This window comes from Methylobacterium mesophilicum (genome assembly GCF_022179445.1).
Lineage (GTDB): Bacteria > Pseudomonadota > Alphaproteobacteria > Rhizobiales > Beijerinckiaceae > Methylobacterium > Methylobacterium mesophilicum.
This window is the reverse complement of the sequence record NZ_BPQU01000028.1, coordinates 1-56,196: the sequence shown is the minus strand read 5'-3', so window position 1 is coordinate 56,196 and position 56,196 is coordinate 1. Positions and strand designations below refer to the sequence as shown.

Below are 56,196 nucleotides of genomic sequence, written 5' to 3'. Positions count from 1 at the left end.
CCACGGCTGCCCTGGCGGAGAACGCCGCCCAACTCACCGCCATCATGCTGCGTCCCTGCGAAACCGCCGACGACCTCGACGACCTGCTCACCGATGAGCGCCTCAACGTCGTGCTGGCCGGTCCGGGCCTCGGGACCGGCGAGCCGACCCGCGAGCGCGTCGCGGTGGCGGCAGCCGCCGGGCGCAGCCTGGTCCTGGATGCCGACGCGTTGACCAGCTTCTCGGGTCAGGCCCCGCTGCTGGCCGCCCATATCGCGGATGGGGAGTCCCGGGCCGTGCTCACGCCCCATGAGGGCGAGTTCGCGCGGCTGTTCGGCGGCACGGACGCCACCGCCGAGGGCGCCGACAAGGTGTCCCGCACCCGCGCCGCCGCCGCGCTCAGCGGTGCCGTCGTCGTGCTGAAGGGATCCGACACCGTGATCGCGAGCCCGGACGGGCGGGCGGCGATCAACGATCACGGCACCCCGTATCTCGGTACGGCCGGCTCGGGCGACGTGCTCGGCGGCCTGATCGCCGGGTTGCTGGCGCAGGGTATGCCGCCCTTCGAGGCCGCCGCGGCCGCCGTCTGGCTCCACGGCGATGCCGGCCTGCGCCACGGCCCCGGCCTGATCGCCGAGGATCTTCCCGAGCTGATGCCCGCCGTCCTCGGCGGTCTCTTCGACGCCGCCCTATAGGGGAACGGGCGTCCGCTCATGTGACCTCGAACAGGGTCCACAGGCCGGTGTCGAACCGCTCCAGCACCGTGGCGCTGATCAGCCAGCGCCCCGGATTGTCGGCCAGGAAGCCGATGCGGGCGGTCCGGCCTTCCAGGAGCTGGAACGTGTCGAGCCAGTAGGGCTCCCAGCCGTCATCCAGGGGATGGAGCAGCCGGAAGCAATGGCCGTGCAGGTGCAGGGCCTGCGGGAAGCCGGTCTCGTTGCGCAGGGCCAGGACAACGACCTGCCCGCGCTTCACCGTGAAGATCGGCTGGAGGCCCGTCGTCGCACTGGTGCCGTTCACAGTCCAGATCTTCTGGGGATCGCCGGTGTAGACCGGCTCCGGCGCCGCCTTGTCCTTTCCGGCATCCTTGGCGGCCTTCGGGACGATGGCGCCGCCGGTGATGACCACGTCCCGCCGCAGGGCGTTCTGGAGCTTGATCTCCGCGGGCAGGCGCTTGTTCTCGCCGATCGGGCCGATCGGCGGGCGCCTGTCGGTGATCGGGGCGCCCTTCGTGGTGACGGTGGCCAGGGTCAGGCCCTGCCCGACCAGCGCGATGATCGAACACACGGCGCCTTCGGTCTCGGGCAGGTCGACCATCAGGTCGTAGCGGGTGCCCGGAGGGAACGGCAGGGTCGCCCGCAGCGGCTCGAACGTGTCGGTCGGCTGTCCGTCCACCGCCGCCACGTACACCTTCACGCCCTCGAACCGGAGCCGGGTCCCGCGGGCGTTGCAGGCATTGCCGAGCCGCAGGCGCACGCGCGCGCCCGGACGCGCCTCGAACGTGTCCGGAACGGGCTTGCCGTTGACGGTCACGAGATTGCCGAGCCGCCCGTTCGCGGCGGCGAACTGAACCTGCCCGAACGGCATCAGGCTGGCGTCGTCCTCCAGTCGCCAATCCTGCATCACCAAGCCGACATCGGCATCGACCAGCGGCGGGGTCGCCTCCTCGACCACCAGCATGCCGGCGAGACCCCGGCCGGACGGCTCGCTCGCCCCGCCGACCACGAGGGGGCGGATCAGGAAGGTGCCGGCATCCGGAGGCGTGAACTGGTAGAGGAAGCTGCCGCCCGGCGGGATCGGCGCCTGGGTGACGCCGCCGACACCGTCCATCGCGTTGATGTTGCGCACCCCGTGCCAATGGAGCGAGAGCGGCTTGTCGGTGCGGTTCTCGACCTTGAGCCGGACCGGCTGACCGAGCTTGATCCGCACCAGCGGGGGCAGGGCCTTGCCGTCGAAACACCAGACCGGGGTCTCGGCCGCGGGCTCGGGCCGCAGGCGGGTCTTGCCCGGGGCGGCCGGCAGGGCAGGGGGTTGGGCCGCGGGATCCGCCGGGGGCGGAACGGGTGTCGCCGAGCCCGCCCCGGGTGCCTGGGCCCGCCCCGCCTCCGGCATCAGCCCGAACGCGGCCGCCGTGGCGAGCAGGGTCCGGCGCGACGGCGGGCCGGCGCGCGGATCGGTCGGCGGCACGGGGCGGGATGAGGTCATGGGATCTCGACGGCGGCACGCATTGTGGGCTCGGCTAGATAGCGGCGTGCCCGCGTGCGCGCCACCGCCGCCACGGGAGGTCAAGTTTTTTGCTGCGAGCCGTGCGGCCCATGCTATAGGGCGCGCTTCCGGCGGCCGGCGACGCGCCGGGTGTCGGCGCGCGCGGGCGTGGCGGAACTGGTAGACGCGCTGGATTTAGGTTCCAGTGTCGCAAGACGTGGGGGTTCGAGCCCCTCCGCCCGCACCAGGACGCTTCCAGATGGCGCGGTCCCGTTCGGGGCCGCCTCATCCCCGTATCCGACACCGTCGTATCCCGGACCCCGCGACCAAGCCGCACGACGCCGGCCCGGCCGGCGACCACAAGGTCTTTTGAAGAGCGACGACGACGATGCAGGTGACCGAGATCAACGCCCAGGGTCTGAAGCGCGAGTTTCAGGTGCTGCTGGCCGCCCAGGAACTCGAGGAGCGCCTGAATACCGAGCTCTCCGGCATGAAGGACAAGGTCCAGCTGAAGGGCTTCCGCCCCGGCAAGGTCCCGGTGGCGCATCTGCGCAAGGTCTATGGCCGGTCCGTCATGGCCGAGGTGGTGCAGAACGCGGTCAACGAGGCGAACCGCAAGATCGTGGCCGACAACGATCTCAAGCTCGCCCTCGAGCCGCAGGTCGAGTTCCCGACCGACCAGGCCGAGATCGAGAAGGCGCTCGACGCCAAGGCCGACCTGGCCTTCAAGGTCGCCCTCGAGGTGATGCCGAACTTCGAGTTGGCGGACCTCTCCGATGTCAGCCTCAAGAAGCTCGTCGCGAAGCCCGAGGAGTCCGAGGTCGATGAGGCCCTGCAGCGCATGGCCGGCCAGAGCCGCCCGTTCAGCGAGCGGGAGGAGGGCGCCGAGGCCCAGGATGGCGACCGCGTCACCATCGATTTCGTCGGCCGCATCGACGGCGAGGAATTCCAGGGCGGCAAGGGCGAGGGCATCGACCTGGAACTCGGCTCCGGCTCGTTCATCCCCGGCTTCGAGGAGCAGCTGGTCGGCGCCAAGGTCGGCGACAAGCGGGTCGTGAAGGCCACCTTCCCGGAGGCCTACGGGGCCGAGCAGCTCGCCGGCAAGGATGCCGAGTTCGACGTGACCGTCACGAAGATCCAGGCGGCCGGCGAAGCCAAGATCGATGACGAGTTCGCCAAGTCGCTCGGCATGGAATCGCTCGAGAAGCTGCGCGAGGCGATCGCCAAGGCGATCGGCGGCGACTTCGAGGCGGCCTCGCGGCGCAAGCTGAAGAAGGAACTCCTGGACGCCCTGGACGGCAAGTACGCCTTCGAACTGCCGCCCTCCCTGGTCGCGCAGGAATTCGCCAGCGTCTGGGCCCAGGTCGAGCAGGACCTCAAGGCCCGCGGCAAGAGCTTCGAGGACGAGGACACCACCGAGGAGAAGGCCCAGGCCGACTACCGGAAGATCGCCGAGCGTCGCGTCCGGCTCGGACTCGTGCTTGCGCAGGTCGGCGAGAGCGCCGATATCAAGGTTTCCGACGAGGAGGTGAACCAGGCCCTCATCGCTCGGGTCCGGCAGTTCCCGGGCCAGGAGCAGCAGGTGTGGGACTTCTACCGCAAGAACCCGCAGGCGCTCGCCGAGCTTCGGGCGCCGCTGTTCGAGGAGAAGGTGGTTGACCACGTCCTCGGTCAGGTCAAACTCGTCGAGGAGCCGGTCTCGAAAGAGACGCTTTTCGCCGATGAGGATGACGACGACACGACCGGCGAGAAGCCGGCAGACAAGGCCGAGGCCAAGGACGAGTCCAACGCCGAGGCAAAGGCCGACTGAGCCCCGCACTGTCCCAGGACGGCGGGCATAGGGTTAGGCGATGGTTAAGCATCGCCAGTGTTCGCTGACATGCCCGGGCTGCCCTGATTCGCGGCAGCCCCGGGCCTCATTCTGGGCAGGACGAGATGAGAGATCCGATCGACGTCTACAACAACGCACTCGTGCCGATGGTCGTCGAGCAGTCGAGCCGCGGCGAGCGCGCCTTCGACATCTACTCCCGTCTCCTGCGCGAGCGCATCATCTTCCTCACCGGTCCCGTGGAGGATTACGGTGCGTCGCTGATCGTGGCGCAGCTTCTGTTTCTCGAGGCTGAGAACCCCAAGAAGGAAATTTCCTTCTATATCAATTCCCCCGGCGGCGTCGTGACCTCGGGCCTGTCGATCTACGACACGATGCAGTTCATCCGTTGCCCGGTGACGACGCTCTGCGTCGGCCAGGCCGCCTCGATGGGCTCCCTGCTGCTCACCGCCGGCGAGCCGGGCCACCGCTTCGCCCTGCCGAACGCCCGGATCATGGTCCACCAGCCCTCCGGCGGCTTCCAGGGACAGGCCACCGACATCCTGATCCATGCCCGCGAGATCGAGGCGCTGAAGCGGCGCCTGAACGAGATCTACGTGAAGCATACCGGCCGTGATTATGCGGCCATTGAGACCGCGCTGGAGCGCGACAATTTCATGACCGCGGATGCGGCCAAGGAGTTCGGCCTCATCGACGAGGTCATCCAGAAGCGTCCCGAGCCCGCCGCCGCCTGACGGTTGCGTCGCCTGACCGCCGCGGCGTGGCCTTGATCCCGCCGCGGCAGCGTGTTTGCATCCGATGACAGGGCCCATCGGTCAAAGACGCGCAGCATACTGTTTCTTTAAGCGGGCCCCCTTACGTTGAAGCGATGCGCGTGCGCCCTTAGCCGGCTGCGTACGCGACGAATCGGAGACCGATATGAGCAAGACTGGCGGCAACGACTCCAAGAGCACGCTGTATTGCTCGTTCTGCGGCAAGAGCCAGCACGAGGTCCGCAAGCTGATCGCCGGCCCGACCGTGTTCATCTGCGACGAGTGCGTCGAGCTGTGCATGGACATCATCCGCGAGGAGTCGAAATCCTCGCTGGTGAAGAGCCGCGACGGGGTGCCCACCCCGAAGGAGATCCGGCGCGTCCTCGACGATTACGTCATCGGCCAGGACTTCGCGAAGAAGGTCCTCTCGGTCGCGGTGCACAATCACTACAAGCGGCTCGCGCACGCGACGAAGCACAACGACGTCGAGTTGGCCAAGTCCAACATCATGCTGATCGGGCCGACCGGCTCGGGCAAGACGCTGCTCGCGCAGACGCTCGCCCGCATTCTGGATGTGCCGTTCACCATGGCGGACGCCACGACGCTGACCGAGGCGGGCTACGTCGGCGAGGATGTGGAAAACATCATCCTCAAGCTGCTCCAGGCCTCGGATTACAACGTCGAGCGGGCGCAGCGCGGCATCGTCTACATCGATGAGATCGACAAGATCTCGCGTAAGTCGGACAATCCGTCGATTACCCGGGATGTGTCGGGCGAAGGCGTGCAGCAGGCGCTCTTGAAGATCATGGAGGGCACGGTCGCCTCCGTGCCGCCGCAGGGCGGACGCAAGCACCCGCAGCAGGAGTTCCTGCAGGTCGACACCACCAACATCCTGTTCATCTGCGGCGGCGCCTTCGCGGGGCTGGAGCGGATCATCTCCCAACGCGGCAAGGGCACCTCGATCGGTTTCGGCGCCAGCGTGCAGGCTCCCGACGACCGTCGCACCGGCGAGATCTTCCGTTCGGTGGAGCCCGAGGATCTGTTGAAGTTCGGCCTCATCCCCGAGTTCGTCGGCCGTTTGCCGGTCCTGGCGACCCTCGAGGATCTCGACGAGGCCGCGCTGAAGAAGATCCTTCAGGAGCCGAAGAACGCCCTGGTGAAGCAGTACCAGCGGCTGTTCGAGATGGAGAACGTCGACCTGACGTTCCAGGACGATGCGCTTTCGCTGGTCGCCCGCAAGGCGATCGAGCGCAAGACCGGCGCCCGTGGCCTGCGGTCGATCCTGGAGACCATCCTGCTCGACACGATGTACGACCTGCCCGGTCTCGAATCGGTGGAGCAGGTCGTCATCGGTCCGGAGGTGGTCGAGGGCAAGTCGCGCCCGCTCTACATCCACGGCGACCGCAACAAGGAAGCGCCCGCCAGCGTCAGCGCGTAAGCGCCTGGCGGGGTTGCGTTAAGCACCCGGCTCCGGCCGGGTGCGCCGCGGGAAACATCTTGAAAACGGTGGACCCCGCAGCCACCTCAGGCTCATCGCGGTGGCCGCTCGCTCCTTCGAGGAACGGTCCGCGTCGCCAGCCGCAAAGTCCACGACAATCCCGACCCTCGCGGCCCGGTCGGCCCCTGGCGGCGGTTCGCCTCATCGATGAGGGGATCGAAGCCGGGCGTCCCTGAGAGGAAGTCCCCCATGACACAGTCGAAATCGCGCCAGCCGGTTGTCCCGGGCTCGACGGGTTCCTACGCCGTCCTCCCCCTGCGCGACATCGTCGTCTTCCCGCACATGATCGTGCCCCTGTTCGTCGGCCGCGAGAAGTCGATCCGCGCCCTAGAAGAGGCGGTGCGCACCGATCGCCATATCCTGCTCGCCACCCAGATCAATGCGGGTGACGACGATCCGGCGACCGACGCGATCTACAAGATCGGCACCCTCGCCTCCGTATTGCAGCTCCTGAAGCTCCCCGATGGGACCGTGAAGGTGCTGGTCGAGGGCATCGGCCGCGCCAAGGTCACGGGCTTCACCCGCTCGGACGAGTATTACGAGGCCACTGCCGAGGCCCTGCACGACGAACTCGGCGACCGCGTCGAGGCCGAGGCGCTCGCGCGCTCGGTGCTCTCGGAGTTCGAGAACTACGTCAAGCTCAACAAGAAGATCTCCCCGGAGGTCGTCTCGGCCGTGACCCAGATCGACGAGCCCTCGAAGCTCGCCGACACGATCGGCTCTCATCTGCTCGTCAAGATCTCCGACAAGCAGGGTATCCTCGAGACGCCGACGGTGGCGCAGCGCCTCGAGCGCGTGCTGTCGCTGATGGAGAGCGAGATCTCCGTGCTCCAGGTGGAGAAGCGCATCCGGACCCGCGTCAAGCGGCAGATGGAGAAGACACAGCGCGAGTACTACCTGAACGAGCAGATGAAGGCGATCCAGAAGGAGCTGGGCGACTCCGAGGACGGCCGCGACGAGCTGGCCGAGCTGGAGGAGAAGATCGAGAAGACCAAGTTCACCAAGGAGGCGCGCGACAAGGCGACGGCCGAGCTGAAGAAGCTCCGGCAGATGTCGCCGATGTCGGCCGAGGCCACCGTGGTGCGCAACTATCTCGATTGGATGCTTGGCATCCCGTGGGGCAAGCGCTCGAAGATCAAGAAGGATCTGCTCGGCGCCCAGACCCTGCTCGACGAGGATCATTTCGGCCTCGACAAGGTCAAGGAGCGGATCGTCGAGTACCTCGCCGTGCAGCAACGGGCGAACAAGCTCACCGGCCCGATCCTGTGCCTCGTTGGTCCCCCCGGCGTCGGCAAGACTTCCCTGGGCAAGTCCATCGCGAAGGCGACTGGTCGCGAGTTCGTGCGCATGTCGCTCGGCGGCGTGCGGGACGAGGCTGAGATCCGGGGTCACCGTCGGACCTATATCGGCTCGATGCCCGGCAAGATCGTGCAGTCGATGCGCAAGGCCAAGACCTCGAACCCGCTCATTCTGCTCGACGAGATCGATAAGATGGGCATGGATTTCCGCGGCGATCCGTCGGCGGCGCTCCTTGAGGTTCTGGACCCCGAGCAGAACAGCACCTTCAACGACCACTACCTGGAGGTGGACTACGACCTCTCGAACGTGATGTTCGTGACCACGGCCAACACCCTCAACATCCCCGGTCCGCTCATGGACCGCATGGAGGTGATCCGCATCGCCGGGTACACCGAGGAGGAGAAGGTCGAGATCGCGCGCAAGCATCTGATCCCGAATGCTTTGAAGAAGCACGGCCTCGGGACGCACGAGTGGTCGATCGACGACGACAGCTTGATGATGCTGGTTCGCCGCTACACGCGGGAAGCCGGCGTCCGTAACCTGGAGCGCGAGCTGTCCAACCTGATCCGCAAGGCGGTGAAGGAGATCCTGATCACCAAGACCAAGTCGGTGGTGGTGAACGCGGATACCCTTCCGGTCTTTCTCGGTCCGCCGAAGTTCCGCTACGGCGAGATCGATGCGGACGATCAGGTCGGGGTGGTCACGGGCCTGGCCTGGACCGAGGTCGGCGGCGAGCTGCTGACGATCGAGGGTGTCATGATGCCCGGCAAGGGCAAGATGACCGTCACGGGCAACCTGAAGGACGTGATGAAGGAGTCGATCTCTGCGGCCGCATCCTACGTGCGCTCGCGGGCCATCGACTTCGGGATCGAGCCGCCGTTGTTCGAGCGTCGCGACATCCACGTCCACGTGCCGGAGGGGGCGACCCCGAAGGACGGGCCGTCCGCCGGCATCGCGATGGCCACCGCCATCGTCTCGACGCTGACCGGCATCGCGGTCCGTCGCGATATCGCGATGACCGGGGAGGTGACGCTCCGCGGTCGGGTCCTGCCGATCGGCGGCCTGAAGGAGAAGCTGCTCGCGGCTCTGCGCGGCGGCATCAAGACGGTGCTGATCCCCGAGGAGAACGCCAAGGACATCGCCGAGGTGCCCGACAGCGTGAAGAACGGGCTGGAGATCATCCCGGTCTCCCGGATGGATCAGGTGCTGGAGCGGGCGCTGGTGCGGGCTCCGGTCGCCATCGAGTGGGAGGAGCCGCTGCCCGTGGCCAAGCCCGCCCGGACGGAAGAGGACGGCGCGGCGTTCATCGCCCACTGATCGACAATTGAACCGATGCGACAGCCCCCGGAGCCTGCTCCGGGGGCTTTTTCGTGGGACCGGCCGACATGCGCATCCTGCTGATCAACCCCAACACCAGTCAGGCCGTCACCGACCTCGTCGCTGACCACGTGCGCCGCCAGATCGACGGTTGCGCGGACCTGCGGGCCGTCACGGGCCGGTTCGGCGCGCGCTATATCGCGAGCCGCGCGGCCTCGGCCATCGCGGGCCATGCCGCCCTCGACGCCCTGGCCGAGCATGGGGATGCCTGCGACGCGGTCTACCTCGCCTGCTTCGGCGATCCGGGCCTGTTCGCCCTGCGCGAATTATCACCCGTGCCGGTCGTCGGCATGGCGGAGGCGGCCTGCCGAGAGGCCGCCGCCTCAGGGGCGTTCGGCATCGTCACGGGGGGGACGGCGTGGGACCCGATGCTCCGGGAGTTCGTCGCCACCCTCGGCCTGTCCGACAAGCTCGCGGCCATCGCCACGGTGGCGCCGACAGGAGGCGACATCGCCCGGGATCCAGACGGCGCCCTCGGCATCCTGGCGCAAGCCTGTCGCGACTGCCATGCGGCCGGAGCGAACACGGTAATCCTCGGGGGCGCCGGCCTCGCCGGGCTGACGCGGCGGCTCGAACCGCAGGCCCCATGCCCCTTGATCTGTTCCGTCGAAGCCGGCACCCGCGCGGTCCTGGCCGCCGCGATGGCGCCTGCCGCTCCGGCAGCGCGCCCGATGCCGATGGAGAGCCTGGGCCTCACGCCCGCCCTGACCCGCCGGCTTGCGGCACCCTGACGGCAGCCCCTTGCGCCGTACCGACCCCATGCCGTAACGGTCGGCCGCCGGGCGGTTAGCTCAGTTGGTAGAGCGTCTCCTTTACACGGAGAGGGTCGGGGGTTCGAGTCCCTCACCGCCCACCAATAAATCAACGGTTTAGCTGGTAGTTGCACCCCGGATCAGCCTTTTTGGGGTGCATACGGGGTGCAAAGGCATCTTGGTGATCCGCGATTGGGATCTCGGTTGTCGAAAGCTTTAAGTAGCCATTCCGTAGAATGAGACGGCCCAGGACGGGCGCCAGCGATCCGAGGGCTATCAGATAGCCGCCGGCCACGCTTGCCCGCCACGGGCCAAAGCTGGCGATCGAAGCCCTACAGCGCGCTTTCGTTCAACTCGGCCTGCTGCATAGCGGACCAGGCGGCGGCTCGTTGCGCTTCGGCCTTGGCCTGGATTCGAGCGGCCTTCGCTTCAGCACGCTCCTGGAGCCGGGGTGTCGGCGCCCGGGGCGGGACGACGATCTCAACCTGCCGCCCGCTGATGGGATCCAGCACGATCACGAGGCCAACTCGGCGGCACGGGCCTCTAGGGCAGCCTGGGCCGCGGCGTGCTCGGCTGCCTGTCGCTCGGCGCGCTCCTGGGCGCCCCGCACCAGTTCGGCCTTGCGGGCAGCCGCGGTCTCGCCCTGAGCGATGAACAGCGCCGAAGCCTTGAACCGGCCGGGGTCCCACACGTCGAAGTGACGGAGAAGGGCGACCCAGGCGGCATCATCCAGGGCGGCTCGTAGCGCTTCGGCGGCGACCCGGTTTGGCTCCAGCGCGGTCTTGGTCATCGGCACGGGCTTACGAGCGGCCTTCAACGCGGCCTCCCGCGCATCGTAGAGGCGTTGCCGCTCGGCCTGCACTGCGGCCCGTGCTGCGGCGTCGGCGGCCTCCCGCTCGGCGGTGAGGCGTAGTTCGAGCTCGGTGGGCTCGTGGGTGATGTAATTTGCCATGGTCAGACTCCGGCCTCAGCCTTCAGCTTGGCGGCCAATGAGGGGTTCTTGTTCGTGATGATCGCGGCGTTCGTCCTGTTGAGCTGACCTGACAACCAGGGGTTCGGCATCTTCTCCGTCTCGCGGACCAGGGCGGCGTCGTGACTCGCGGCGAGGGACCGGCCGAACGCGGCGATCGGCGTGTCGATCTCGATCTTCCCTGGTCTGGTAGCCGGCACCCCGGGCGATGTGGTCGGTGCGGTGACGGGGCTTCCGAGCTCGCGGACGATAGCCAGGATGTGATCCACCAGACCTATTTCGACCACCTGGCCGGCCTCGATCCTGAACGGGGCGGCGCCATCGAACGCGAGCTGGTGGTTTTCATCATGGGCGAGGTCGGCGGCCAGGCGGTCCGCGGCGGCGCTCAACGCCTCCGGGGTGAGCGATAGACCGTTGGTCTCGGCGGCCGACCGGGCGAGGGTGGCGGCGCTGATGGCAGAAATCATGCTGCGATCTCCGACCGGCGCTTCACGCGGTGGCGGCGCGCGGTCGGCGCGGGATCGAGGTGGCCGGATAGGCGCACGCTCTCCAGGATGATCCGCCGGAGCAAGCCGGCCCGGGTGTCCCGGGCGTCGCGGGCGGCCCGGTCTAGGGCGCTGCCCAGATCGGGATCAAGCCACACCTGAGCCAAGACGTGAGATGAGCTGATCGTGGGGTTGCCGGCGCTCACAAGTACCGCTCCGGGTTCGGGGGATACAGGCTGGGCCGGGCGGATTTCGGGATGAAACGGCTGTTCGAGCCGTTCGTCTGCTCGGTCAGAGCGGCTCGGGCGTCGAGGAACTGGTATTCGATCAGTTCTTTTGCAACGAGCCGGCGAAGGGTATCGGCGATCGATTTGCGATCGCAGTAGGCCAATAGTTCGATCGCTTCGTACAGCTCTTCGCTGGCGGCGAAGGAAACTTGTCTGGATTTGCTCATGCTGCTGTTGCCGGCTTGGGCCGGACTCGAGGTTAGGGGTTGGAGGGAAAGGTCAAACGGCCGCGCAGGACTGGGTCCGGTGGCGTCGGGATGCCTCGTGGGTGGTGATGGGTGTCTCGGGAGCGAGGATACCGGCAGACCGGAGGTGCTCTGCGAGGACTTGGCGAGCATAGTGGGAACGGGTCTGGCCGTGCTGAGCTGCCGCGTTGTCGAGCGCGGCGACGAATTCGCCCGACGCGACGAACGCGACCGCCGGCACGCCGCCGTTGGTCGTGGTCATTGGTGATGTCCTGATGGAGCCGGCAAGCATCGGCGGGTGATCGCCAAGGGCGTCACCAGCGAGGTCCGGCGTTGTGGTGAGCCCGGGGTCTGGGCATGAAAAAACCCGCCGGGAAGGGCGGGTCGGGCACTAGGTGCAAAGTCCCAGCGTGCTCCACAGTGGTATCAGATCCGTCCGGGTTTGTCAAGCACCTGCGAGATGCTTCCAGACCCATCAAAACCTCTGTTGAGGTCAGGCCGCCTTCGCCTCGGCCTGTCGCTGGTCCAGGATCTCGGCAAGAGCGATTTTGTTCTCGTCGTTGGTGCGCTCGGTCGAGGCATGGTCGCGGTCGAAGGCAGATATCTCCGCGTGGAGATCGACGTCCGGCCAGAACTCCTTCATCTTCTTCAATCCCTCAACGGTGATGTGCCAGCCCTTGCCTCGGAACGTGATCCTCTTCGCAACTGGATCGTGCATCTGGTGGCGGGACGCTCCCGGCGGTAACGCACCTGGGTTCTCAACCCAGCCCAACTTCGGCGTGGCCCAGGCCCGGCCGGTGAAGTCCCGTGTCACCCCGGCTTCCGTATCGGCTGCCTTCGCTTTCTCCCGGCCGAGGTGTGCCTCTCGGGCTTCGGCGTTGAGCTTGCGCAGTCGGCTCTCCAGCTTCTGGGTCCGGCCCTTCTCCGGGACGTTCTTCGCGAACCAGGGCGCGCTGGAGACGAGCTGTGCCGGCACATCCATGTACGTGAACCCAGCGACCCATCCCTGGATCGTCTCGGAGGGGATGGTCCACCCAGCGAAAGTCTGCCCTCCCCTCTGCCTCGCGTCGTCGTTGGCGGGCGTCGAGAGGCTGGCCTTCGGCTGATCCGGTATGGTCGCCTTCGCCATGGCCGGACCGACCACCTCGGGCTCGATCGCGACCGCGGCTGGCGCAGTGGTTGGGTTGGTCGTTCCTTCGGTGGTTAAGGTGAGCGGTTCTATACGCGATTGATCGCGCACCTGACACGCGATTGATCGCGCAGCTGATGCGATATACCTCGCGTGTCTGAACCGCGATTGATCGCGTATCTCGCCGGCCTCGACAGCTTCGGCGCGGTCCAGGATCAGGACGTAGTCGGCCCCGTCGCGGTGCTTATTCACCTCGATCCAGCCGGCGTCCTTCAGTTCGCGGACGGCATCGCTGACGATCCTGGTCGAGCGGCCGATGCCTTTCGCCAGCGTGGCCTGCATGGGGTTGCACTGCCCGGACAAGTCATTGTGGTGACGAACCAGGCGCCATGCGACGTTCTTTGCCGCCTGGCTTAACGCCTCGTCCTCAAATAGTACGTCGAGCCATTCAAGCTTCTGACCTGCCTTCGCCGGCACGCGCACTTGCGACTTTTCATGTTTTGACATATAAGTTGATGATCTTCTGGAGTAATTTATCAGCTTTTGAAGTGATGCTTTGATTTATTCTGCCTAACAGCCATTCGCCCCGCCGGTCCTGCCACGGACTTGGCGGGGCTTTTCGTTCGACCAGTACCACGCTGTAGCTCGAATTCATAATCGGGATATTTAATCAATATCAGGTTGCACTGATATATTTGCGGTTTTGGTTCTGCAAATGCCGATAACCGCCCGTAAGTGCAGATTAAATCGGTAATATCACCCCTTTTGATGGGATGCATCACGGGTGCTGGCAGTTCATTTCTCTCACGCTAGACGCGACTGCCCCACCGGCCTGGGCTCACTCCCCGAGGGCGACCGGCCCCGCAACGTGCGCGAGACCGGCCACCACTGGATCAGTTCAATCCCAGATCATCGCCCTTAGGTTTAACCTGGATCGTAGAATTAGGTCGACACCTTGGGCATGCAGACGAGAGGTGGCCATCACGATCATCGAGATCTGCCGGCTACACCCTTTGGATAGGTGATTAATGCCGCGCTTCTTCTTTGACACCATCAACGGCGCTGGTGCCATATTTGATGACGAAGGTGAGGAACTACCGGACGCGATCATTGCCAAGCAGATGGCATGCACCACGCTCGGAGAGATCATGGCCGACATGTCCCGCACCGAAGAGGCAGCCCAGTGCCAGGCTACCGTCCGGGATGAGAGTGGCGCGAGGCTCTTCACAGCCCGCCTCACCCTATCGGTGACTGACGCGACCTAGGCTGCCACCCCCAGGTCAGGTGAGCTCGGGCTCAAAGTCATGGGTCCGGAAGCCCCGCGCCTCGGAGACGTGCCGTTGTAGCGAGCCGGCGATCGCGGATGGCGACTGGGCGCCAGCGTGGATCGTCACCGGGGCGTGGACCACGGTTCCGTTGCCGGACCCGCCAGGCCAACATCACCATCACCACCGCCGCCGCCCGGCAGGACACGGACGGGCCAGGGCTGCTTGGTCGCTTCACCCGCGAGGTCGTCGATGCTGGGCCGCCGTGGCGGGGTGGGCGCTTGCTGCGCCGCATCCGAAGACGAGATCGCCTTGCGTCAACTGGTGGACTGGATGCCATCTGCAACGGTTGCGACGTCGGCTTTCGACCCACTGCAGAAGGCTGAAAGGTCCGCTTCCCGGCATCTCATTGGATGAAGACCTCGGAACCCGGCGGGTGCACTCGCGTCCGTTCGCTCTAGTAGCGGATGCTGACGTTTGATCCTCTCAATCGCCATCGAATTCGACATCCGGATTGCTACACGTAGAAATTGAGCGCACGATGCCCGCGTCCGTTCAGAAGTGCTCTACGTGCGGGCATTCAGTGCAACTCGGAGTGCCCATGGTGGACCGCCCCCGCGCAGACAAGTGCCTCGAGGTCGCCCGTGAGTTGCGTGCGGCGGCCGAGGAGACGCGGCAGACGCTCCAGGCTTCACGCGATCTCGTCCGGCGCTCCCGCGAGCAGACCGCCGCAGGGCTGCCAGCATCTCACGACGGCAACGACCCTGGTCCCTCGAAACACCTGGTGACGTCTCTCATCGAGGCCTACGAGGCCGCGGAGGACGAGCCCGACCTCCAGACCCGTCTCCTGCTGGGCCACGTGCTCCATCATGTCGGGCGTCGCATCGCCGGCGTGATGGGGCCGCGAGCGGCCGGGATCTCCGTGCATTGATGGTCGCGGCCCAGAGACGGGCATGGCGCAGGGATCGACGGAGAGGCCCGAATGAACGGTGACGATCCGCAGGACGATGACCTGACTGCGCTGGTCCGCATCGCCCGGACTCTGGGTGTCCCCGTCGCGACCTTCCTGAAGGCCTACCCGCCCGGGACGCCGGACGCCGACACGATCGTGGTGGGCCTGGATCATCCCGCCGAAGAGATAGTGCTACTGCTGCGTCTGTTCGTGGGGCTGAAGAGCTTCGAGGCCCGGGCCCGGTGCTTGGCCTACGTGGCGCGGGAAGCCACGCACGACGGCTGATCCGCGCAGCCGTCCTCGACATCGGGCCAGAACGCGTGATGCTGGGACCCGACGAACGGCGCGGCATCGATCCGAAGGCTAAGAACGCGGTGATGGACCAGGACCACTTTCCGATCGTCGGCATCGGCGCGTCCGCGGGCGGCATCGAGGCGATGCGGGGCTTCTTCCGCGGGGTGCCGGAGACGCTGGAGGCGGCCTTCGTCGTGGTCACGCATCTCAGCCGGGAGCACAAGAGCCTGCTCCCGGATGTGCTGGCCCGGTTCACGCCGCTCGAGGTCGAGGCCGCCACCGACGGCGTGCAGGTCCGGCCGGGCCGCGTCTACGTCATGCCGCCCGGTTTCGTCGTGGGCATCGCTGGCGCCCGGCTGACGTTGACGCCGCTCGGGCCGGCGGGCCGCGAGACCAAGCCGATCGACATCTTCCTGACCGCGCTCGCCCTCGACCAGGGTGAGCGCGCAGTCGGGGTGATCCTGTCCGGCGGCGACGGCGACGGCGCCATCGGCGTCAAGGCGATCAAGGAGCACGGCGGCCTGACCCTGGCCCAGACCGCGGATGGCGACGGCCCCGAGACCGCCGACATGCCGCTCAGTTCGCTGCGGACCGGCTTCGTCGATTTTGGCGAGATGGCCGAACTGATGGGCGGCCGGATCGCGGCGCACGTCGCTTCGTACCTCGCTGCCGCGCCGGATGCGCAGGTCGACGTGGTCCCGCGGGAGCCTGACGCTGAGCAGCTCACCGAGATCTTCGCCATCCTCCGCCGCCAGGTCGGCCACGACTTCTCGGGGTACAAGCCCAGCACCTTCGTGCGCCGGCTGCAGCGGCGCATCAGCGTGGTCGGCGCGGCCGGGCCGGACGCCTACCTCAAGCTGCTGCGGGCCGACCCGGCCGAGGTCGGGGTGCTGTTCCGGGACCTGCTGATCGGCGTGACGAACTTCTTCCGCGACACCGCCGCCTTCGAGGCGCTGGCCACCCAGATCATCCCGAAACTATTCGACGCGCGTGCGGCGACCGATGGCGTGCGGATCTGGGTGCCGGCCTGCTCGACCGGCGAGGAAGTCTATTCCCTGGCCATCCTGGTGCGCGAGCACATGCTCACCCTGGCGGATCCGCCGCGCGTGCAGATCTTCGCCACCGACATCGACGAGCGCGCGCTCACGGTCGCCCGGACCGGCCGCTACCCGACGGCCTACCTGTCCGCAGTCTCGGCCGAGCGGATCGCGCAGCACTTCGTCGTAGAGGGTGATAGCGCGGTGGTCGCGAAGGCCGTGCGCGACCTGTGCACCTTCGCGCCCCACAGCGTGCTGCGCGACCCGCCGTTCTCCCGCCTCGACCTCGTCTCCTGCCGCAACCTGATGATCTACCTCGGCGTCGAGGCCCAGCAGCAGCTGATACCGGTGCTGCACTACGCCCTGCGCCCGCGCGGCTACCTGTTCATCGGGATGGCCGAGAACGTGACGCGGTTCGAGGACCTGTTCGAGACGATCGACAAGCAGCACCGGATCTTCCAGGCCCGCGATGCGATCCCGCCGGTGCGATTGCGGCCGATGTCCGGGTCGGACACGTCGATCTTCCAGAGCGCCGGCCAGCCGCACCGGCGCAACGTGACGACGCACGCGGCTCTGCGGCACGCGGTGGAGAGCCAGATGCTGTCCGAGTTCACGCCGCCACACGCGGTCGTGACGCGGACGGGCGAGGCCGTGCACTACTCGTCGCGGATCGGCGATCACCTGGAGGTCGTGCCCGGCCAGCCGACCCGGGAGCTGGCCGCGATGGCGCGCAAGGGCCTGCGGCTGGACCTCCGGACGGCCCTGCGCGAGGCGATCGAGGGCAATACCATGGTCTTGCGCGACGGCATCGGCGTCGCGCTGTCGGACGGCCGTCTTCAGTCGATCTCTCTGGTGGTCAAGCCGCTGACCACGCCCGGCGCGAGCGAGCCGCTGTTCCTGGTCGTGTTCAAGGAGGCCGCTGCGCCGGTCGAGAAGGAGCGGCAGCAGGCCCTGGAAGCGAACGAGCGGGACACGGCGCTCCAGGGCCTGGAGCGGGAATTGAACGTGACGCGCGAACGGCTCCAGGCCGTGATCGAGGAATACGAGACCTCGCTGGAGGAGCTCAAGTCCTCGAACGAGGAGCTGTCCTCGGTCAACGAGGAGATGCAGGCCGCCCACGAGGAGCTCGAGGCTTCGAAGGAGGAGACGCAGTCCCTGAACGAGGAGCTGCAGACGATGAATTCGGAGCTCACGTCGAAGATCGAGGCGATCGACCAGCTGAGCGACGACCAAGCCACGCTGTTCGAGGGCATGAACGTCGCCAGCGTGCTGCTGACGCCGGACCTCCAGATCCGCTTGTTTACCCGCGCCGCGGCGCAGATCTTCGGCCTGCAGCCGAGCGACGTCGGCCGGTCCCTGCGCAACTTCTCGGCGCCGATCCCCATGGGGTGGCTGCTGGACGAAATCCCGGCGGTGCTGGCGGCGAGCCGACCCTCCGAGCGGACGGTTGAGGGGGCGGACGGCGCCCGCTACCGGGTCCAGCTGATGGCCGCCTCCCGCACGGGCAGGCGGATGCCCGGGATCGTCGCTAGCTTCACCAACTTGGTCGAGCCGGGATGATCGACCGGTTCGCGCGCCGCGCCTGGGACCTCGGCAGCCCACACTAGAGCCGTGCCCGACCACGTTGGGTCGGGAACGAATCTAAGCTCTTGTTTTGACGCGCTCTCTTGCGACGAACCGGAGCCACTTCGTCGGAGAGCGCTCTAGCGTGACACCGACACGGCTGCCTGCGCGCGGACGGCGAGCTTCGGAATGTCTTTGCAGGCCGGTCTCCTCCGATCTTGGGAGAGAGCGGATCGTGTCGCCGACCTAGGCCGAAGCTGGAACGTCAGCCTTCTGGCAGCAAGTCAACGTCCGATTGCCAGCCATAGCGGATCATGCCGAGAGTCAGGATACGGAACCGTAGCTTCTGAGGGCAAATAAAAATGCTTTTGGAGAATAGATAAATATCTCGGTCTTCCAGGCCGGGACCTATACTAAATTGAAAAAACGCAAATTTGTAATTTCATGTCTATAATATCAGAGACGACGCCCGCTACGTTGAGACGAGTATGTGAGCGCGCCTACCACTACGCCGCGGCCTGCCACGTCGACTTGGTCGAGGTCCTGGTCGAGGTCCTGGTCGAGGTCCTGAGCGGGGCGAGCTGGCGTGCTCTCACACCAGGGCGGGCACCCCGGGCCGGCGGCTGCGGTCGCACCAGTCCGGCGTAGCTCCCCACGATCCGGCGCATGTCGATAGACGGTAGTCGGTCGAGAGAGTCTGCGGCAGGCACCAGGGCGGCTGGGTCGGTCTCGGCCTGGGCCAGGAGCTCCACGAGGTCGGCGGCGCGGGGACCGGCGAGAACGCGGGCGAGGGCTCGGAAGGATCGGAGGTGGGCGACGCGCTCGGCCGGGTCGAGGTCGAGGGCCCACGGTCCGAACTGCCGCGCGGGCGCGAGGCCGGCGAGGTTCGAGGTCACGGTGAAAATCCTTTCGGGAGGGGGGGCGAGGGACTTGCGTTACAACTCCAAACGCTCGTATGAAGGTGTCACATCGGAGACGCCGCCGTGTCCGCCACGCCCCGCACCCTGGTCGCCTACCTCCGGGTTTCGACGGACCGGCAGGGTAAGAGCGGTCTGGGCCTGGAGGCGCAGCGCAAGGCGGTCGAGGCGTTCGCCGCGGCCGGTGGGTTCGAGGTCGTGACCGAATTCGTTGAGGTCGAGACCGGCAAGGGCGCCGACGCCCTGGACCGCCGGCCGCAACTGGCCGCCGCGCTGGGCGCCGCCCGCAAGGCCAAATGCGCGGTCATCGTCGCCAAGCTGGATCGCTTGTCCCGCGACGTAGCGTTCATCGCTGGACTGATGGCGCAGCGGGTGCCGTTCATCGTCGCCGAGCTGGGCGAAGGCGTCGACCCGTTCGTGCTCCACCTCTACGCCGCGCTGGCCGAGAAAGAGCGCGCCATGATCTCGGCTCGCACTAAGGCCGCGCTGGCTGGCAAGGTCGGCAAGGGCGTCTTGGGCAATCGCACGAACCTGGCCGAGGCCAGCGCCAAGGGCGCCAGCGCCAACCGGGCGGGTGCCCAGGCCTTCGCGGCGAACGTCCGGCCGATCATCGAGTCCATTCGCAAGGCCGGCGTCACATCCAATCGGGGCATTGCGGCCGAGCTCAACGCCCGCCGGGTCGAGACCGCCCGCGGTGGCGAATGGTCGGCCGTCCAGGTCGGGCGCATCCTGGCCGCCGCCTGATCGGCCGGGTGATCGGCCCCTTACTGGTCCGGCGGATCGGATGGGGGTTCGCCCCGTCCCCGGCGACTCCGAAGCAAGCGGCCGGTCTCTTCGATGGCAGCGATGGCGACGGGCGACAACGCGCCGATGAGGGCGGCAAGGGCTAGGATGGTCTGAGGGTCCGGCATGAGGCATCCGTGATGACGATGCCGGAGTTTTGTCCGGGACTGGCTAGTGCCGGCTTAATCCGGTTGGTACGGCGTTAACCTTTCTGTGGGCCGGCACAGCGATCCTCACACGTTGACCGGCGTCTTGATCTGCACGGGCGACGTGCTGGTGTCTCCCAAGCGGATGCTACTGGCACGGTCGCGATCAGCTCCGCCCTGGTGTTCCTGATGCTGGGGGGCGCTCTGGTAGCCCGGAAACGAGCAAGGCCCGCCCAGGGGGACTGAGGCGGGCCTGCTGCGACTGCGCCAGCGAGGCCGCACCGTGTCATCAGGGGGGCGGTGCTGCTCTTCCGGCGCTCAGCCAAAGCCGATCGCTGCGGCCATCCTGCGCCAGCATGGTTAACGAGCCGTCATCGGGACCCGCTCTGTTCACGAATGTCGGTGACACCCGGCTGGCACCTCGCCATGTTCGCTTTCCGTTCTATATCTCCGGCCAAGCTCGGAGGACAGGCGATGGCGCGACGCGGGGTGTTCGTTCGATGCGAGGAAGTCGCCTTCCTGGAGGCGGCAGCCCGCTGGCGCCAACAGTGCATCTTGGTGCTGACCAGGGCCAAGCCGCAGGGTGACATGTACAAGGCTGTCTCGGGCATCGTGGACGCGATCGATGGCGTGGCCGAGGTCGTCGTCGGCGACCGCAAGCGCTTCCATCAGGAGAGCCCACGGACGCCCGGCCCGGACTTGCCGCCCGGGAAGTGGCGTACCGTCGAGTAGATCTTCTACGTCGACACCCACAACCTGAACGGCACCCGCCTGCGCTCGCGCTCAAGGCAAGAGATGCAGAACGGAAGATGAACAAGCCGGCGCGACGACATGCGGATAACGGGCACAAACCCTGTCAACCGCTTGCATACGCCGCTGGGATGGGTTCGGTTGCTATCAGTACGTGAGGGGGAGGTGGTCCAACCCCTGATAAGGCAACCACCTCCCCAGCCAGCCACGTACGGCACAGCGGGTCCATACCGCTCGCCGAGGCGACCACGAGGAGACGGCGGGGTCCAAACTCGCCCGGAGGCGGCTTCCACACCCGGCTCCCCTCTCCGGTCATCCTGCATCACGCCGGCCCTTACGCGCAACGCGTACGCCTCCAGGCTGCTGTTGGCCGTTGTGAGTAGCGGGGACCGTACGTCCCTGCCGACCAGCGCTAGGGCTTGTCGAACCGGCGCAGACTCCGCGCATCGCGCTTCTCGTTCACGTACCGGTTCTCCTCCCGGTAGGCCCGCTCGCTGTCACGCTGAGCCTGCCGCCGCATGATTTCGGTTTGCTGCCGCTGGCTGCTCTCGATGTCCCACAGGGCGTTGATCTCGCGCTGGCGCTGGAAGTCCTAGGCGACCGCCGGAGTGGATCCTGAGGCCGGGGCAGCGAGGGCGAGATAGGGTAGAGCGCGCATGTACGGCGGTCTCGCTGGCCGGAGCTACGCCACGGCCGCCTCGGGGCCTGGCATCATTCCGGACATCACCCGGATCGTTGCTTTCGCCTGGTGTAGGCGCATCCGTGCATCGTGATCGGACACGCCCCGGATGTTGCTGCACCGGGTTAGGATGCCGGTCGTCTCAGCCACTTCCTCGATCGCCGTGGCCATCAAGAACTCTGTGGGGCCACGTTCCGCGAGCTCGGCCGCGATCCACGCCTCGACGTTTTCGGCAGTCACAGACATGTCCTCGGGGAAGGGGAGGCCCATGCCTCGGCCATCGCGGATGCGATCCATCAGCACCTCGTGTTGTTCCGAGCCGGGCCACAGCGCTTCGAGGATAATCAGTATGTCCTCCGCGTTACTTTCCTGAGGGAAGGGTTCGGCCAGCAGCGCTTTGGCGGCGACGTGGAGGGCTTGGCCAATGATGTGGGCGTCTCGGCCGGTCACATCCCGGCTGAGGGTTAGGATCACGTTCTCGGTGCTGCTCACGTTGAAGGCCTCATCGCTTGTGATGGGATAAGTGAGAAAGCCGGAGCGATGGCCCTCCACCCTTGGAGCTACGACACGTCGGAGACGCGCTACAGCTATACCGCCTCAGGTACGTGTTTCTGGACAGGCCGGGCATCGCATATCGGCGGATATTACATAATGTGACTAGAATTTTACCTCGTCAACTGGCTATCAAATTTGCAATTTGCTTCGATCCGCAAATAGAAAGCAAATTGCGCTAATGCAAACAATTGCGCAAGCGGATCGCAATTTCGCGTTTGAGATGTCAAAAAGCAGGGGGCTGGAGAGACTATGCCCTCAAACCCGACTTGGCGTGGGAGTTATCGTTCCCAGCTTGCGAAGTCTTCCACTGGTGCCACGTTAGGCCGGCGATACGCGCGTCTTGGTAGTCACAAAGATCGCCGATCCGCCAGCCAATGCGGCGGATGGACAGGCCAATCGGATCCGGGATGACTTTCTGGTCCCTGAGACGGCGGAAAGTTGAAAGGCTCACCCCGAGGAACGCAGCGGACTCCCTTGTGGGAAGCACGCGGCGGCGCGCGATATCTGGTGGTAGGTCGGCGAGGGCGTTCATAAGCTCTCCTGAGTGATCGAGAGCGCCGATCTGCCAGACGGGTTTGATCTCGGCAAAGGAAAGATGATCGTTGATATCAGGTCAGTGATAGCCAAATGAACGTCAGCGTACTGACGTTGACAATATTCAATTAAAACAGGTACTTATATCACACTCTGCGAAATTATGTCGCAGGTGCTAATTGCCTTGGCAGATGGGTCCAATTTGGCCGTCAGTCGCCCGACAGACGCTCGACGTATTCAGCCCAGCGGTTCAGAGCTTCGCGCTTCTCGGCCGCGTAGTCGTGGCGCTGGTATACGCCTACGATACCGCGGAAGGTGCCACTGGTGTGGTTGAGTGCCTTCTCCACGGCCTCGACGGACGCACCCAGCCGAGCCATGCCCGTGGCCGCGGTGCGCCGCAGATCATGGACGCGCCACGGCTCCGCGAAGGCGACGCGCTCATCGAGCCTGCCCTTGGCCTTACTGAAGCCCGAGAATGGACCAGCTCCGGCGCCAAAGGCAAAGGGCCGCCCCGCAATGCGTGGCGCCTCAACGAGGATCGCTGCGGCTTGGGGGCTGAGCGGAACTTCGTGGGATCGCTTGTTCTTCGTCCGGTTCGCCGGGAGACGCCACAAAGCGGCGTCGAGGTCGATTTCCTCCCACCGAATCCCGGCAACCTCATCTCGGCGTTGGCCGGTTAGAATAAGTAACCGGACAATCCGGCCGAAGTCTTCCACCGGTGGGCAGGCACGCCAGACCGCCGTCAGCTCCGAGTCGGTCAACACCCGTTCACGCCGGATCTCCTGGGCGGGGGCGTTGGTGCCGGTCACCGGATTGATATCGCACAGCCCCTCGCCGATGCACCAAGCGAACACGGTGCTAAGCGTGCGGCGGGCGCGGAGGGCGGCTTGCGGCCTCGGGTCCTTGCCCGCCGGCCCCTGCGCAATCTGGCGGAGCTGCGCCGCGACATCGGCCCGCTTCACGGCGGTGAGGGGCTTCGCGTGGAGGCCCGCCCAGTGCTGGCGCAGATGCGTCTGGAGATTCGCGTAGGTGGACGGCCGCATCCGCTTCTCGGCGTCCGCCATGTAGCGCTCGAAAGCATCGGCGACTGTGACTCCGGTCGGCCCGCTATTAGCCCGGCGTGCCTCGCGCGGATGATCCCCAAGCGTGGCCTGAGCGAGCTGCTTTTGCGCGGCCTTGCGAGCCTCGGCGACATCCACCACGTTCGCGGCGCCGATCGTCACCAGCGAAGATTTGCCCCCCAGGCGGGGAGGGCGGATCACCCATGTCCCGCGATTAGGCCTGAGGCGGTAACCAAACCCTTTCAGCTCCTCGTCCCACCAAATCCGTTCGCTCTGCCCGGGCTGGAGCGCCAGCTTCAACACGTTTGTCCGGGTTAATCGAGTTACGTTCTCCGTAGCTGCGCGGCGGGGCATAGAGCAATCTCGGGGTGCACTTGGGGTGCAGTGGGCCCGAGTTTGATGGCCCCTGCTGACCCATCATGACAGCTCAAAGGAGAGGGTCAAAGGGAGAAATCGCCGCCCCTGCTGCACCCCGAGCGCACCTGAACGCCCAGCACTCCCCCTTTACACGGAGAGGGTCGGGGGTTCGAGTCCCTCACCGCCCACCAGCGCTACCGGGCGCGGCAGCGACGGTTCCCTGGGCCGAGGTCCGCACCCCCCCATCGACCTGGGCTACGAAGTGAGCGCCGGACTTCCGTAAAGACACCCAGACGGAGTCTAACCCCCGATCGATCGAGCCGCCCGTACGACCGCAGCAGCATCAATGTGCGGGAACATGTGACCGGCACCGGGCAGCAAGTCGAAGGTCGCGCCCGGGATCATCCGGGCGGCGGCGGCCCCGTGCAGGTACGCATTCACCACGATGTCGGCGCCGCCGCAGAGGATGCGGGTTGGAACGCTGAGTTTGGGGTAGCCCACCACGCTGCGGGTCAGGGCCGGCCAGAGCCAGCCGGCATCCTCCCCCTCGGCGGTGATCTGCGCGGCCCGCCCGGCCAGCGCGAACGGGAAGTCGGTGCGGAACCGCTCTGGCATCGCCTGGGGCAGGAACATCGCGTGCCACAGCAGCGGCAGCAGCGCCGGATCGCTCGACGCGCTCAGGGCCCGGGTGAGGAGATCCCCGCCGAACGGCAGCGCCCGCGGTCCGAATAGCATCTGCTCGAGGCGCAGCTCTGGGAAGCAGATCGGGGCCAGGGAGACGATACCGGTGATCTCGCCCGGGTAGAGCATCCCGTAGGCGAGGGCGACCGCGCCGCCGAACGAGTGACCCAGGATCACCGGTCGCTTCAAGCCCAGCCGCTGCATCGCGTCCCGGATCTGCTTAGCCTGATCCCAGATGTCTGCCCCGGATCCGCGCGGGCGCAGGCTGAACCCATGGCCGGGGCGGTCGACGGCGACCACTCGGAAATGCTTGGCGAGCGCCGGCACCGGGCCGAGCCATTGATCCTCCAGGCACATCAGCGTGCCGTGGATCGCCACGAGGTCGGGGCCTACGCCGGTCTCTGCATACGCGATGGTCCGGTCGTCCGGGAGGTGAACGAACCGGCGCGGAACGATCCGAGGATCGGCGCGCTCGCCCGGCGACGGCTGGGCCGGGCCGGGGAGGGTTGCTGCCGTGAAAGCCAATTACAGGCGCTTCCTGCGGCCGGGGGCCGATCCGAGCAGGGCCAGAGCCGCCACCGTGCCGACCCCGAGCAGACCGGCCGCCGTGGCGAGCGGGTGCAGGCTCGCCCGGGTGTAGGCGCTCGTGCGCATCACGTAGACCGGCGGGTCGCCGCGGGTGAGGCCGGCCGAGACCGGTGCGTGCAGGGCGCCGGACGGGTCACGGGGCGGGATGCCGCGCTTCTGCATCGCGATGATCGCGGGGGCCATGTAATCGTAGGCGCCGGGGGCGAATTCCTTGCCGGCCACGAAGGCCTTGCCGGCGCCGCCGACGAAGATGTCGCGCTGCGGGTGTACGGCTGCGTGCAGGATCGCGTTGGCGACTTCCTCGGGCGGGTAGATCGGCGGCGGCAGACTCGGCTCGCGGTCCATGTAGTTGCGCGCGCGCTGGGGCAGGGGGGTGTCGATCGAGGCCGGCTTGACCAGCGTCACCGAGATCGGCGCGTCCTCGACCATCAGTTCCATGCGTAGGGCGTCGGTGAAGCCCTTCACGGCGTGCTTCGAGGCCGCGTACATGCCCTGGAACGGGAAGGCGAGATCGGACGCGATGCTGCCGACGTTGATCAGTGCGCCGCCCTGCTTGTTCAGGTGCTCAACGGCGACCAGGGACCCGTAGATCGTGCCCCAGAGATTGGTCTGGATCAGGCGCTGATGGTCTTCGTCGCTGATCTCGCGGAGGCGGCCGTAGATCGACGCGCCCGCGACGTTCACCCAGGTGTCGAAGCCGCCGAACGTCGCGACCGCCCGGTCGGCGATCGCCTGGACCTCGGCCCGGTTGCCGACATCGGCGACGACGTGGAGCGCCTTGCCGCCGACGCCCTCGATCTCGGCCTGGATCTTGGCCAGCGCGTCGCCGCTGCGGGCGGCCAGCACGACCCGGGCGCCGCGCCCGGCCGCCATCCGGGCGGTCGCGAGGCCGATGCCGGACGATGCGCCGGTGATCACCACGACCTGCTCGCGGAGCGGCTTGTGCTTCATCGCTCTTCCCCACATCTGCGATCCGCGCGGCCGGCCATGCGACGCCGGCGCGTTCACGCGCATGAGGTTAGTCGCCCGTCGGTCCGTACGGTTCCGCCTTGGTCGGGGGTGATCGCGTCGCAGGCGTCGCCGTCGCCCGGCTGATCCTGGGGGATCGCGTGCAGCGTGGCGGGGTAGTCCTCGGCGCGGGCATCCTTATCTCTGTGCGGACCATGACATCCTCAGTGACAGCCTGCCCGACCCCCGAAGACGCAACCGAAGATACGATGCGGATTCCGCGCCGGATCCCGTCGGTGGAACGTCTCGTCGGCGGGGCCGCGGAGGAAATGCTCACCGCCTATGGGCGCACGGCCGTCACCGCAGCCGTGCGGGCCGTCCTCGCCGGGATCCGTGCGGAGGGGGGCTCCGTGCCGGACGAGGCGGCGATCCGTGAGGCGGTTGCGCAAAACCTTGCGGCCGAGCGGCGGGTGTCCCTGCGGCCGGTCTTCAACCTCACCGGCACGGTGCTGCACACCAATCTCGGCCGGGCGCTCCTGCCGCGCTCCGCCGCCGAGGCCGTGGCCGCCGTGATGGTCCAGGCGAGCAACCTCGAATTCGATCTCGCCACCGGGGCACGGGGCGAGCGCGACGACCACGTCGAGGGCCTGATCTGCCGCCTGACCGGGGCCGAGGCCGCGGTGGTCGTCAACAACAATGCCGCCGCGGTCCTGCTGGTGCTGAACGCCCTGGCGATGCGCAAGGAGGTGGTGGTCTCGCGCGGCGAGCTGGTGGAGATCGGCGGCTCGTTCCGGGTGCCCGACGTGATGGTCCGCGCCGGCTGCCGCCTGCGCGAGGTCGGCACCACCAATCGGACCCATCTGCGCGATTTCGCCGACGCCCTGGGACCGCGCACCGGCCTGGTCATGAAGGTGCATCCGAGCAACTACGCAATCACCGGCTTCACCGCCGAGGCGGACCCGGTCGCGCTCCACGCCCTCTGCCGGGAACAGGGCGTGCCGCTGGCGGAGGATCTCGGCAGCGGCAGCCTCGTCGACCTCGCGGCCTACGGCCTGCCCCCGGAGCCCACCGTCCGGGCCGCGCTGGCGCGCGCCGACATCGTGACCTTCAGCGGCGACAAGCTCCTCGGTGCCGTCCAGTGCGGGATCATGGCCGGACGGAAGGACCTGATCGCCCGGGTGCGCAAGAACCCGCTGAAGCGGGCGCTGCGAGTGGACAAGATGACCTACGCGGCCCTGGAGGCGGTGCTACGGCTCTACCTGCATCCCGAGCGGCTGGCCGAGGAGTTGCCGACCCTGCGGCTGCTCACCCGACCGCGCGCGGCGGTCGACGCGCAGGCCCGGGCCCTCGCGCCGGCGGTTTCCGAGCGGCTGTCCGGCTGGGCCACGGTCTCGGTCGACGCGTGCATCAGCCAGATCGGGTCCGGTGCGCTGCCGGTGGAGACCTTGCCCAGCGCCGCCCTGGTGCTGGTGCCGGATGGCGAGGGCGGGCGCCGCGGAGCCGGGGGGCGCTGCAAGCGCCTGGCCGAACGCCTGCGCGGATTGCCGGTGCCGGTGATCGGCCGCATCAGCGGCGATGCCGTCCTGCTCGACCTGCGGACCCTCGAGGACGAGACCGGGCTGCTGGACAGCCTATCGCACATGTCATCGTCAGGTGACGGAGCGCCAGGGGCCCGGAGTTGTTGAGAAACCGAGCGTGGAGCGGGAGCTTGCACGCACGCTCAGCGTGTTATGCTAGAAGGGCCAACCCGCGGTCGCGGTGCGAGACAAGCGGCACTCGGACCGCGATGGGCGAGCAACATGTCGTATTCTGTGGACACGATCGAGGCAGAGCAGGCAACAGATCCACTCCTGCTCGATAACCAGCTTTGCTACGCGCTCTACGCGGCCGCGCACCGGATGACGAAGTCTTACCGGCCGCTTCTGGAGCGGCTCGGGCTGACCTATCCGCAATATCTCGTGCTGCTGGTTCTGTGGGAGCAGGACGGCGTGACGGTCTCGGAGATCGGCCGGCGGCTCAGGCTCGATTCCGGCACGCTCACGCCGGTGCTGAAGCGGCTGGAGAGCGCGGGCTTCCTGGTCCGGACCCGGCGTCAGTCCGACGAGCGCGAGGTCGAGATTGCCCTGACGCCCCAGGGCGCGGCGCTCCGTTCGGAGGCGGTCACGGTGCGCGAGAGCGTGATGTGCCAGCTGGAACTGAGCGAGCCCGAGATGCGCGCGCTGCGCAGGGATCTCGGCATCCTGATCGAGCGGCTGAGCGTCAACGACTGACGGCTCACCGGCGGAGGCGGTTGCCCAGCACGAAGCCGTAGAGGCCCATGAGGATGATCCCGGCCGCGCCTTCGAGGCCGACCAGCAGGTTGGTCACCCGGCCGGTCGGCTTAAGGCCGATCTCCGGCGGGTTGGCCGTCATCATGTTGAGCGCGCTGTAGCTCATCAGGTCGATCGGGTTGTAGGTCGGCCCCGCCTCGGGACCCTCAAGCACGATCAGGCCGCCGGTCAGCCCGAACAGGCCGGCGAACACGACGATCAGCAACGCGAAGGCCCGGGCGATGCGCGACAGGCTCTCGCCGTAGTCGCACAGCCACTCGACGAAGCGGTCGGCGGTCCAGCGGTAGCCGTGGCGCAGGATCCCGGCCCCGTCTCGCTCGACCCATGCGGCGCGTGCCTGTTGTCCGGCATGGACACGACCCATGCGGCGGCCGCGCTTGTAGGCCCAGCTCGCCGCATCGTGGCTGCCGATGCTCTTCCAGTTCTGCTCCAGGGCGAGGTAGCTCGCCTGCGCCAGCTCGTAGGCGCCCGCCACCTCCTCGCCGACGGCGCCGCCGAGCTGCTCGACGCTCATCCGGGTACCGTTGAGCCATGCCCCGGCGAAGCGTGCGTGCCGCAGCCGGCAGGTGGCGAGGTTGAGCCGGACGAGATCCGTGTCCGACAGGTCGGCACCGGATAGGTCCGCGCCGTCGAGCTTCGCCCCGGTGAACTTGGCGCCGCGCAGGCGCGAGCCGGCCAGCGTCGCCTTGGCCAGGCTGGCACCCTCGAAATCCGCGTGGGTCAGGTTGGCGTCGGCGAGCTTGGCCTCGTCGAGCCGCGCGTTGCGGAACACCGTGTCGTCCGCGTCGGCTCCGGAAAAGTCGGCGCCCCAGAGGTCGGCATCCGTGAAGTTGGCCCCGTCGAGGAGCGCCCCCGACAGGTCCGCGAAGCGCATCGCCGCCTGCCCGAAGCGGGCATCCTCCAGCATAGCGGCGGAGAGCTTGACCTGGCCCGCCACGATGCCGGCGAAATCCGCGCCCGAGAGGTCGGCCTCGGACAGGTCGGCCTCCTCCAGGATCGCCCCGACGAAGCGGGTCGAGCGCCCGACCGCCCCGGTGAGGCTCGCCCGGCGCAGGTTCGCGCCCGACAGGTCGGCCTCCTCCATCCGGGCGCGGGACAGATCCGAACCCGCCAGGGACAAGCCGCCGGATTCGGGGTCGGCCCGTGCCGCATCCAGTTCGGCCAGCGCATGAGCGCCAGCGTCGACATGCGCGAGATCGAGGCCCGGCTCGCGCAGGGGCGTGCCGGAGGCGATCAGGTCCAGGAGACCGCGCAGGCGCGGCTCCACGTTTCGGGGCGTGACCTGATCCATCCCGGCTCTTTGCCGGAGAGAACGGCGCCGCGCCAGATCCCCCCGGGCTCAGGTCGTCGGCATCGCCGCGCTGACCCGCACCGTGATGGCTTTGGCGGCCGGCGTCTTGGACTGCTCGTCGTGATGCCACAGGGGCAACAGCACGTTCAGCTCCGGATAATAGCCGCCGCAATTCCCCTGCGGGATGTCGTAGGCGATCACCCGCAGGCCGCCGACGCGCCGTTCGACCTGGTCGCCGGCCACCGCCTCGACATCGACGGAGCCGCCGTCCTTCAGCCCGAGCCGGGCGATGTCGGTCCGGTTCATGAACAGGATGTCGCGGGTGCCCTTCACGCCGCGGAAGCGGTCGTCGTACCCGTAGACCGTGGTGTTGAACTGGTCGTTCGAGCGCAGCGTGATCAGGTCGAGCACGTCGGGCCCATGCTTCGGTAGGTCCGGATCGGCCTCCAGCCCCTCCGGCACCGAAAAGTTCGCCTTTCCGGTCTCGGTTTCCCACTTCCGGTCCCGGGCGCCCAGCGGCTTGGTGATCCCGCCCGGCCGGAACATCTGCCCGTTCAGGTCGTGGAACACCTTGGGGTAGGTCGCCTCGATGGCGTCGCGCACCCGGCCGTAATCGGCTACCCACGCATCCCAGTCGATCCGCGGGTTCGGCGGCACTGAGGCCTTGGCGATCTCGGCGACGATCCAGGGCTCGGAGCGCACCTCCGGGCCGACCGGGTCGGCCACGCCCCGGGAGCCGTGGAAGCGCGCGGTCGAATCCTCCATCGAGACCGCCTGCGGGCCGGTCGCCTGCCGGTCGACCTCGATGCGGCCGAGGCATGGGAGGATGAAGGCCACGTCCCCGTTCACAAGGTGCGAGCGGTTGAGCTTGGTCGAGATCTGGACGGTGAGGCGCTGCCGGCGCCAGGCGGGCTCCATCCGCCCGGTATCGGGGATCGCCCGCAGGAAGTTGCCGCCGAGGCTGACGAAGGCTCGGACGCTGCCGTCCAGGATCCCCTCGCAGGTCTCGACCGTGTTCAGGCCCTTCTCCCGCGGCGGCTCGAAGTCGTACAGCTCCTTGAGCTTGTCGAGCGGCGCCAGCTCCGGCTTCTCGGTGATGCCGACCGTGCGCTGGCCCTGCACGTTCGAGTGGCCGCGCACCGGGCAGATCCCGGCTCCGGGCTTACCGATATTGCCGCGCATCAGCAGCAGGTTCACCAGCATCCGCACCGTCTCGGTGCCCTTGCGGTGCTGGGTCAGCCCCATCCCGTAGATGCCGATCACCGCTTTGGCGCGGGCGTAGGCTGCGGCCGCGGCTTCGAGGGCCGGGCGCGTGAGGCCGGAGCGACGCTCGATCGCGGTCCAATCCTCCCGATCGCAGAACGCCACGAACTCCGCGAAGCCGTGCGTGTGCTCGGCGATGAAGGCGTGGTCGAGGATGGCGGGACGGCCCGATGCGGTGGCCTCCCGGTCCATGGCGAGCAGGGACTTGCACAGGCCGGTGAGCGCCGCGAGGTCGCCGCCGGCTTTGACCTGGTGATACTGCGTCGAGATCTTGGTCGCCGAGCGCGTCAGCATCTCCACCGGCGATTGCGGGTTGGTGAAGCGTTCCAGCCCGCGTTCGCGCAGCGGGTTGAAGGTGATGATCTGTGCCCCCCGGCGCCGGGCCTCCTGGAGCGGGTGGAGCATCCGGGGCGCGTTCGATCCGACATTCTGGCCGAAGAAGAAGATCAGGTCGGTGGTCTCGAAATCCTCCAGCAGCACCGTGCCGACCGGCGCTCCGATCGATTGCGGCAGCGCCACCGAGGTCGGCTCGTGGCACATGTTGGAGGAGTCGGGCAGGTTGTTGTTGCCGTACAGCCGGGCGAGCAGCGCCCACATGTAACTGGTCTCGAGCGAAGCCCGGCCGGAGGCGTAGAACACCGCGGATTTCGGGTCCTCTTCGCGCAGGGCCTTCAGCTCCCGTCCGATCTCTGCGAAGGCCTCACCCCACGAGACGGGCCGGTACCGGTCGGCCTTGGGATCATAGCGCATCGGATGGGTAAGGCGGCCCTGCTCTTCCAGCGCGTAGTCGCTCCAGCCGAGCAATTCTGTGACGGTGTGGGCGGCAAAGAAGTCCGGGGTCGCCCGGCGGCGGGTCTGTTCCCAGGCGGTCGCCTTGGCGCCGTTCTCGCAATATTCGAAGGCCAGGGGCTTGGCCGGCTTCGCCCAGGCACACGACACACACATGAAGCCGTCGGGCTTGTTTTGCTTGACCAGCATCGCCGAGCCGGTGACCGGAACGCCCTCGCGGGTCAGGATCTCCACGAGGGAGCGCGCCGAGCCCCAGCCGCCCGCCGGGCCGTCGTAGGGTTCGATCCGTACGTCGCCGGTGTTCTGGTCGGTCATGCCGTCCTCCTCCCGGAACGCCAGCGTCCGGACCGGAGGGAACGCGCGAGGACGCAGGTCGGATCACGGGCGCGTCACCGCGGCGCCGATCGGCTTCCGCCCCGGGTCCCGCGGCGCTACCCTGAGGCGGCGAATGACTCGTCCCAGGAGAAGAACATGGCCAGCGTCGACGTCGAGATGGTGAAATGCGCCTGCCAGGACTGCGTGTGCGTGGTCTCATTGACCAAGGCGGTGTCGCGGGACGGCAAGGCCTATTGCTGTGATGAATGCGCCGACGGACATAAAGATCACGCCGGCTGCGAGCATGCCGGCTGCGCCTGCCACGGCTGAGCAGCCCGCGCCCGCGCGGACGGTGCCACCGCCGCGCGGCGCTTCAGGACACGGTCCCTGATCCAACGCGCCCGCTGTCCGCCGGACCGATAGACACTCCCGCGGACAGCGATCCACCCCGTCAGGAGACGGCCGCCAGCTTGTCGGCCATGGACTGCTCCTTGTCCCGGCGGGTGGAGAAGATCAGCGTGAAGAAGGTCCGCTCGACGCCGAGTTCGGCGAGCCTGGCCTCGCAGCGTTCCGCCAGGGCGCAGACCTCAGACAACTCGGCTTCGATGTTGGTGCCGTTGGGATGCATCGTGGCGGTCAACCCGCTCGCCTCGATGATCGCTTTGATCTCGCGCACGTAGGGCGAGACCGACGGGCCGACGCCCATCGGCACGATGCACAGGTCGGCGGATACCTTCATGGCGATGCTTTCCAAAAGGCGCGGTCGTGCCGGATCGCGGGACGCGGCCGGGTGACGGGTGCGTACGATATCACGAAGACGGCGCCTGATCGGGCAGACAATGCGGCGAGGCCGCTGCGCCGTATCCCGGAACGGCGAAGGCCAAGCGCAGGCCGTCCGCGTGCGTTCGTCACGCGCGATCAACCGGATCGCGGTGATCCGAACTTGGAGCGCTCGCTGCCGCAGGGGATCCCGGTTCGGCGCGAGCGAGCGCGTTGCTTCAAGGACTAAGAGCTGTCCCCGATCGCAACGCGAGCGGGAAGGGCTCTAAGGGCGGCCTTCGCCTTCGTGCGACATCTGCTTCGGCTGGGACGTCGACCAAGCCAGGGGCGGCGACGGCAGGTTGGTCTCGAAGATCGTGCGTCCCGCCAAGGCGTTGACGATGACGCCGCTGCGCCAGGCCATGAGGCTGAGCTGCGGCTCCGCGATGCCGTGGCTCACGAGGCCGCCGTTGAGGACGAAGAGCCGGTGGCCCGCCGGACCGTCCCACGTCGCGGCGAAGTCGGAACCGATCTCGGGCCGGCCGTCCGCGTCGAGGACGAGGCGGTCCCGCAGCGGATCGAGGCAGGCTGGCAGCGCGTATCGGTAGCCTGTGGCCAGGATGACGAAATCGGCATGCGCAACCTCGATGCCTCCGTCGAAGCCGTTGCGCATGATGAGGCGGTAGCCGCCGATCCGGTCGACATCGAGCACGGTGCGGTGCGGCAGCAGGCTCGTGGAGAGGGGGGCCTCGGCGAGGTGCCGCAGGTTGTAGAGGCGCCGATAGATCGCCCGCAGGGTCGCGGCCGAGATGCCGTCACCGGCGAGCTTCTGGCGTGCCACCGTGGAGCGGCGGCGGGCATCCGGCAGGGTGTGGAAGCTCTCGACGTAGCCGGGCGTGAACAGCTCGTTCGTGAACGGGGTTGCGTCGATCGGCTGGAAATTCGGGCGACGGCTGATCCAGGTAACGGCAGCCGGCGCGTCCGATCCCCGGTTCAACAGGTTCAGCACGATCTCGGCGCCGCTCTGCCCGCCGCCGATCACCGCCACCCGCCGGCCTGCGAACCGATCGAGGGCGAAGGCGACCTGAGAGCTGTGGACGTGGTCGCGCGGGTCGAGCTTCTCCGCAAAGGCGGGCAGGCTCGGCTGCAGTCCGACGCCGAGGGCCAGGTTACGCGCCCGCACGGTCCCCCGGTCGCCGTCGAGGCGAAAGTCGCGTCCTTCGAAGCGGACCTCACGGATCGCGGTGCCGAAGCTCAGGCTCGGCAGCCGAGCCGCGACCCAGGCGAGGTACTGCGCGAATTCCCGGCGCGGCACCGCCTCGAACTCGGCATTGAGGAACTCGTAGAAGCGTTTCTGCGCCACGAGGTAAGCCAGGAAGCTCCAGGGACTCGTCGGGTTCACCGCCGTGACGAGGTCCTTGAGGAAGGAGGTCTGCAGCGCGACGTCCGGAAGCATCATGCCCGGGTGCCAGTCGAAGGCCGGCGCCCGGTCGAAGAACCGTGCGTCGAGGTCGCCGACCGCGTCGAGCTGCGCCGCGAGGCTCAGATTGAACGGGCCGATTCCGATGCCGGCGAGGTCGAGGGGGTGGTCGCTCATGATGCGCGGGCTCCTGCCTGTATGCCTGCCCTGTCGTCGTGCCCGGTGCCGGCCTCCCGGGGGATGGAGGCCTCCGCGCGATGGAGCGGGTTGATCAGCGGACTGCCGAGCCGCGGCACCGGTCGCAGATTGGAATCGCCGTAGCCGAGGCTGAGCCGGACGCGGTTGATGCAGATCCGCGGCACGGTCGGCGCGAACAGCTCGAACTGGCTGAACCGGTCGGCGAGGTCGGGGTGCCGTGCGTGGTAGCGGCGCAAAACCCGCGCGAGCGCTCCGTAGAAGGCGGCCTCGGGAAGGCCGTCGCTGCGCAGAAGCGCATCCGACACGAAGCGCAGCAGACTGGCGAAATGGCCGGTCTGTAGGTGCTGCAGCAGGTGCGCGGCCGGCCGCCGCAGAAGGGTCTCGCGCACGCCGTCCGGCAGGTCTGCGGCCTCGGGGAAGTCCTGGTCCACCAGATCGGCGTCGCCCTGGAAATCCTTCAGCGCGACGCCGCAGGGCACGTCGTCCTCCAGGATCAGCGTCACGTTCTGACCGTGGGCGATGAAGCCGACGCCGTAGCGGCAGAGGAAGTGGTAGAGTGGGACGGCCACGTGGTCGAACAGCCGCTCCAGCCACGCCTCCGGGGCGAGGCCGGACCGGGCGATCAGGCTGGATACGAGCGGGCGGCCCGCTGCATCCGCCTTCAGCAGCGCGCCCATCATGAGAGCGGATCGGCCGGGTCCGAGGCGGCCGGCGATGCCCTCCCGCCAGATCACGCCCAGCATCTCACGGTACTGGTACGGCGCATCCGCGATCCGCTCGTAGACGGGGTGCGGATAAAAGGCGCCTGCGCGTTCCCGCAGGATCACGGTGCCGGCGAGCGCCGGGTCGCGCGCGACCTTGTCCGCCAGCCAAGCCGAGAAGGCCGGTCCGATCTCCATGTACCTGCCCGGCACGCCCCGCCAGGCCGAGGTGTTGAGGATCGTGAGCGCGAGCTTCACGTCCAGGCGGCCGTCCGCATCCGCGCAGGCGAGCGTCCGCAGCGATTGCTGGGGCCGGTAGCCGCGGCCGAAGGTCCCCAGGGGGACGAGGCGCCCGGCCGCGATCTCGCCTGCGAAATGCAGGGCGATCTTGTTGTCCCACTGCCAGGGATGGACCGGCACGAGCAGATGGGTCGCGGGATCGGCCCCGCGTGCGGCGCAGGCCTGCGCTAGGCGCGCCCGTTCCGGCCCGTCGAGGGCGTCGGCCACGAGGTCCGCCTCGGCGAGGCCGGGCTCCAGGCTGAGGCGGCAGGCTGTCCGGTCTGCCGCGACCCAGAACAACCGGATCTCGGGTTGGAATTCCGGCGCGTAGGCCTCGTAGTCGGCCAGACCCCAGCCGATCCGCCCCTTGCTCGCGGGGGCCTTTGGGTGGCCGTCGAGATAGGCCTGCAGGACGCGGTCGCTCAGAGCGAGCAGATCCGGCCCCGTCATGTCCCGGCCGATCGCCGCGATGCGGGCATCGGCCGTGAGCGTGCTCAGCACTTCGGCGGCATAGACGCAGAGGGTGGCGGACTCTATCCCGAGCGTACGGCTCGCATCCACCAGGAACCCGGCCGCGTCGCCGGCCGGGGTAACCCTGTTACCCGCGATGCGGAACAGGCTGGACGGATCGATCGCGAGGTTGCCCCAGATCCGGCGCTCGGCCGCGAAGCGGTAGGCGATCCCGCCGTCAAGGCGCAGCAGCCACTGCGTACCGGTCCGGTCCGCCAGCTCTGGTGCGAACGCCTCCTCGAACGCGAGTTCGGAGATCGTCTTGGCGATGAGCGCACGATTGAGATCGAGCCAGAGCGGCGCCGTCACGGCCGCGCCGCCCGGCAACGGTCCGGCGCTCACAAGGGAACCTCGCGGAAGAAGCGCTCGCGCTCGCAGCAGACCAGGGCCGCGCGCTTGTGGGGGAAGTCGAACTCCTTCAGCGTCTCGTAGGCCGCATCCCCGCAGTAGCTCAGCATCTTGCGATGCGTGGCCCGCGGCTCGCCCATGATCCGCCGGGTGCGGGGCTCGTCCAGGAACAGGTAGTGCGTGATGGCCCTGAACCAGGCGAGGGTCTTCGGCCGTCCCAGGTGCGCGACGTTGCCGATCAGCCCGTGCCAACCGCGGTCGAAATCCTCGGCGTCGTAATAGGGACCGAGCCGATCCTCCTTGGCCCAGTAGAACTCGAAATAGCCGACCGGTACGTCGTCGAAGCTGCCGATCACCCCGAACAGGTGCGGGTCGTCCTCCTGGTCGGCGAGGTAGCGGTCCAACTCCGCCTCGCTCTGCGCGAGTTCCCAGTAATAGGCGACGCGCTTCTGGTTCATCCAGCCGTGGAACAGGCCGAGATCGTGCCGCCGGTCTATGGCGCGAAACGACAGGGTCGTGCCGAGCTGCGGCAGCCAACGCCGGTAAAACGAGCCGTTCGGCTGCGGCGGTCGCAGGGGCGGTAGACGGTCCTGCGGCCCGATCCGCGAGCGGATCAGCGGGTAGGCGGCCCGCGTTCCGGCTGCCAGCCATAGCAGGGGAAGCTGATAGAACAGCGCGCGCTCCACGACCGCGTCGGGCGCGGCCGGGTCACCCTCAGACTGCGCCGCCAGTGCGCGCAGGGACGCCGCGCTGCCGAGGCCGGCGACACGTAGCCGCCCGGCCTCCGGGCACCGCTGGAACGCGGCCTCGACCAGGGCCGCCACGACCGGCGCGTCGGCGGGATGACGGCCGGCCGAGCCGGTGAGCGCCAGGAAAGCTTCGTCCGCGCCGGAGCGCAGTTCGGCCTCCGCGATCGGGTCGCCGCCGCGCGATAAGGTCAGCCGGACCCTGCTGGCATCGGACGGCAGGCTTTCGATCACGAAATCGTCGCCGGTGGCGGCCCAGTGGCGGCTCGTCCCGGTCCAGCCGTCCAGCGCCGTCCCGGCGGCGGCATCGATGCGGGCGCGCACCGTCATGGCCGGGCGCCTGCGCGGGCGGACGGAGCCGCGAGGGGGTTCGGAAGGTCAACGTAGCTCGCCAGAGGGTCGGTCACGTCGGTGTTCTCGTTGAGGTTACGGAAGCAGATCTGGAAGTTGCCCTTGCTGCCCAGGGCCGGGGCGTCGAGCAGCAGGCGCAGGCAGGTCTTGTCCCGGAGGTCCTTCCCGGCGAGCGCCTCGACGAATCGGCGCAGGGCCCCGATGAGGGCGCCCTCCGGCGCCAGGCCGGCGATGCCGATGGCTCCGATGACGGCGAAGACGCTGTTGACCACGAGGTAGTAGGCCATGACCCGCGCAGCCTCCCCGGAGGTCAGGAGGTGCCCGGCCTCGAGGTCGAGCCCAGGGGCGGCCTCGCGGAGGGCCGGAAGGAATTCACGCACGAAACCCGTACCTTGGCAGTCGCGGAAGAAGGTCCGGACCGGCCAGCCATCCGTGAGTTCGAGGACCAGGTTCTGCTGGTGCGCGCCGAACAGAAGGCCGAGCGCGCACTGGATCTCGAGGATCGGCCCGACCGTGACGGTGAGGAAGCGCTCGAACCAGCGCAGGGCAACGGCCTCGACCGGGCCATCGCCGTCCGCGTCCTTACGGCCGGCGATGCGCAGGATCGTGTCGGCCAGCCCGCTGCCCCGCCCATCGGGATAGATCTCGCAGAGAGCGGCCAGCACCGCGGCCGGCCGCTCGTCCGCCCCGTGGAACGGGTTGTCCCGCAATGCCACGAACGTCTGCGGCAGCGCGGCCCCATCGGCGCCACGCAGCGCAAGATAGGCCGGCTCGCCGAGGACGTGGAAGCTCGGCCAGCGCGCGGCGATCTCGGCGCCGACCGGCCCGTTCAGCACCCCATCCACGACGAGGCCGCGCGCGCACTCGACGCTTTTGATGAGGCGCAGCGAATTTGTGAGCCTGAGGCTCAGCGAATGCTTGAGCATGAAGCGCGCACCCGGTGCGTAGAGGGTGCGCAGCGATGTGGTCGCGTACCACGGCCCGCCGGCATGGCCGTGGTCGCGCAGGCGGCCGGTGCGGAACAGGGCGTCGATCTCCGGATCGAGCGCGAGGCGGGCCGCCTGCCACGGATGGACCGGCAGCAGCACGCGCCCCCCGCTCGCGGCGAATATCGTCGGATCGAAGCCGGCATCTTCAGCGGCGAGGTCCGCGCAGAGGTCCGCTGCGCTCGTTGCCCGCGAGGAACCCTGGACGACCGTCTCCGGCGCGGCCGACCACCAGCGCAAGGGAAAGCCCCGACCGTATTCCGGCGCGAAGGCGCGGGAATCGGCCAGCGTGAACTCGTCCCGGCTGCGCGGGGTCGGATGCACGGAATGGCCGAACCGGAGCGCGCGCTCGGCCTCGCGGAAGCTCGGGTCGCGGCTCAGGAAGATGCCCGGTGCAGGGGCGCGGACGAGGATGTCTTCGACGGTGGCGAGGCTCTGAAAGAGGCGGCGCAGGAAAATCGGCGCGGCCTGCGGTGCTGCCGGTCCGACGATGGCCGGCTCGTTCGCCACCGCTGCCGCGAACGCCGCCAACGCCATGATGCGGGGCGGCTCGCCGGGGCGCAGTTCGCGGAACGGCAGCCTGAACATGTGCTGGCCGACGGACGAGACATGGGTGACCGCGATCTCGATCACCGAAGCTCGGCTCGGCAGCGAAATCCGCAACACGGGACGCGTCGGATCGTCTTCGCGCGCCTCGGCGGTCGCCAGAGTCCAGCCGGCCCATTCCCGCATCAGGCTGTTCAGGAAGCTGCGCACCGATACCTGGGAAGCAACGTCGGCACATGAGATGTCGGCTTCAACCATACGACCCTCTTCATATCGCGGCATTGCCAATAGACAAAAGAAAAATGGGGCGCAATAGATGATTAATACTATAGAACTATTTTAAATTTATGGTGTGAAGGTTGCCATGCCGGTTATCGCGCCAATAAGATCCGTGCGCGGACGGAGGTGTCATGGTTCGGATCGATGTGCGCACTCCCGGGTCTGGAGTGGCCGGGCGACTATCTCTCGCCGCGGCCTCGGTGGGGTTCGGACAATCGGCCGTGCTCGCCCTTGTCCCCGTGGTAGCCGAGCGCACAGGGCTCGATGCGGTCGCGATGGGGGGCGTCGCCTTCGCCGGGGCGGTCGCATTCCTGGTCTGCGCGCCGGCCTGGGGGAACTGGGGGACCGGTTTGCGTCTGCGCCGGCTGTTCGCGGCACTGGCCGCCCTGATGGCGCTCGGCCATGGTCTGTTCGCCCTGGCCCTGACGGTGCCGGCCCTGCCCGTCGCTGGAGCCCTGGTGCTGCTCGTCGCCTCGCGGATCGCCTACGGAGCGGGAGCCGCCGGGGTGATGCCGCATGCCCAGGCTGCCGTGCTGGGGTCGGTGGCGGAAACGGCACGCCCGGCGGCGCTCGGCCGGCTCGGTGCCGGACTCTCGGCAGGGCGCATCCTCGGCTCGCTGGCGATGGGCGTCGGGGTGTTCGGGACCGCCGCGCCCCTGGCGGTGCTGGCGGCGAGCCCGTTGCTGCTCCTGGCCGCGCCCGACCTCCCGGGCGGCAGCCCTGGCGCCAGGGCGGCGGGGGCGGATCGCGGTGGCGTCCTGCGCGCGGCCGCACCGCTGATGGGGATCGGCTTCGCCCTGACCCTCGGCCTCGGCCAGATCCAGATCGTGCTCGGCCTGTTCCTGCAGAAGCGCTTCAACCTCGACGCGCCGGGCGCCGCAGGTCTTGCCGGCGCGACCTTCGCGCTCGTCGCGGTGACGATGATCCTGACGCAACTCGTCCTGGTGCCGCGCCTCGGCCCGAACCTGCGGCGCAATCTCAGCCTCGGGCTTGCAGGCTTCGCCGCGGGTGCAGGCGTGACCGCCTGTGCTCCCGCCGCCTGGGTCGCCGTGCTCGGGACGGTCGTGGTGGGCGCCGGCATTGCCCTGGCGACCCCGCATTACACCGCCGCCCTGGTCGCCCGGATGCCCGGGCACGCCCAGGCCGCGGCCGCCGGCTGGCTCGCGAGCGTCCACGTGCTCGGCCAGGGGATCGGAGCCCTCTGCGGCGGCGCGGCGTTCCGGATCGCGCCCGCGCTGCCGTTCTGGACCTGCGCGACGTTGGGCCTTGCCCTGATCGTTGCCGCCGTGCGGCTTCGCCCGGACGACCCCCGTCATCCGGTGGCCTGACCGGTGCGGCCGGTCCCGAGCAGCCGGACGGTCGCCATCGTTGCGAGGCCGGAAAGGAACGTCGCGAGCCCGAACAGGGCGCCGTAGCCGAGGAGGTCGGCGAGCTTGCCCGAGATCAGTGAGCCGACGAGGTAGACCACGAGTTGCGCGCAGGCGAGGATCGTGAAGTCGGTGCCCGGCTGCTCCGCTGAAGAGACCGCCATGAACAGGCTGTAGAGCGCCACGATCTCCATGTAGCGGATCAGGGTCTGGAACCCTGCCGCGCCGAACAGAGGCCACAGGCCGACGACAGCCCCGAAGGCATGCGCCGTGAACAGGGCGAAGCAGAGAGTCCGCAGCCCGCCCAGCAGGCCGAGGGTCGCGGCCGTGCCGTAGCGGCGGACCAGCAGCGCTGCGACGCCGGAGCCGGCGAGCCCCGCGGTCATCGCCGAGACGCCGGACAGGTAGCCGATCCGGTCGAGGGGTACGCCCGCATCGACCAGGTAGGCGCCCTCCATGGCCTTCACGAGCCCCTCACTCACCCGGTAGGTGAGCGCCACCCACAGGATGGTGTGCACCTCCGGCCGCCGCAGGAAGGCCCGGATCGAGGGCCGCGGCGCGGTGGCGCCGGTCTCGGGCGCTTCCTCGCGCATGGCGAAGGCGGCCAGCAGCGGCGGCACCGAGAAGGCCGCCGCGCTCAGCAGCATCCCGGTCCAGCCGACATGATGGTAGAGGACGAGGCTCAGCGTTCCGCCGACCACCACCCCGAGGGCGACCGAACCCCCCTGTATGGCGTTACCGATGGCGCGATCTTCCGGCCGCAACCGCTTCACGGCGTAGCCGTCGGTGGCGATGTCCTGCGTCGCGATCAGCAGCGCGGCGAGGAAGCCGACGCCGATGATCCCGGGCACGTTGGTGGGGCCGAGCGGCAGCATCGCGAGGATGCAACCGATCACGCCGACCTGGGTCATCACCACCCACCCCGCCCGGTGCGCCCGCGCGAAGGGCCGCACACGGTCGATCAGCGGCGCCCAGAGGAACTTCAGCACGAGGGGCAGGAACAGGAGGCTCAGATAGCCGATCCCCGCCCGGGACACGCCGGCCTCGCGCATGATCGGCGGGAGCGCAGCGGCGATCAGGTAGGAGGGGATCGCCTGCGCCATGTAGAGGGCGGCGAGCACCACGAAGAGCGAGTACCGCTCGCGCCGCCCGTCGGCCGTGACGGCCACGGCGGCGGGTGCCGAGGAGGCGGCGCTCATGAGAGATAGGCCCGTGCGGAGGCCCGGGCGGCCGGCTCGTCGGGGGCGATCTCGATCGGGAAGTTCCAGAGCCGGCGGAATACGTCGGCGCCCGCCTCCTCGAAGCCCGGCCGCACGATCACGAGGCCGCGGCAGTGCCGCTCGAGGTCGGCGCGCGTGCGCTTGAACCAGAGAGCCTGGGCCTTTTCGGAAGCCGCCGAAAGTTTGCCGACGCCGCCGAGCACCAGGATCAGGGCGAACGGCTCAGTCCGTGCGCCCACCTGCTCCAGGGCGTCGAGGTAGGCGGTCTCGTCGCCCGGCTCGGTTGGACCGAGATAGCGCAGGACCATGAGGTCGTCGGCCTCTTCGAGGGCGACCATCCCTCAGAACGTCCTGCGGTAGCCGACGGTGACGGTGCGCCCGAGCCCGAAGACGGTCAGGTTGCGCACCGAGGTCGCGGTCGGATTCCAGTAGGCACGGTCGAACAGGTTATCGACGGATGCGTAGAGCTCGCCCCCGGCCAGGGGGGCGCCGAACGCGGCGTTCACCGTGAAGGCGTCCTTCAAGCGGAAGCGGGTGCCGATGAGGTCGATGCGGGCGTCGCGGCCGCTGAAGCCCTCACCCTCGACCCGGAGCGAGACGCCGTTCGCGAACAGGTAGGTCCCCGATAGCGTGCCGTGGAAGGGGGCGCCGATGCGGTTGTTCGGCAGGTAGCTGTCGAGGCGCCCGTCCTTGTTGGTGTCGTAGCGGCCCTCGCGGTAGCCGAGTACGGTGCCGAGATTCAGTTGCTCCGTGACCTGCGCGTTCCCGGTGAACTCGACCCCGTAGATCATCTCCTTCTGCTGGCTCAGCTTGTTGGTGAGCGGGTCGAACGTCGTGCCGTCGTCGGAGGTCGACACGAACCCGCCGAGGCTGCCGGAGAAGATCCCGCTCCGGCCGCGGACGCCGAAATCGTAGGAGTTCACGATCTGCGCCTGCGGGGCGATGCTGGAATACGCGATGGTGGTGCCCGCCGGCAGGCAGAACGGACGGGAGATCGGGCAGGCATAGGCGAGGGACAGGCCGGCCCGGCGCGTGAAGGCGCCGATATCGGCGAGCGCGTAGCCCTGGCTGAAGCCGCCGTAGAGGTCGATGCCCGGCAGCAGGTTGAAGGTCGCGCCTGCGTTGAAGGTCGGGGCTGAGTAGGAGAACTTGCCGCCGGTGACGTTGAGGGCTGGCAGCACGAAGGTCGAGTAGCCCAGGGCGTTGCGCGCCGCGCTTGCCGCGAAGGTCGTTGGCCGGGTGAAGCCCGCGACGTCGAGGTCGAAGTGCTCGTAGCGCATGCCGGCACGTACGGTCAGCCGCTCGCCGATCGGCAGCTGGAGCAGGGCGAAGCCGGCGTAGCTGTTCTGCTGCAGGGGCGTGAACACGTCGGTGCCGTCCCGCGCCCGCTGCCGGGTTGATTCCGAGATTATGTCGGAGCCCCAGGTCAGCTTCAGCCCGGGCAGGAGGACGCTCAGGTCGGTGTCGAGGGTGAGGTTGATGCCGCCGCGCTCGGTGGCGAGCGCGGTCTGGTTGGCCAGGCTCGTGGGCGCGGTGGGGATGAACGAGTAGGTGACGAACGGGTTGGCCGGATAGGCGAACTGCGAATAATTGAAGCGCTTGTTGATGTCGTTGTAGAAACCGAGGATCGAGAAACTGCCGAGCGGCGTATCCCGATCCGTATAGCGTAGGTACAGTGAGCGCGTATCCTCGGCGACCGGCAGGCCGATATAGCTTCGCGCGTAGTCGGGCCGGGCGAAGGAGCCGCTGTAATCGGTGAGGTAGCGCGGATCCTGGTTGAGCAGGATCTGGGTGAGGCCGAACTCGACGCGTTTGGTGAGATCGAGGTCGTAGCCGAGCCGCAGGTTGATGTTGCCGAGCTGGAAGCGGTCGGCACCGCCCTGGCCGAGCTGACCGTCGGAGGGCAATTCCCGCCCCTTGCCGTCGAAGGTGCGGGTGGCGAACCGACCGGAGCCGGTGAACGCGTAATCGACGCCGTCCGGCACTTTGCCGGTCACACTGATCGATGTCTCGGGCGCGACGCCGTGAACCGGGTCGGCCGTGAAGGTCCGGATCGCCGTGTTGACCGTGACGACCGGAGCCCCGTCCGTCGGGCGCCGGGTGATGAAGTTCACGGTGCCGCCGGTGGCGCCCGCGCTGTAGAGGCTGGAGGCGCCGGCCACCACCTCGATCCGCTCCACCGAATTGAGGTCGATCAGATTGAGGATGCGCGAGACGTCGCGCAGCGGCGTATTCACCGGCACGCCGTCGATCAGCACCAGGAGGTTGCGGCCCCGGAAGCTTTCTGAGGCGCTGGAGATCGTGCCGTTCGGTACCGAGAATCCCGGCACCAGCTTCGAGAGCACGGCCGAGGGACTTGAGGTCAGGGCGAGTTGCTGGCGGATCTGGTCGCGGTCGACGACCTGGACGCTCTGCGGCACGTCCTCGATCCGGCGCGGCGCGCGGGTGGCCGTCACAGAGATTTCGTCGAGGGCGACGACGGGTGCGGCGGTCTCGGCCCGGGCCGGCCCGGCCAGGGCAGTCCCCGCACCGAGGATCGCGACGAGACGAATGGTACGCATGCTTGTCAGACCCACCCCTGCGCGTCCGCGTTGGGACGCCTTCCAAAACTGCCGGGCCGGATTCTGCGTGTAGAGAACGCGAGACATCGGCGTCCGCCCAGTTTAAAATTTGTCTAAATCGATATTATCGCGACTTTCAGCGCCGAGACGATTGGTCGAGGATGCATAAAGTCTCGACATCTCTAGGCCGCTCTAACATGATGATTTCGCTCCCGCTTGGACTCGGGCGCGCAAGAGTACGGACTGCTGCGCAGCTACGCGGCGAGGGGGCGCGATGACGAAACGACGTTGCCTGGTCGCCACGCCGACGAGGGGCCCGGTATGGACGCCGCGATGAGCGCCGCAGTGCAGGCTGCGACCCGCGGGGCGGCAGCCGGCATCGTCCCGGAGACGCGCGAGGACTCGGATTCCCTCCCGTTCCGGGGCCGGACGGCGATTCGCATCGTTCCGGACCTCGGCATCGCCTCGGTGTTCGAGCCGTCCCGCTCCTGGCGCGACGAGGGCCCGGGCGAGCGCCTGCTGCTGGTGCGGCCCGCAATCGGGCGACTCGAGGTGACCCAGGGCGGGTGCAAGGTCGCCTGCTGCTCCAGGGACGCACTGCTGGTAGCCACGAGCCGGGGCGCCCTCTTCGACGCGCTGGGCGTCGACCGGATCGACCTCCTGGCGATCGACCGGGAGCGGCTGACCGGTCCCCTCGCCGCGCTGGAGACAGGGCACATCCGGCGGATCGGGCGGGACCATCCGGGCCTGCAGACGCTGACCGTCTACGGCGCGAGCCTCCTGCGGGGCCTGATCCCCGTGGGCGCCCCGGGCATCGCAGATCTCGTCCGCGAGCACCTCGCGCAGCTGCTGGCCTTCATCGTGCGCGAGCCGGGCCCCGCGATTTCCGCGCCCGGCCCGAGTCGGCGCGACCTGCGAATCCAGGCGCTCAAGGCTGAGGTCGAGCAGCGCCTCGGCCGGCCGGACCTGAGCCTGGAGGCCGTGGCGCAAGCCCAGCAGATCTCCAGTCGGCAGGTCCAGGCGATGTTTCAGGCAGAGGGTGAGACCTTCTCGGGCTTTGTCCTCGCCCGACGCCTCGACCGGGCGATGCAGCGCCTGACGGATGCCGAGGATGCCCGGCCGGTGAGCGAGATTGCCTTCGATGTCGGGTTCGGCGACCTGTCCTACTTCAACCGCACGTTCCGCAAGCGCTTCGGCCTCACGCCCTCACAGGTCCGACGGTCGGGCGCGACCATCGACCGAGAGCGTTTCCGCGAGCGGGATTTTGCGATGGATCGTTGAGGGCGTCCGCGGCTGGGAGGCCCGCGCCGACCGATCCGATATCCTGCCGCTGCCGGCGGCTTCAGATGGTGAGACGGCGTGGAGCGGGTACCGGGAATCGAACCCGGGTATTCAGCTTGGAAGGCTGCTGCTCTACCATTGAGCTACACCCGCGCGGGCGGACCGTTAGCACGCCGTCCGGCCCGTGAGAAGATGGGCTTCTGGGCCGTGTCGGCGATCGGTTGAAAGGCGCTGGGAGATACGCGGCTCTCGGAACGCAATCTCGACAAGCAGCCCTGAACGAATGTAATGCGTTCGAAAAAGCCTGGCACGGAGCTTCTGATGAGCCATGTGCAAGCCCATTACGACAATCTTCTTGCAGATCACTACTCATGGATGAACGGTTCATCGTTCGCTGAAAAGGTTTCCGAGCAGCGGAATCTGCTTTGGGATCTTGGAATATATTCACGAACGAATGGTCGAGCCATCGATCTCGGTTGCGGGCCTGGCTACCAGAGCTTTGCTCTCAGCGATCTCGGCTTCGAATCAGTTATTGCAATCGATAACTGTCGCGCTCTGCTCGATGAATTGAATGCTCTTAGAGCGGGAACTCCTATCGAACCGCGATTGGCCGATATGCGCAGCTTCGCGACATTGGTTGAGCGCGAAAGCGTCGATGCGATTGTATGTATGGGCGATACCCTCACGCATCTCGACGATCGCGGCGACGTATCGAAGCTCTTCCGCGATGCGCATGACGTGCTACGTGTGACAGGTCGTTTGGTCCTGACGTTTCGCGATCTTTCGCTCGAACTGACAGGATTAGATCGCTTCATTCCGGTTCGGGCGGACGACCAGCGTTTGATGGTCTGCGCACTGGACTACGAGCCTGAAAGCGTCGTCGTGACCGATATCATCCATATCCGCGACAATGACGGTTGGACGCTGCGCAAAAGCAGCTATCGGAAGCTGCGGCTTCAGCCTGCTGCCGTGGCGAAGGAATTGCAGGCGATTGGCTTCCTCGTCGATCAGGACCGCTCCGTCGGTAGACTGCACGCCATCGTCGCCCGGAAGCCGTGATGCCCGAAAGGCTTCGCGAGTGATCGCTTGTCGGCCAACGAGATTTGACGCGGTCCAAGACGGGGGTGCGGAATATGATTCCGTTCAGCCCAGACCCAGTGCGGCCCGCGCCTCGGCGGGGCTGGCGACGTTGCGGCCGTGGCTGCGGACCGCCGCGGCTGCGAGGCCGACCAACTCGGCGTTGCTCGCCGCGAGCCGGTCCTTCGTCACCCGGATGTTGTCCTCCAGGCCGGTGCGGACCGCATCGGCGCCGCGGGCAAGCGCCCACTCCATCACGACCGCCTGGTTGCGGCCGATCCCGGCGGCGGTCCAGGTGGCGTCGGGCAGGATCCGCCGCGTCTCGGCGAGCAAGATGTCGAGCAGGTGCTCCTCGGCCGGCATCGCGTTCTGGACGCCCATCACGAACTGCACGTGCGGGCGCGCGTCGATCAGGCCCGCCTCCACCAGCCTCTTGGCACCGTGCAGGTGCGACAGGTCGAAGATCTCGATCTCCGGCCGCACCCCGTGCTGCTTCATCTGGCTCGCCAGATCGGTCACCAGGCCGGCGCCGTTCTCGTACACGATGGTCGGGAAGTTCACCGAGCCGGTGGAGAGTGACGCCATGTCGGGGCGGTGCTTCAGCGAGAGCCCCCGGGCGGCGGGATCGCGCCCGCGGCCGCCGGTGGAGAACTGCACGATCATCCCGGGGCAGTGCGTGCGCAGCCCCTCCTGCACGGCGGCGAACTTGTCGGGGTCGGAGGAGGGCGATTCGTCGTCGTTGCGCACGTGGATATGGGCCAGCGTCGCGCCGGCCTCGAAGGCCTGCTGCGTCGACTCGATCTGCTCGGCCACCGTGACCGGCACGGCCGGGTTGTCCTTCTTGCGCGGCACCGAGCCGGTGATCGCCACCGCGATCACCACGGGCGTTGCGCTGCGGGATCCTGCCATGGCGTGTCCTCCCTGATTTCTATTCGCGGTCGCACCCGGGATAGCGGCGCGCGCCGCGAAACTGAACCTGTTGGGCGGATGAGACGGTCTCTGTACGGAACATCGCCCATCGGGTGACAGGCGCATGCGAGAGCCAGTTTGACCCTTGCCCCCCGCACGGCCACAACGGGGCGAAGCAACCCGTGCCCTCATCCTGAGGCGCGTTCGCGCAGCGGTCGCCTCGAAGGAGGTCTCCAGTCTGCCGGGCGAGTCCTCGATGGCTCCTTCGAGGCTCGCTGCGCTCGCGCCTCAGGATGAGGGCGCGAGGGGGAGCAAGCGAGTGAGGTCTCAGTGCATTGAGGCTTCGGTGCCGGCCACGTGGGGCGGCGAGGAACACGATGATTGACACGATCCTGGTCCTGAACGGGCCGAACCTGAACCTGCTCGGCAAGCGGCAGCCGGAGATCTACGGGCGCGAGACCTTGGCCGATGTCGAGGCCCTGTGCCGCGAGACAGCCGCCGGCTTCGGGCTGGGCATCGATTTCCGCCAGAGCAACGCCGAGCACGTGCTGATCGACGCGATCCATGCGTTCCGGGTCGGGTCCGCCGGGATCGTGATCAATGCCGGGGCCTACACCCACACCTCGGTGGCGATCCTCGATGCGCTCAACACCTGCGAGGTGCCGGTGATCGAGTGCCACATCTCGAACGTCCACCGGCGCGAGGCGTTTCGGCATCATTCCTACATCTCGCTCGCCGCGACCGCGGTGCTGGCCGGGTTCGGGACGCACGGCTACGCCCTGGCGATCCGGCACCTGGCGCAGCTGCGAGCCAAGGCCGGCGCGGCCTGAGAGGCGGATAGCGTCGGCTTCAGGGTTGACGCTGGCGGAGACAGGGCGGAGGAGACCGGTCAGGCCTTCCCATCCTCGCGCTCCTCGGCCCGGCCTCCGGCGGTGAGCGCACCCAGCGGAGCGCGCACGCCGCATGACCACGTCGTTCCTGCCCATCGACCGGACGATCATCGCCCGCGAAGCGGCCAAGATGTTCCTGGAGATCCAGGCCGTCCATTTCTACAAGGACGAGCCGTTCAAGTTCACCTCGGGCTGGGCCAGCCCGGTCTATATCGACTGCCGCAAGATCATCTCGTTCCCGCGCCTGCGCGCGACGCTGATGGATTTCGCGACCGCCACGATCGTGCGCGAGATCGGCTACGAGTCGCTCACCCATGTCGCGGGCGGCGAGACCGCCGGCATCCCGTTCGCCGCCTGGATCGCCGACCGGCTGATGCTGCCGATGCAGTATGTGCGCAAGAAGCCGAAGGGTTTTGGCCGCAACGCCCAGATCGAGGGCGAGGTGGTGGAGGGCGCTCGGACCCTGCTGGTGGAAGATCTCGCCACCGACGGGCGCAGCAAGGTGAACTTTTGCCAGGCCCTGCGGGACGCCGGCGCCCAGGTCGATCACTGCTTCGTGCTGTTCTACTACGACATCTTCCCCGGCAGCGCCGCGCTGATGCAGGAGACCGGGATCAAGCTGCACTACCTGACTACGTGGTGGGACGTGCTGGCGGTCGCCAAGGAGATGGGCACCTTCGATCCGAAGACGCTGACCGAGGTCGAGAGCTTCCTTAACGCGCCGGCCGAATGGTCGTCGGCCCACGGCGGCATCTCCTCCTTCGGTCAGGGCTGAGGAGCCGAAAGCGATGAGCGTCGCCGACCTGTTCCCCGCCGCGCAGCCGCCCGCTTCCATCGCGGCCGACCGGATCACCATCCGTCGGCCGGACGACTGGCACATCCACCTGCGCGACGGCGCGATGCTGAAGGCGGTGCTGCCTTACACGGCGGCCCAGTTCGCCCGGGGCATCATCATGCCGAACCTGGTCCCGCCGGTGACCACGGTGGCGGCCGCGCGCGCCTATCGCGAGCGGATCCTGGCCGCGCTGCCCGCCGGCCTCGATTTCACCCCGCTGATGACCTGCTACCTGCGGGACGACACCGATCCGGACGAGATCGAGCGGGGCTTTGCAGAAAACGTCTGGATCGCGGCCAAGCTCTACCCGGCCGGCGCGACCACGAATTCCCATGCCGGCGTCACCGACCTGATCGGGCTCGCGCCCGTGCTGGAGCGGATGGAGCGGATCGGCATGCCGCTCCTGATCCACGGCGAGGCGACCGATCCGGAGATCGACATCTTCGACCGCGAGGCGGCGTTCATGGAGGGCAGCCTGATCCCGCTGCTCGCCCGGCACCAGGGCCTGAAGGTCACCGTCGAGCACGCCACCACGGCCGAGATCCTCGACGTGGTCCGGGCCAACCGGAGCCGCGTGGCGGCGACGATCACGCCCCACCACCTCGTCATCAACCGCACCCACATCTTTCAGGGCGGCCTGCGCCCGCACCTCTACTGCCTGCCGGTGGCCAAGCGCGAGCGGCACCGCCTGGCGCTGCGTGCGGCCGCCACCTCCGGCGAGGCGTGCTTCTTCCTTGGCACCGACACCGCCCCGCATGTCCGCGGCGCCAAGGAGGCCTCCTGCGGCTGCGCCGGCGTGTTCTGCGGGCCAAGCGCGCTTCAGACCTACGTGCAGGTCTTCGACGAGGAGGGCGCGCTGGACCGTTTCGAGGCGTTCGCATCGCTGAACGGGGCGCGGTTCCACGGGCTGGAGCCGAACGCCGCCACGGTCACCCTCGAGCGGCGGGAGAGCCGCGTGATCGAGGCGGTGGCCGTGGAGGACACCGCCGTGGTGGTGTTCCGCGGGGATGAGACGCTGCCTTGGGCGGTGGTCTGATAAGGCGCCGGTAGGAGTTCGCACCGGCCCCACCGTCATTGCGAGCGTAGCGGCGCAACCCAGGGAAACGCCAGATTCCGTGAGCGCGCGCTGCCCTAGGTTGCTTCGCTATACTCGCAATGACGGTGCTGAGCCTGGGGACGGGATCAGGAACGACCGCGCATTGCGCGCGCGACGCCGGCCGCTTGAACGTCAGCCGAATCCCTGCACATCTCTTGTCTCCCCAACTATCGCTAGTGGTAGACCGTCGCACGCGACAAAACGTGTGATCGACCTCACCAAGCCTCGGCCATGCCGGCGCGGACCGCGATAGGGAGACGATCGACCATGCAGGATGAGCGACAGGACGGCATCACGGCGCTTGGTGCCGTGGATCTCGCGGCCGCCATTCGCGGCCGGGTCGTCTCCTGCGTCGAGGTCATGCGGGCGTACCTGGAGCGGATCCACCGGCTCAATCCGCAGGTCAACGCCATCGTTGGGCTCCAGGACGACGCGGCGCTCCTCCGAGAGGCGGAGGCGCGGGATGCCGCGCTCGTCCGCGGCGAGGCCGTGGGGCCGCTGCACGGGTTTCCGCTCGCCGTGAAGGATCTCGATGCGGTGCGCGGGCTGCCGTTCACGCAAGGGTCGCCCATCTTCGCCGACCGGATTGCCGAAGTGGACACGATCATGGTCGCCCGGCTGCGCGCGGCCGGGGCGATCTTCATCGGCAAGACCAACATTCCCGAATTCGGGCTCGGCTCGCACAGCTTCAACCCGGTCTACGGTGTGACCGGGAACGCCTACGATCCGGAGAAGAGCGCCGGCGGATCGAGCGGCGGGGCCGCTGTGGCGGTCGTGCTCAAGCTGCTGCCGGTGGCCGACGGCAGCGATTTCGGCGGCTCGCTCCGCAACCCCCCGGCCTTCAACAATTGCTACGGCCTGCGCCCGAGCTGGGGCCGGATCCCGGTCGAGACCAAGGACGTGTTCAGCCCGGGCCTATCGGTGCTCGGTGCGATCGGGCGCAGCCCCGCCGATATCGGCCTGATGTTGTCGGTCCAGGCCGGCTACGATCCCCGCTGCCCGAACACGATCCGCCAGGACCCGTCGGCCTTCGCGAGCCCGCTGGCCCGGGATTTCCGCGGGACGCGGATCGCCTGGCTCGGGAATTTCGACGGCCAGATCCCGTTCGATCCCGGGGTGCTCGAACTCGGCCGCGCCGCGCTCGCGACCTTCGCGGAGATCGGCTGCGTGGTCGAGGAGGCCGCGCCGCGGTTCGACATGGAGCAGCTCTGGCGCGATTTCCTGACGTTGCGGGCGCTGTCGGTCTCCGCCGCGCTCCGGCCGCTCTACGACGAGCCCGGCCACCGGGCGCAGATGAAGCCCGAGGCGATCTGGGAGGCCGAGCGCGGGCTTGCGCTCACCGCCGATCAGGTGGTTGCCGCCCTGGAGGGGCGCACCCGCTGGTACGAGACCGTCCGCCGCTTCATGGACAACTACGATTACCTGGTCATGCCGAGCGCGCAGGTCTTTCCGTTCGACAAGGGCCTGCGCTGGCCCCGGGAGGTCGGCGGCCACGCGATGGACACCTACCATCGGTGGATGCAGATTGTGGTCCCGGTGACCATGTCCGGCCTGCCGGCCCTCGACGTCCCGGCGGGCTTCGGAGACGCCGGCCTGCCGACCGGCATCCAGATCGTCGCCCGCAACCACGGCGAACTCGCCTGCCTCCAGCTCGGCGCGGCCTACGACGCGGCGAGCAACTGGGTGCGCCGCCGGCCGCCGCCCCTGCACTGAGCGCGCGGCCGATCCTTGGCTTACGCGTTGACCGAGTGTCAGGTCTCCGGTATGAGGCCCAACACTTCACGTGCGAATGGCTTGAATCCGATCCCGGATTCATCGATCGCCGCGAGGCAGGTTCGGATATCCGATGAACGCGGTTCTTATTGTAGCGGAAGCGTCACCGACGGGGCGGCCCTAAACCAGGGCCGCAATCCGAGCGGTGGCGCATGCAGGGTCCCTCGGGGCCCTTTTTTATTGCCCGCTGCCCGGTGACACACCACGACCAACGAGATCCACGCGTTCGAGATAACGACGACCACAGGACCTTCGAGCGAGGCGGATGCCGCCTCGCGTGACGAAGGTGCAGGACGACAGGAACCGGTCCGTCCGGCGGCGCACGAACGCCGCCGACGATCCGGGGAGCGGAGGAGGAGAGCATGGGCGGCGAGGTCATGACCGGGGCCGAGATGGTCATCCGGGCATTCCGGGATCAGGGCGTGGACACGCTGTTCGGCTATCCGGGCGGTGCCGTACTTCCGATCTACGACGCTCTGTTCCACCAGGACGCGGTGAAGCACGTGCTGGTCCGGCACGAGCAGGGCGCGGTCCACGCGGCCGAGGGCTATGCGCGCTCGTCCGGCAAGGTCGGCTGCGTGCTGGTCACGTCGGGGCCCGGCGCCACCAACATCGTCACCGGCCTCACCGACGCCTTGCTCGATTCGATCCCGCTCGTCTGCATCACCGGGCAGGTTCCGACGCATCTGATCGGTACCGACGCCTTCCAGGAATGCGACACGGTCGGCATCACGCGCCACTGCACGAAGCACAATTACCTGGTCAAATCGATCGAGGACTTGCCGCGGATCCTGCACGAGGCGTTCTACGTCGCCGCGAACGGCCGGCCCGGCCCGGTCGTGGTCGACCTGCCCAAGGACATCCAGTTCGCCTCCGGCCTCTACGAGCGCCCGGAGATCGCGAGCCACAAGACCTACCGTCCGGCGGTCAAGGGCGACGGCGACAGGATCCGCGCGGCGGTCGAGCTGATGGCAACCGCGCGCCGCCCGGTCTTCTACACCGGCGGCGGCGTCATCAACTCCGGCCCCGAAGCCTCGCGGCTGCTGCGCGAGTTGGTCGCCGAGACCGGCTTCCCGGTCACTTCGACCCTGATGGGGCTCGGCGCCTATCCGGGCACGGATTCGAAGTTCCTGGGCATGCTCGGCATGCACGGGACCTACGAGGCCAACCTGGCGATGCACGAATGCGATGTGATGATCTGCGTCGGCGCCCGGTTCGACGACCGGATCACCGGCCGGCTCGATGCGTTCTCGCCGTTCTCCAAGAAGATCCACATCGACGTCGACGCCTCCTCGATCAACAAGGTGGTGAAGGTCGATGTCGGGATCGTGGGCGACTGCGCCTCGGTTCTGGCCGACATGCTGGAAGCTTGGCGTGCCCTGCCGTCGCGGCCGGAGAAATCCAACCTCGACCCATGGTTCCAGAAGATCGGCGCCTGGAAGGCGCGCGACTGCCTCGCCTACTGGCCGTCGGGGACGATCATCAAGCCGCAATATGCTGTGCAGCGCCTCTACGAGGCCTGCAAGGACCGCGAGACCTACATCACCACGGAGGTCGGCCAGCATCAGATGTGGGCGGCGCAGTACTTCAAGTACGACGAGCCGAACCGTTGGATGACGTCGGGTGGCCTCGGCACGATGGGCTACGGCTTGCCGGCGGCGATCGGTACGCAGCTCGCCCACCCGAAGGGGCTGGTGATCGACATCGCCGGCGAGGCCTCGATCCTGATGAACATGCAGGAGCTCTCGACCGCGGTTCAGTACCGGCTGCCGGTCAAGGTGTTCATCCTGAACAACGAGTACATGGGCATGGTCCGGCAGTGGCAGGAGCTGCTGCACGGCTCGCGCTACTCGCAGAGCTATTCCGAGAGCCTGCCGGACTTCGTTAAGCTGGCGGAGGCCTACGGCGCCAAGGGCATGCGCTGCGAGAAGCCGGGCGACCTCGACGGCGCGATCGCGGAGATGCTGGCCTATGACGGGCCGGTGCTGTTCGACTGCATCGTCGACAAGACCGAGAACTGCTTCCCGATGATCCCCTCGGGCAAGGCGCATAACGAGATGCTCCTGTCCGATTACCTCGGCGAGACCGGCGTCGAACTCGGCGACGTGATCTCCGAGGAAGGCAAGATGCTGGTGTAGGTTGCTTGGCGGCGGCCCTTCGGGGCCGCTGCCCGCCGCATGGGCGGCGGCGCGCTCGGATCGCCGCCAAAAGCAGGACTGGACGAGGACGAAGCCGGCGATGAACGCGATGAACACCCACTACCCCGATGCCGGCCGCGTCGAGCCTGTGAACCGGCACACGCTCGCCGTGATCGTCGACAACGAGCCCGGCGTGCTCGCCCGCATCTCCGGCATGTTCTCCGGCCGCGGCTACAACATCGAGAGCCTGACCGTCTCCGAGACCGAGGAGGCGCGCCATATCTCGCGCATCACCATCGTGACCACCGGCACGAACGCAGTAATCGAGCAGATCAAGGCGCAGCTCGATCGGCTGGTGCCGGTCCATCGGGTCGTGGACCTGACGCTCCAGGGCAATGCTCTGGAGCGCGAGATCTGCCTGGTGAAGGTCAAGGGCGAGGGCGAGCACCGCAGCGAGGCCCTGCGCCTGGCCGCCGCCTTCGGCGCCAAGACGCTCGACGCCACGCTCAACTCCTTCGTGTTCGAGCTGACCGGCGCCACCGAGGAGATCGACCGGTTCGTGCGTCTGATGAGCGTCATCGGGCTGGTGGAGATCTGCCGCACCGGCATCAGCGCCATGGGGCGGGGTTCGGAGCCGCTGTAGGAAGCGGCGGCCCGGATCTGCTATGCTCCGGCGTCCTCGCGGGAGGCGGTGCGATGGAAGCCAAGGTGATTCGCTGGGGCGATGATCTCGCCGTTCGGCTGAGCAGCGCGGAAGCCGAGGAACTCGGCATCCGCGAGGGTGAGACCGTCGAGATCATCTCGAAGGGGCGGCCGAAGGTCGAGCCCAAGCAATGGACCGGGCGTCGGTACGTTGACGGGTTGCCCGTTTATACGTTGGCCGAGATGATTTCTGAGGCGCGGCGTCTGGGGCCGGAGGCGGAGCCTGAAACTATCGATTGGGGGCCCGATCGCGGTTCCGAGATCATCGATGACGCCAACGATCCGTACTGATTGGCAGCCGCATCCTGGCGAATTGCTTCTGATCGATCTCGAACCGGTCCGCGGCACCGAGCAGAACGGTATCCGGCCGGCGCTCGTCGTATCGGACCCGGACATGAACCAGCTGACGCGCCGGGTGATCATATGCCCGATCACGCGTAACCCGCATCCATGGCCAACCAAAGTCTTCCTGCCAGCTGGTCTGGTCGTCGAAGGCGCCGTGTTGGTCGATCAAGTCCGTTCGATCGACCGGGCGACCCGGATCCTCAGAAGCCTCGGGTCGGCACCGGACGATGTTGTCGCCGAAGTGCGCGGCAAGTTGCGTAGTCTTCTCGGCCTGACTTTCGACGGTGCGGACGCCCCCTCAGTGCAGCAACGGTAAGAACTCCGAATGACCACCCGCACCCTCTACTACGCCCCCGGCGCCTGCTCGCTGGCCGCCCACATCATCCTGGAGGAATCCGGGCTGTCGTTCGAGGGCGTCAAGCTCAACCTCGCGGCGGGGGACCAACGCGCGCCGGAATACCTCGCGATCAACGAGCGCGGCCGGGTGCCGGCCCTGGTCGAGGACGGCTGGGTGCTGACCGAATGCGCGGCGATCCTGCGCCACGTCGCCCGCACCGTGCCCGAGAAGGGCTTTTGGCCCACCGACCTGCGCGAGCAGGCCCGGGCCGACGAGTGGCTCGGCTGGCTCGCCGCCAACCACCACGTCGCCTACGCGCATGTCCGCCGGCCGGAGCGCTATACCGCCGACGAGGACGCCTTTCCAGGCATCCGCGACAAGGCCGCCGACACCTACGGCGACCTCTGCACCATGACCGAGGTCCACCTCTCGAACGGCGGCTGGGCGGTGGGGGATCGGTACGGCGTCGTCGATGCCTACCTAATGGTCTTCTGGGTCTGGGCGTCCGGCGCGTCGCTCAAGTTCGATATGGCCGAGCGCTTCCCGGCCTGGCACGCCCATGCCCGCCGGGTCGCCGAGCGACCGGCGGTGCGGGCCGTCTTCGCCCGCGAAGGGCTGACCCTGCCGGCCTGAACCCGAGCGGCGCAGGGCGATCGCTTGAAGGGGATCAGGCGGTCTGAGTGACGATGGCTCTGAGG

At 67.9% G+C, this 56,196-nt stretch carries 52 protein-coding genes and 3 tRNA genes (1 of these 55 only partly in view); 29 read left to right on the top strand and 26 right to left on the bottom strand.

Going from position 1 to position 56,196, the window contains the following annotated elements:
- Positions 1–674 carry the 3' portion of an NAD(P)H-hydrate dehydratase gene (locus MFF40_RS22255; protein ID WP_238262282.1) on the top strand. Its footprint begins 829 nt before the window's first position, so the window shows 674 of its 1,503 coding nt (coding positions 830–1,503); its start codon lies off the left edge, out of view; the stop codon is at positions 672–674.
- A 16-nt stretch (positions 675–690) separates the two neighbouring features.
- Here MFF40_RS22255 and MFF40_RS22250 read toward each other — a convergent pair whose 3' ends face one another.
- Positions 691–2,184, bottom strand: a complete 1,494-nt coding sequence (locus tag MFF40_RS22250; protein WP_238262276.1) for a multicopper oxidase family protein — start codon at positions 2,182–2,184, stop codon at positions 691–693.
- A 162-nt stretch (positions 2,185–2,346) separates the two neighbouring features.
- Between MFF40_RS22250 and MFF40_RS22245 the strand changes: the two genes are divergently transcribed.
- The 7 genes from MFF40_RS22245 (at position 2,347) to MFF40_RS22215 (ending at position 9,794) form a co-directional block, all read left to right on the top strand.
- Positions 2,347–2,431: transfer RNA gene (locus MFF40_RS22245), tRNA-Leu, on the top strand.
- 141 nt (positions 2,432–2,572) lie between these two features.
- Positions 2,573–3,994 (top strand): trigger factor, encoded by a 1,422-nt coding sequence (tig, locus tag MFF40_RS22240; RefSeq protein WP_147854864.1) that lies wholly within the window; start codon positions 2,573–2,575, stop codon positions 3,992–3,994.
- A 125-nt stretch (positions 3,995–4,119) separates the two neighbouring features.
- Positions 4,120–4,746: an ATP-dependent Clp protease proteolytic subunit gene (locus MFF40_RS22235; protein ID WP_147854865.1), complete on the top strand. Its 627-nt coding sequence runs from the start codon at positions 4,120–4,122 to the stop codon at positions 4,744–4,746.
- Between the two features lie 184 nt (positions 4,747–4,930).
- Positions 4,931–6,202, top strand: a complete 1,272-nt coding sequence (gene clpX / locus MFF40_RS22230; protein WP_007567156.1) for an ATP-dependent Clp protease ATP-binding subunit ClpX — start codon at positions 4,931–4,933, stop codon at positions 6,200–6,202.
- Positions 6,203–6,451: 249 nt separating this feature from the next.
- Positions 6,452–8,878 (top strand): endopeptidase La, encoded by a 2,427-nt coding sequence (gene lon, locus MFF40_RS22225; protein WP_147854866.1) that lies wholly within the window; start codon positions 6,452–6,454, stop codon positions 8,876–8,878.
- Positions 8,879–8,946: 68 nt separating this feature from the next.
- Entirely contained in the window at positions 8,947–9,669 is a 723-nt protein-coding gene (locus MFF40_RS22220; RefSeq protein ID WP_147854867.1) for an aspartate/glutamate racemase family protein, read from the top strand.
- Between the two features lie 49 nt (positions 9,670–9,718).
- Positions 9,719–9,794: transfer RNA gene (locus tag MFF40_RS22215), tRNA-Val, on the top strand.
- Positions 9,795–10,022: 228 nt separating this feature from the next.
- On the opposite strand, the gene MFF40_RS22210 is transcribed toward MFF40_RS22215, so the two are convergent.
- The 7 genes from MFF40_RS22210 to MFF40_RS22180 all read right to left on the bottom strand — a co-directional run bounded on the left by MFF40_RS22210 (position 10,023) and on the right by MFF40_RS22180 (position 13,253).
- Entirely contained in the window at positions 10,023–10,208 is a 186-nt protein-coding gene (locus MFF40_RS22210; RefSeq protein ID WP_238262275.1) for a hypothetical protein, read from the bottom strand.
- Positions 10,205–10,642, bottom strand: coding sequence for a hypothetical protein (locus MFF40_RS22205; protein ID WP_238262273.1), 438 nt, complete (start codon positions 10,640–10,642; stop codon positions 10,205–10,207). Before MFF40_RS22205 ends, MFF40_RS22210 begins: the two co-directional genes overlap by 4 nt.
- 2 nt (positions 10,643–10,644) lie before the next feature.
- Positions 10,645–11,127 (bottom strand): hypothetical protein, encoded by a 483-nt coding sequence (locus tag MFF40_RS22200; protein WP_238262271.1) that lies wholly within the window; start codon positions 11,125–11,127, stop codon positions 10,645–10,647.
- Positions 11,124–11,351, bottom strand: coding sequence for a hypothetical protein (locus MFF40_RS22195; protein ID WP_238262269.1), 228 nt, complete (start codon positions 11,349–11,351; stop codon positions 11,124–11,126). The genes MFF40_RS22200 and MFF40_RS22195 overlap by 4 nt, the downstream gene beginning before the upstream one ends.
- The gene (locus tag MFF40_RS22190; RefSeq protein WP_238262268.1) at positions 11,348–11,599 is read right to left on the bottom strand and encodes a hypothetical protein; all 252 of its coding nucleotides are present in this window, start codon (positions 11,597–11,599) and stop codon (positions 11,348–11,350) included. The genes MFF40_RS22195 and MFF40_RS22190 overlap by 4 nt, the downstream gene beginning before the upstream one ends.
- Before the next feature lie 52 nt (positions 11,600–11,651).
- Entirely contained in the window at positions 11,652–11,879 is a 228-nt protein-coding gene (locus tag MFF40_RS22185) for a hypothetical protein (RefSeq protein WP_238262266.1), read from the bottom strand.
- Between the two features lie 231 nt (positions 11,880–12,110).
- Positions 12,111–13,253 (bottom strand): helix-turn-helix domain-containing protein, encoded by a 1,143-nt coding sequence (locus MFF40_RS22180; protein ID WP_238262264.1) that lies wholly within the window; start codon positions 13,251–13,253, stop codon positions 12,111–12,113.
- Positions 13,254–13,774: 521 nt separating this feature from the next.
- Here MFF40_RS22180 and MFF40_RS22175 point away from each other — a divergent pair.
- From MFF40_RS22175 to MFF40_RS22160, 4 genes are all read left to right on the top strand, one after another.
- Complete coding sequence (locus MFF40_RS22175; protein ID WP_238262262.1) at positions 13,775–14,011, top strand: DUF6894 family protein; 237 nt, start codon at positions 13,775–13,777, stop codon at positions 14,009–14,011.
- A 604-nt stretch (positions 14,012–14,615) separates the two neighbouring features.
- Complete coding sequence (locus MFF40_RS22170) at positions 14,616–14,942, top strand: hypothetical protein (protein WP_238262260.1); 327 nt, start codon at positions 14,616–14,618, stop codon at positions 14,940–14,942.
- Positions 14,943–14,993: 51 nt separating this feature from the next.
- Positions 14,994–15,248, top strand: coding sequence for a hypothetical protein (locus MFF40_RS22165; RefSeq protein ID WP_238262258.1), 255 nt, complete (start codon positions 14,994–14,996; stop codon positions 15,246–15,248).
- Positions 15,249–15,286: 38 nt separating this feature from the next.
- A complete protein-coding gene (locus MFF40_RS22160) occupies positions 15,287–17,854 on the top strand; it encodes a CheR family methyltransferase (protein WP_238262256.1) in 2,568 nt (855 codons plus the stop codon).
- A 509-nt stretch (positions 17,855–18,363) separates the two neighbouring features.
- Here MFF40_RS22160 and MFF40_RS22155 read toward each other — a convergent pair.
- Complete coding sequence (locus MFF40_RS22155) at positions 18,364–18,753, bottom strand: hypothetical protein (protein WP_238262253.1); 390 nt, start codon at positions 18,751–18,753, stop codon at positions 18,364–18,366.
- 87 nt (positions 18,754–18,840) lie between these two features.
- Between MFF40_RS22155 and MFF40_RS22150 the strand changes: the two genes are divergently transcribed.
- Complete coding sequence (locus MFF40_RS22150) at positions 18,841–19,518, top strand: recombinase family protein (protein ID WP_238262251.1); 678 nt, start codon at positions 18,841–18,843, stop codon at positions 19,516–19,518.
- Between the two features lie 659 nt (positions 19,519–20,177).
- Positions 20,178–20,435 carry a hypothetical protein gene (locus tag MFF40_RS22145; RefSeq protein WP_238262250.1) on the top strand — a complete coding sequence of 86 codons (258 nt, stop codon included), beginning with the start codon at positions 20,178–20,180 and terminating at the stop codon, positions 20,433–20,435.
- A gap of 700 nt (positions 20,436–21,135) precedes the next feature.
- On the opposite strand, the gene MFF40_RS22140 is transcribed toward MFF40_RS22145, so the two are convergent.
- The 5 genes from MFF40_RS22140 to MFF40_RS22120 all read right to left on the bottom strand — a co-directional run bounded on the left by MFF40_RS22140 (position 21,136) and on the right by MFF40_RS22120 (position 25,859).
- A complete protein-coding gene (locus MFF40_RS22140; RefSeq protein ID WP_238262248.1) occupies positions 21,136–21,624 on the bottom strand; it encodes a hypothetical protein in 489 nt (162 codons plus the stop codon).
- A gap of 310 nt (positions 21,625–21,934) precedes the next feature.
- Positions 21,935–22,219, bottom strand: coding sequence for a helix-turn-helix transcriptional regulator (locus tag MFF40_RS22135; protein WP_238262246.1), 285 nt, complete (start codon positions 22,217–22,219; stop codon positions 21,935–21,937).
- A gap of 211 nt (positions 22,220–22,430) precedes the next feature.
- Positions 22,431–23,636, bottom strand: a complete 1,206-nt coding sequence (locus tag MFF40_RS22130) for a tyrosine-type recombinase/integrase (protein WP_283206116.1) — start codon at positions 23,634–23,636, stop codon at positions 22,431–22,433.
- Between the two features lie 303 nt (positions 23,637–23,939).
- On the bottom strand, positions 23,940–24,845 hold the full coding sequence (locus MFF40_RS22125; protein WP_147854868.1) for an alpha/beta fold hydrolase: 906 nt from the start codon (positions 24,843–24,845) through the stop codon (positions 23,940–23,942).
- Positions 24,846–25,859 carry an SDR family oxidoreductase gene (locus tag MFF40_RS22120; protein ID WP_147897671.1) on the bottom strand — a complete coding sequence of 338 codons (1,014 nt, stop codon included), beginning with the start codon at positions 25,857–25,859 and terminating at the stop codon, positions 24,846–24,848.
- 266 nt (positions 25,860–26,125) lie between these two features.
- Between MFF40_RS22120 and selA the strand changes: the two genes are divergently transcribed.
- Together selA and MFF40_RS22110 are read left to right on the top strand one after the other, a co-directional pair.
- Entirely contained in the window at positions 26,126–27,541 is a 1,416-nt protein-coding gene (selA, locus tag MFF40_RS22115) for an L-seryl-tRNA(Sec) selenium transferase (protein ID WP_147897672.1), read from the top strand.
- A gap of 114 nt (positions 27,542–27,655) precedes the next feature.
- Positions 27,656–28,126 carry a MarR family winged helix-turn-helix transcriptional regulator gene (locus tag MFF40_RS22110; protein WP_147854835.1) on the top strand — a complete coding sequence of 157 codons (471 nt, stop codon included), beginning with the start codon at positions 27,656–27,658 and terminating at the stop codon, positions 28,124–28,126.
- Between the two features lie 4 nt (positions 28,127–28,130).
- Here the strand turns inward: MFF40_RS22110 and MFF40_RS22105 are convergent, their stop codons facing one another.
- Positions 28,131–29,477: a pentapeptide repeat-containing protein gene (locus MFF40_RS22105; protein ID WP_147854836.1), complete on the bottom strand. Its 1,347-nt coding sequence runs from the start codon at positions 29,475–29,477 to the stop codon at positions 28,131–28,133.
- Positions 29,478–29,525: 48 nt separating this feature from the next.
- Entirely contained in the window at positions 29,526–31,844 is a 2,319-nt protein-coding gene (locus tag MFF40_RS22100; RefSeq protein WP_147854837.1) for an FdhF/YdeP family oxidoreductase, read from the bottom strand.
- A 156-nt stretch (positions 31,845–32,000) separates the two neighbouring features.
- Here MFF40_RS22100 and MFF40_RS22095 point away from each other — a divergent pair, with 156 nt between their 5' ends.
- Positions 32,001–32,174 (top strand): metallothionein, encoded by a 174-nt coding sequence (locus MFF40_RS22095; protein WP_147854838.1) that lies wholly within the window; start codon positions 32,001–32,003, stop codon positions 32,172–32,174.
- 121 nt (positions 32,175–32,295) lie between these two features.
- On the opposite strand, the gene MFF40_RS22090 is transcribed toward MFF40_RS22095, so the two are convergent.
- The 5 genes from MFF40_RS22090 to MFF40_RS22070 all read right to left on the bottom strand — a co-directional run bounded on the left by MFF40_RS22090 (position 32,296) and on the right by MFF40_RS22070 (position 38,898).
- On the bottom strand, positions 32,296–32,583 hold the full coding sequence (locus tag MFF40_RS22090) for an MTH1187 family thiamine-binding protein (protein WP_092043425.1): 288 nt from the start codon (positions 32,581–32,583) through the stop codon (positions 32,296–32,298).
- Between the two features lie 306 nt (positions 32,584–32,889).
- Positions 32,890–34,200 (bottom strand): lysine N(6)-hydroxylase/L-ornithine N(5)-oxygenase family protein, encoded by a 1,311-nt coding sequence (locus MFF40_RS22085; protein ID WP_147854839.1) that lies wholly within the window; start codon positions 34,198–34,200, stop codon positions 32,890–32,892.
- Positions 34,197–36,053 carry an IucA/IucC family protein gene (locus MFF40_RS22080; protein ID WP_238262242.1) on the bottom strand — a complete coding sequence of 619 codons (1,857 nt, stop codon included), beginning with the start codon at positions 36,051–36,053 and terminating at the stop codon, positions 34,197–34,199. Before MFF40_RS22080 ends, MFF40_RS22085 begins: the two co-directional genes overlap by 4 nt.
- Positions 36,050–37,135, bottom strand: a complete 1,086-nt coding sequence (locus MFF40_RS22075; RefSeq protein ID WP_147897677.1) for a GNAT family N-acetyltransferase — start codon at positions 37,133–37,135, stop codon at positions 36,050–36,052. The genes MFF40_RS22080 and MFF40_RS22075 overlap by 4 nt, the downstream gene beginning before the upstream one ends.
- A complete protein-coding gene (locus tag MFF40_RS22070; protein WP_238262240.1) occupies positions 37,132–38,898 on the bottom strand; it encodes an IucA/IucC family protein in 1,767 nt (588 codons plus the stop codon). Before MFF40_RS22070 ends, MFF40_RS22075 begins: the two co-directional genes overlap by 4 nt.
- 200 nt (positions 38,899–39,098) lie before the next feature.
- Here MFF40_RS22070 and MFF40_RS22065 point away from each other — a divergent pair, with 200 nt between their 5' ends.
- The gene (locus MFF40_RS22065) at positions 39,099–40,295 is read left to right on the top strand and encodes an MFS transporter (protein WP_147897678.1); all 1,197 of its coding nucleotides are present in this window, start codon (positions 39,099–39,101) and stop codon (positions 40,293–40,295) included.
- Here MFF40_RS22065 and MFF40_RS22060 read toward each other — a convergent pair.
- The 3 genes from MFF40_RS22060 to MFF40_RS22050 are packed head-to-tail and all read right to left on the bottom strand — an operon-like array spanning position 40,280 to position 44,115.
- Positions 40,280–41,533 carry an MFS transporter gene (locus MFF40_RS22060; RefSeq protein WP_147897679.1) on the bottom strand — a complete coding sequence of 418 codons (1,254 nt, stop codon included), beginning with the start codon at positions 41,531–41,533 and terminating at the stop codon, positions 40,280–40,282. The two genes, MFF40_RS22065 and MFF40_RS22060, sit on opposite strands and share 16 nt — an antisense overlap.
- Positions 41,530–41,892 (bottom strand): hypothetical protein, encoded by a 363-nt coding sequence (locus MFF40_RS22055; RefSeq protein WP_147854019.1) that lies wholly within the window; start codon positions 41,890–41,892, stop codon positions 41,530–41,532. Before MFF40_RS22055 ends, MFF40_RS22060 begins: the two co-directional genes overlap by 4 nt.
- A gap of 3 nt (positions 41,893–41,895) precedes the next feature.
- Positions 41,896–44,115, bottom strand: a complete 2,220-nt coding sequence (locus MFF40_RS22050) for a TonB-dependent receptor (protein WP_147854020.1) — start codon at positions 44,113–44,115, stop codon at positions 41,896–41,898.
- A gap of 333 nt (positions 44,116–44,448) precedes the next feature.
- Here MFF40_RS22050 and MFF40_RS22045 point away from each other — a divergent pair, with 333 nt between their 5' ends.
- Complete coding sequence (locus MFF40_RS22045; RefSeq protein ID WP_187277672.1) at positions 44,449–45,396, top strand: helix-turn-helix transcriptional regulator; 948 nt, start codon at positions 44,449–44,451, stop codon at positions 45,394–45,396.
- A 79-nt stretch (positions 45,397–45,475) separates the two neighbouring features.
- Here the strand turns inward: MFF40_RS22045 and MFF40_RS22040 are convergent.
- Positions 45,476–45,549, bottom strand: a tRNA-Gly gene (locus MFF40_RS22040).
- Positions 45,550–45,717: 168 nt separating this feature from the next.
- Between MFF40_RS22040 and MFF40_RS22035 the strand changes: the two genes are divergently transcribed.
- Entirely contained in the window at positions 45,718–46,455 is a 738-nt protein-coding gene (locus tag MFF40_RS22035; RefSeq protein ID WP_238262236.1) for a class I SAM-dependent methyltransferase, read from the top strand.
- A gap of 84 nt (positions 46,456–46,539) precedes the next feature.
- On the opposite strand, the gene MFF40_RS22030 is transcribed toward MFF40_RS22035, so the two are convergent.
- A complete protein-coding gene (locus MFF40_RS22030; protein WP_147854023.1) occupies positions 46,540–47,382 on the bottom strand; it encodes a 3-oxoadipate:acetyl-CoA acetyltransferase in 843 nt (280 codons plus the stop codon).
- 377 nt (positions 47,383–47,759) lie between these two features.
- Between MFF40_RS22030 and aroQ the strand changes: the two genes are divergently transcribed.
- The 9 genes from aroQ (at position 47,760) to MFF40_RS21985 (ending at position 56,131) form a co-directional block, all read left to right on the top strand.
- Positions 47,760–48,212 (top strand): type II 3-dehydroquinate dehydratase, encoded by a 453-nt coding sequence (aroQ, locus tag MFF40_RS22025; RefSeq protein ID WP_147854024.1) that lies wholly within the window; start codon positions 47,760–47,762, stop codon positions 48,210–48,212.
- 133 nt (positions 48,213–48,345) lie between these two features.
- Complete coding sequence (locus tag MFF40_RS22020) at positions 48,346–49,047, top strand: orotate phosphoribosyltransferase (RefSeq protein WP_147854025.1); 702 nt, start codon at positions 48,346–48,348, stop codon at positions 49,045–49,047.
- A 13-nt stretch (positions 49,048–49,060) separates the two neighbouring features.
- A complete protein-coding gene (gene pyrC / locus MFF40_RS22015) occupies positions 49,061–50,143 on the top strand; it encodes a dihydroorotase (protein WP_147854026.1) in 1,083 nt (360 codons plus the stop codon).
- Positions 50,144–50,470: 327 nt separating this feature from the next.
- Positions 50,471–51,916, top strand: coding sequence for an amidase (locus MFF40_RS22010; RefSeq protein WP_238262234.1), 1,446 nt, complete (start codon positions 50,471–50,473; stop codon positions 51,914–51,916).
- A 422-nt stretch (positions 51,917–52,338) separates the two neighbouring features.
- Complete coding sequence (locus MFF40_RS22005; RefSeq protein WP_147854028.1) at positions 52,339–54,114, top strand: acetolactate synthase 3 large subunit; 1,776 nt, start codon at positions 52,339–52,341, stop codon at positions 54,112–54,114.
- 100 nt (positions 54,115–54,214) lie between these two features.
- Positions 54,215–54,757 carry an acetolactate synthase small subunit gene (gene ilvN / locus MFF40_RS22000; protein WP_058193937.1) on the top strand — a complete coding sequence of 181 codons (543 nt, stop codon included), beginning with the start codon at positions 54,215–54,217 and terminating at the stop codon, positions 54,755–54,757.
- A gap of 53 nt (positions 54,758–54,810) precedes the next feature.
- The gene (locus MFF40_RS21995; RefSeq protein ID WP_147854029.1) at positions 54,811–55,107 is read left to right on the top strand and encodes an AbrB/MazE/SpoVT family DNA-binding domain-containing protein; all 297 of its coding nucleotides are present in this window, start codon (positions 54,811–54,813) and stop codon (positions 55,105–55,107) included.
- On the top strand, positions 55,085–55,477 hold the full coding sequence (locus MFF40_RS21990; RefSeq protein WP_147897685.1) for a type II toxin-antitoxin system PemK/MazF family toxin: 393 nt from the start codon (positions 55,085–55,087) through the stop codon (positions 55,475–55,477). The genes MFF40_RS21995 and MFF40_RS21990 overlap by 23 nt, the downstream gene beginning before the upstream one ends.
- Before the next feature lie 9 nt (positions 55,478–55,486).
- The gene (locus tag MFF40_RS21985) at positions 55,487–56,131 is read left to right on the top strand and encodes a glutathione S-transferase family protein (protein ID WP_147854031.1); all 645 of its coding nucleotides are present in this window, start codon (positions 55,487–55,489) and stop codon (positions 56,129–56,131) included.
- Positions 56,132–56,196: the final 65 nt, after the last annotated feature.

Bases quoted from the DNA above. Each gene is read 5' to 3' on its own strand.
- MFF40_RS22250 (WP_238262276.1), bottom strand. From the start codon at position 2,184: ATGACCTCATCCCGCCCCGTGCCGCCGACCGATCCGCGCGCCGGCCCG.
- tig (WP_147854864.1), top strand. From the start codon at position 2,573: ATGCAGGTGACCGAGATCAACGCCCAGGGTCTGAAGCGCGAGTTTCAG.
- MFF40_RS22235 (WP_147854865.1), top strand. From the start codon at position 4,120: ATGAGAGATCCGATCGACGTCTACAACAACGCACTCGTGCCGATGGTC.
- clpX (WP_007567156.1), top strand. From the start codon at position 4,931: ATGAGCAAGACTGGCGGCAACGACTCCAAGAGCACGCTGTATTGCTCG.
- lon (WP_147854866.1), top strand. From the start codon at position 6,452: ATGACACAGTCGAAATCGCGCCAGCCGGTTGTCCCGGGCTCGACGGGT.
- MFF40_RS22220 (WP_147854867.1), top strand. From the start codon at position 8,947: ATGCGCATCCTGCTGATCAACCCCAACACCAGTCAGGCCGTCACCGAC.
- MFF40_RS22205 (WP_238262273.1), bottom strand. From the start codon at position 10,642: ATGGCAAATTACATCACCCACGAGCCCACCGAGCTCGAACTACGCCTC.
- MFF40_RS22200 (WP_238262271.1), bottom strand. From the start codon at position 11,127: ATGATTTCTGCCATCAGCGCCGCCACCCTCGCCCGGTCGGCCGCCGAG.
- MFF40_RS22190 (WP_238262268.1), bottom strand. From the start codon at position 11,599: ATGAGCAAATCCAGACAAGTTTCCTTCGCCGCCAGCGAAGAGCTGTAC.
- MFF40_RS22185 (WP_238262266.1), bottom strand. From the start codon at position 11,879: ATGACCACGACCAACGGCGGCGTGCCGGCGGTCGCGTTCGTCGCGTCG.
- MFF40_RS22180 (WP_238262264.1), bottom strand. From the start codon at position 13,253: ATGTCAAAACATGAAAAGTCGCAAGTGCGCGTGCCGGCGAAGGCAGGT.
- MFF40_RS22175 (WP_238262262.1), top strand. From the start codon at position 13,775: ATGCCGCGCTTCTTCTTTGACACCATCAACGGCGCTGGTGCCATATTT.
- MFF40_RS22165 (WP_238262258.1), top strand. From the start codon at position 14,994: ATGAACGGTGACGATCCGCAGGACGATGACCTGACTGCGCTGGTCCGC.
- MFF40_RS22160 (WP_238262256.1), top strand. From the start codon at position 15,287: ATGCTGGGACCCGACGAACGGCGCGGCATCGATCCGAAGGCTAAGAAC.
- MFF40_RS22145 (WP_238262250.1), top strand. From the start codon at position 20,178: ATGGCGCGACGCGGGGTGTTCGTTCGATGCGAGGAAGTCGCCTTCCTG.
- MFF40_RS22135 (WP_238262246.1), bottom strand. From the start codon at position 22,219: ATGAACGCCCTCGCCGACCTACCACCAGATATCGCGCGCCGCCGCGTG.
- MFF40_RS22130 (WP_283206116.1), bottom strand. From the start codon at position 23,636: ATGCCCCGCCGCGCAGCTACGGAGAACGTAACTCGATTAACCCGGACA.
- MFF40_RS22120 (WP_147897671.1), bottom strand. From the start codon at position 25,859: ATGAAGCACAAGCCGCTCCGCGAGCAGGTCGTGGTGATCACCGGCGCA.
- selA (WP_147897672.1), top strand. From the start codon at position 26,126: ATGCGGATTCCGCGCCGGATCCCGTCGGTGGAACGTCTCGTCGGCGGG.
- MFF40_RS22110 (WP_147854835.1), top strand. From the start codon at position 27,656: ATGTCGTATTCTGTGGACACGATCGAGGCAGAGCAGGCAACAGATCCA.
- MFF40_RS22105 (WP_147854836.1), bottom strand. From the start codon at position 29,477: ATGGATCAGGTCACGCCCCGAAACGTGGAGCCGCGCCTGCGCGGTCTC.
- MFF40_RS22100 (WP_147854837.1), bottom strand. From the start codon at position 31,844: ATGACCGACCAGAACACCGGCGACGTACGGATCGAACCCTACGACGGC.
- MFF40_RS22095 (WP_147854838.1), top strand. From the start codon at position 32,001: ATGGCCAGCGTCGACGTCGAGATGGTGAAATGCGCCTGCCAGGACTGC.
- MFF40_RS22090 (WP_092043425.1), bottom strand. From the start codon at position 32,583: ATGAAGGTATCCGCCGACCTGTGCATCGTGCCGATGGGCGTCGGCCCG.
- MFF40_RS22085 (WP_147854839.1), bottom strand. From the start codon at position 34,200: ATGAGCGACCACCCCCTCGACCTCGCCGGCATCGGAATCGGCCCGTTC.
- MFF40_RS22075 (WP_147897677.1), bottom strand. From the start codon at position 37,135: ATGACGGTGCGCGCCCGCATCGATGCCGCCGCCGGGACGGCGCTGGAC.
- MFF40_RS22065 (WP_147897678.1), top strand. From the start codon at position 39,099: ATGGTTCGGATCGATGTGCGCACTCCCGGGTCTGGAGTGGCCGGGCGA.
- MFF40_RS22060 (WP_147897679.1), bottom strand. From the start codon at position 41,533: ATGAGCGCCGCCTCCTCGGCACCCGCCGCCGTGGCCGTCACGGCCGAC.
- MFF40_RS22055 (WP_147854019.1), bottom strand. From the start codon at position 41,892: ATGGTCGCCCTCGAAGAGGCCGACGACCTCATGGTCCTGCGCTATCTC.
- MFF40_RS22050 (WP_147854020.1), bottom strand. From the start codon at position 44,115: ATGCGTACCATTCGTCTCGTCGCGATCCTCGGTGCGGGGACTGCCCTG.
- MFF40_RS22045 (WP_187277672.1), top strand. From the start codon at position 44,449: ATGAGCGCCGCAGTGCAGGCTGCGACCCGCGGGGCGGCAGCCGGCATC.
- MFF40_RS22035 (WP_238262236.1), top strand. From the start codon at position 45,718: ATGAGCCATGTGCAAGCCCATTACGACAATCTTCTTGCAGATCACTAC.
- MFF40_RS22030 (WP_147854023.1), bottom strand. From the start codon at position 47,382: ATGGCAGGATCCCGCAGCGCAACGCCCGTGGTGATCGCGGTGGCGATC.
- aroQ (WP_147854024.1), top strand. From the start codon at position 47,760: ATGATTGACACGATCCTGGTCCTGAACGGGCCGAACCTGAACCTGCTC.
- MFF40_RS22020 (WP_147854025.1), top strand. From the start codon at position 48,346: ATGACCACGTCGTTCCTGCCCATCGACCGGACGATCATCGCCCGCGAA.
- pyrC (WP_147854026.1), top strand. From the start codon at position 49,061: ATGAGCGTCGCCGACCTGTTCCCCGCCGCGCAGCCGCCCGCTTCCATC.
- MFF40_RS22010 (WP_238262234.1), top strand. From the start codon at position 50,471: ATGCAGGATGAGCGACAGGACGGCATCACGGCGCTTGGTGCCGTGGAT.
- MFF40_RS22005 (WP_147854028.1), top strand. From the start codon at position 52,339: ATGGGCGGCGAGGTCATGACCGGGGCCGAGATGGTCATCCGGGCATTC.
- ilvN (WP_058193937.1), top strand. From the start codon at position 54,215: ATGAACGCGATGAACACCCACTACCCCGATGCCGGCCGCGTCGAGCCT.
- MFF40_RS21995 (WP_147854029.1), top strand. From the start codon at position 54,811: ATGGAAGCCAAGGTGATTCGCTGGGGCGATGATCTCGCCGTTCGGCTG.
- MFF40_RS21990 (WP_147897685.1), top strand. From the start codon at position 55,085: ATGACGCCAACGATCCGTACTGATTGGCAGCCGCATCCTGGCGAATTG.
- MFF40_RS21985 (WP_147854031.1), top strand. From the start codon at position 55,487: ATGACCACCCGCACCCTCTACTACGCCCCCGGCGCCTGCTCGCTGGCC.